34 protein-coding genes (1 of these 34 running past the window's edge) are annotated in these 57671 nt (G+C 72.7%); 16 read left to right on the top strand and 18 right to left on the bottom strand.

What is annotated here, in order from left to right; all coding sequences use genetic code 11:
* Positions 1-1008, bottom strand: partial view of a DUF4349 domain-containing protein gene (locus tag OZ948_01190; protein MEB2343338.1) — the 5' portion only. Its footprint begins 237 nt before the window's first position; 1008 of the gene's 1245 nt are visible here — the first part of the coding sequence; its start codon is at positions 1006-1008; its stop codon lies off the left edge, out of view.
* A 100-nt stretch (positions 1009-1108) separates the two neighbouring features.
* On the opposite strand from OZ948_01190, the gene OZ948_01185 reads away from it, so the two are divergent.
* Positions 1109-3061: a rhomboid family intramembrane serine protease gene (locus tag OZ948_01185; GenBank protein MEB2343337.1), complete on the top strand. Its 1953-nt coding sequence runs from the start codon at positions 1109-1111 to the stop codon at positions 3059-3061.
* A gap of 24 nt (positions 3062-3085) precedes the next feature.
* On the opposite strand, the gene OZ948_01180 is transcribed toward OZ948_01185, so the two are convergent.
* From OZ948_01180 to OZ948_01170, 3 genes are all read right to left on the bottom strand, one after another.
* Positions 3086-3946, bottom strand: a complete 861-nt coding sequence (locus OZ948_01180; protein MEB2343336.1) for a hypothetical protein — start codon at positions 3944-3946, stop codon at positions 3086-3088.
* A gap of 177 nt (positions 3947-4123) precedes the next feature.
* The gene (locus OZ948_01175) at positions 4124-5389 is read right to left on the bottom strand and encodes a 6-phosphofructo-2-kinase/fructose-2,6-bisphosphatase (GenBank protein MEB2343335.1); all 1266 of its coding nucleotides are present in this window, start codon (positions 5387-5389) and stop codon (positions 4124-4126) included.
* A 59-nt stretch (positions 5390-5448) separates the two neighbouring features.
* Complete coding sequence (locus OZ948_01170) at positions 5449-6993, bottom strand: amino acid permease (protein ID MEB2343334.1); 1545 nt, start codon at positions 6991-6993, stop codon at positions 5449-5451.
* Positions 6994-7040: 47 nt separating this feature from the next.
* On the opposite strand from OZ948_01170, the gene OZ948_01165 reads away from it, so the two are divergent.
* Positions 7041-7775, top strand: a complete 735-nt coding sequence (locus OZ948_01165) for a glutathione S-transferase family protein (GenBank protein ID MEB2343333.1) — start codon at positions 7041-7043, stop codon at positions 7773-7775.
* Between the two features lie 28 nt (positions 7776-7803).
* On the opposite strand, the gene OZ948_01160 is transcribed toward OZ948_01165, so the two are convergent.
* On the bottom strand, positions 7804-9183 hold the full coding sequence (locus OZ948_01160) for a cystathionine beta-synthase (GenBank protein ID MEB2343332.1): 1380 nt from the start codon (positions 9181-9183) through the stop codon (positions 7804-7806).
* A 120-nt stretch (positions 9184-9303) separates the two neighbouring features.
* Here OZ948_01160 and OZ948_01155 point away from each other — a divergent pair, with 120 nt between their 5' ends.
* On the top strand, positions 9304-11253 hold the full coding sequence (locus OZ948_01155) for a hypothetical protein (GenBank protein ID MEB2343331.1): 1950 nt from the start codon (positions 9304-9306) through the stop codon (positions 11251-11253).
* Positions 11254-11274: 21 nt separating this feature from the next.
* On the opposite strand, the gene ggt is transcribed toward OZ948_01155, so the two are convergent.
* Positions 11275-13104 carry a gamma-glutamyltransferase gene (gene ggt / locus OZ948_01150; protein MEB2343330.1) on the bottom strand — a complete coding sequence of 610 codons (1830 nt, stop codon included), beginning with the start codon at positions 13102-13104 and terminating at the stop codon, positions 11275-11277.
* A gap of 44 nt (positions 13105-13148) precedes the next feature.
* Positions 13149-13916, bottom strand: a complete 768-nt coding sequence (locus OZ948_01145; protein ID MEB2343329.1) for a DUF4013 domain-containing protein — start codon at positions 13914-13916, stop codon at positions 13149-13151.
* Positions 13917-13922: 6 nt separating this feature from the next.
* Between OZ948_01145 and moaB the strand changes: the two genes are divergently transcribed.
* Complete coding sequence (moaB, locus tag OZ948_01140) at positions 13923-14480, top strand: molybdenum cofactor biosynthesis protein B (protein ID MEB2343328.1); 558 nt, start codon at positions 13923-13925, stop codon at positions 14478-14480.
* A 7-nt stretch (positions 14481-14487) separates the two neighbouring features.
* Here the strand turns inward: moaB and OZ948_01135 are convergent, their stop codons facing one another.
* Together OZ948_01135 and OZ948_01130 are read right to left on the bottom strand one after the other, a co-directional pair.
* Positions 14488-15450 (bottom strand): glycosyltransferase, encoded by a 963-nt coding sequence (locus OZ948_01135; protein MEB2343327.1) that lies wholly within the window; start codon positions 15448-15450, stop codon positions 14488-14490.
* A 10-nt stretch (positions 15451-15460) separates the two neighbouring features.
* The gene (locus OZ948_01130) at positions 15461-15814 is read right to left on the bottom strand and encodes a DUF971 domain-containing protein (GenBank protein MEB2343326.1); all 354 of its coding nucleotides are present in this window, start codon (positions 15812-15814) and stop codon (positions 15461-15463) included.
* Positions 15815-15912: 98 nt separating this feature from the next.
* On the opposite strand from OZ948_01130, the gene rpsU reads away from it, so the two are divergent.
* Both rpsU and OZ948_01120 read left to right on the top strand, forming a co-directional pair.
* Positions 15913-16137: a 30S ribosomal protein S21 gene (rpsU, locus tag OZ948_01125; protein ID MEB2343325.1), complete on the top strand. Its 225-nt coding sequence runs from the start codon at positions 15913-15915 to the stop codon at positions 16135-16137.
* A gap of 99 nt (positions 16138-16236) precedes the next feature.
* Positions 16237-17592, top strand: coding sequence for a hypothetical protein (locus OZ948_01120; protein MEB2343324.1), 1356 nt, complete (start codon positions 16237-16239; stop codon positions 17590-17592).
* A gap of 7 nt (positions 17593-17599) precedes the next feature.
* On the opposite strand, the gene OZ948_01115 is transcribed toward OZ948_01120, so the two are convergent.
* Positions 17600-18979 carry a VWA domain-containing protein gene (locus tag OZ948_01115; GenBank protein MEB2343323.1) on the bottom strand — a complete coding sequence of 460 codons (1380 nt, stop codon included), beginning with the start codon at positions 18977-18979 and terminating at the stop codon, positions 17600-17602.
* A gap of 59 nt (positions 18980-19038) precedes the next feature.
* Here OZ948_01115 and OZ948_01110 point away from each other — a divergent pair, with 59 nt between their 5' ends.
* Positions 19039-19455 carry an acyl-CoA thioesterase gene (locus OZ948_01110; protein ID MEB2343322.1) on the top strand — a complete coding sequence of 139 codons (417 nt, stop codon included), beginning with the start codon at positions 19039-19041 and terminating at the stop codon, positions 19453-19455.
* Between the two features lie 24 nt (positions 19456-19479).
* Here OZ948_01110 and OZ948_01105 read toward each other — a convergent pair whose 3' ends face one another.
* Positions 19480-20235, bottom strand: a complete 756-nt coding sequence (locus tag OZ948_01105) for a hypothetical protein (GenBank protein ID MEB2343321.1) — start codon at positions 20233-20235, stop codon at positions 19480-19482.
* A gap of 207 nt (positions 20236-20442) precedes the next feature.
* On the opposite strand from OZ948_01105, the gene OZ948_01100 reads away from it, so the two are divergent.
* Positions 20443-26148: an MG2 domain-containing protein gene (locus tag OZ948_01100; protein MEB2343320.1), complete on the top strand. Its 5706-nt coding sequence runs from the start codon at positions 20443-20445 to the stop codon at positions 26146-26148.
* The gene (gene pbpC / locus OZ948_01095; protein MEB2343319.1) at positions 26145-28601 is read left to right on the top strand and encodes a penicillin-binding protein 1C; all 2457 of its coding nucleotides are present in this window, start codon (positions 26145-26147) and stop codon (positions 28599-28601) included. The genes OZ948_01100 and pbpC overlap by 4 nt, the downstream gene beginning before the upstream one ends.
* Before the next feature lie 43 nt (positions 28602-28644).
* On the opposite strand, the gene OZ948_01090 is transcribed toward pbpC, so the two are convergent.
* The 3 genes from OZ948_01090 to OZ948_01080 form a co-directional block, all read right to left on the bottom strand.
* Positions 28645-34011, bottom strand: a complete 5367-nt coding sequence (locus OZ948_01090; protein MEB2343318.1) for a hypothetical protein — start codon at positions 34009-34011, stop codon at positions 28645-28647.
* On the bottom strand, positions 34008-38780 hold the full coding sequence (locus tag OZ948_01085) for a tetratricopeptide repeat protein (GenBank protein ID MEB2343317.1): 4773 nt from the start codon (positions 38778-38780) through the stop codon (positions 34008-34010). Before OZ948_01085 ends, OZ948_01090 begins: the two co-directional genes overlap by 4 nt.
* Positions 38781-38845: 65 nt before the next feature.
* Positions 38846-39430 carry a peptidylprolyl isomerase gene (locus OZ948_01080; protein ID MEB2343316.1) on the bottom strand — a complete coding sequence of 195 codons (585 nt, stop codon included), beginning with the start codon at positions 39428-39430 and terminating at the stop codon, positions 38846-38848.
* A gap of 1442 nt (positions 39431-40872) precedes the next feature.
* On the opposite strand from OZ948_01080, the gene OZ948_01075 reads away from it, so the two are divergent.
* On the top strand, positions 40873-43521 hold the full coding sequence (locus tag OZ948_01075) for a tetratricopeptide repeat protein (protein ID MEB2343315.1): 2649 nt from the start codon (positions 40873-40875) through the stop codon (positions 43519-43521).
* Between the two features lie 174 nt (positions 43522-43695).
* On the opposite strand, the gene OZ948_01070 is transcribed toward OZ948_01075, so the two are convergent.
* From OZ948_01070 to OZ948_01060, 3 genes are all read right to left on the bottom strand, one after another.
* The gene (locus OZ948_01070) at positions 43696-44718 is read right to left on the bottom strand and encodes a 2-oxoacid:ferredoxin oxidoreductase subunit beta (GenBank protein MEB2343314.1); all 1023 of its coding nucleotides are present in this window, start codon (positions 44716-44718) and stop codon (positions 43696-43698) included.
* Positions 44719-44723: 5 nt separating this feature from the next.
* Entirely contained in the window at positions 44724-46607 is a 1884-nt protein-coding gene (locus tag OZ948_01065) for a 2-oxoacid:acceptor oxidoreductase subunit alpha (GenBank protein ID MEB2343313.1), read from the bottom strand.
* Positions 46608-46958: 351 nt separating this feature from the next.
* Positions 46959-47408 carry a hypothetical protein gene (locus OZ948_01060; protein MEB2343312.1) on the bottom strand — a complete coding sequence of 150 codons (450 nt, stop codon included), beginning with the start codon at positions 47406-47408 and terminating at the stop codon, positions 46959-46961.
* 268 nt (positions 47409-47676) lie between these two features.
* On the opposite strand from OZ948_01060, the gene OZ948_01055 reads away from it, so the two are divergent.
* Positions 47677-49260 (top strand): serine/threonine-protein kinase, encoded by a 1584-nt coding sequence (locus OZ948_01055; protein MEB2343311.1) that lies wholly within the window; start codon positions 47677-47679, stop codon positions 49258-49260.
* Positions 49261-49267: 7 nt separating this feature from the next.
* Here OZ948_01055 and OZ948_01050 read toward each other — a convergent pair whose 3' ends face one another.
* A complete protein-coding gene (locus OZ948_01050) occupies positions 49268-50578 on the bottom strand; it encodes a hypothetical protein (protein MEB2343310.1) in 1311 nt (436 codons plus the stop codon).
* A 5-nt stretch (positions 50579-50583) separates the two neighbouring features.
* Between OZ948_01050 and OZ948_01045 the strand changes: the two genes are divergently transcribed.
* From OZ948_01045 to OZ948_01025, 5 genes are all read left to right on the top strand, one after another.
* Positions 50584-51558: a hypothetical protein gene (locus OZ948_01045; GenBank protein MEB2343309.1), complete on the top strand. Its 975-nt coding sequence runs from the start codon at positions 50584-50586 to the stop codon at positions 51556-51558.
* 160 nt (positions 51559-51718) lie between these two features.
* The gene (locus OZ948_01040) at positions 51719-53068 is read left to right on the top strand and encodes a sigma-54 dependent transcriptional regulator (GenBank protein MEB2343308.1); all 1350 of its coding nucleotides are present in this window, start codon (positions 51719-51721) and stop codon (positions 53066-53068) included.
* A 107-nt stretch (positions 53069-53175) separates the two neighbouring features.
* Positions 53176-54225 (top strand): tRNA preQ1(34) S-adenosylmethionine ribosyltransferase-isomerase QueA, encoded by a 1050-nt coding sequence (gene queA / locus OZ948_01035; GenBank protein ID MEB2343307.1) that lies wholly within the window; start codon positions 53176-53178, stop codon positions 54223-54225.
* Positions 54222-55316, top strand: coding sequence for a tRNA guanosine(34) transglycosylase Tgt (gene tgt / locus OZ948_01030; GenBank protein ID MEB2343306.1), 1095 nt, complete (start codon positions 54222-54224; stop codon positions 55314-55316). The genes queA and tgt overlap by 4 nt, the downstream gene beginning before the upstream one ends.
* A 95-nt stretch (positions 55317-55411) precedes the next feature.
* A complete protein-coding gene (locus tag OZ948_01025) occupies positions 55412-56917 on the top strand; it encodes a response regulator (protein ID MEB2343305.1) in 1506 nt (501 codons plus the stop codon).
* The last annotated feature ends 754 nt before the right edge of the window (positions 56918-57671 follow it).

The raw sequence follows: 57671 nt of genomic DNA, 5'->3' as shown, positions 1-57671 counted from the left end.
CGTCACGCCGACCGCGCGGATGAAGTCGAGGCCGAGCGAGAGCTCGATGGGAAAGCTGACCCCGAACGGGATCCGTCCGGTGAGTCCGTCGAGCCCGGGCCCCGCCCCGAGCCCGACGGTCACGTATCGACCCAGCCCGGCGCCCACGCCGAGCAGCGGCTGGAGGCGATAGAGGAAGCCCGTGCCGCCGCCGAGGGCGAGGTCGAACCCGCCGTAGAGGCCGACTGGCGAGGCGGCGCCGAGCGAGCGCAGCCCGATGCCGAGGCCGAACGCGCCAGCGCCGTCGCCGAGCGCGCCTCCTCCGGTGCTGGCCTCCGCGCGCAGCTGGACTTGCCCATCGATGAAGGCGCTTGCTTGGGAGCGCGGCGAGTCGTGCGGGGTCGTGGTGTCGCTCAGGCGAAGCGCGTCGACCTCGCCGAGCCAGCGGAATGGGAGCCGCGGGCCGTCGATCCGTTCGGGCTCCGGTGCGACGAGCCGCACCGTGACTCTCGTGACCCCGGCGCGCCGCTCGAGCTCGGCGTAGCGGCGAGCGGCGTCGGCGGAGGAGGCCGCCTCGGCTCCGAGCGCGCGCTCGAGCTCGAGCTCATCGGATACGCCCCGCGCGAGCGCGCGCGAGCGCTCGAGGCGCGCGCGCGCCTCCGCCCCCGCGCGGATCGCCGCCGCGGCCTCTTCGAGCGCGGCGCCGAGATCCCTCGTCGTGACCCGCTCGTAGCGGACTGTGCCGACGCGCCGAAGCTCACTGATGAGGCCGCGATAGCGTGCGTCGGGGACCTCGAGGACGAGCTCCTGCAAGGTGCCCCGCACCAGGCGCGCGCCGGCCGCCGTCGCCAGCGCCTGGACTCGCCCGGCCGCGTCGGACTCATCGGGGACCGAGAGCGAGAGCTCGGCGTCCTTCGCGAGCGCTCGCTCGGTCGGCCCGCCACGGCCCGAAGCGGGCTCGGCGGCGGCGCTGACGCTCGCCGTCACGAGCACTACGAGCGCTGCGAGTCCGCCCTTTCCAAGCGCCACCCGAGTGAGCTTAGCGTATCTCCGCCCGGGGGGAGCGCGAGTCGTGGGGGCGCGCTCCGAGCTTGAGCGACGCGAGCTTTCGGGCCATGGATGACGAGGCTTGAGCTTCTTACTCGACCCCGATCTCGCGCTCCTGGGCTTCGTGGGCCTCACCTGGGCCATCGCGCTGCTCCGCACCTTCGCCTTGCCGAAGGCCCTGCGCCGAGAGCCTCGCGCGATGCTCGCCCTGGTGATGGCGCTGGGCGGCGGGGCGTATCTCGCGCTCGGGCACGGGGCAGGCTACGCGGCTGCTGGCGCGTGGCTCACCGTCGTGCTCCTGCCCGGGCTCATGGTCCGCCGGGTCGCGCGCCTGGCGCTCGCGCGACGCTACCGGGACGCCGCTCGCTCCGCACGGGTCGTCGCCTGGCTCCGGCCGGCGAGCGGCTATCGCGACACCGCGCAGTACTATCTCGCGCTCGAGGCGCTCCGCAGCGGCCACCGCGAGGAGGGGCTCCGAGCGCTCGACGAGCTGGGTCGGAGCTCGCGGAGCTTCGCGAGCCTAGCGGCGGCCGAGCGGTTCGCTGCGATGGGAGCGTGGAGTGAGCTGCGCGCACACCTCGGGGCCTCGCCGGGCAGCGTGGAGCTCGCGCTCCTGCCGCGCTACGTCCGCTGCCTCGGAGAGTGCGGCGACCTGACCGCGATGTTCGCCGCGGCGGAGAGTGAGCACGGGCGGCTCGATGCTGCCGCAGCGCGGCCGCTCCGCCACTTGGTGTGGCTCTTCATCTTCTCCTTCGCTGGCCGTCCGGTTCGAGTAGCGGAGCTCTTCGACGGCCCGCTGCGACACGCGGACGGCGCGACCCGAGCGCTCTGGCTCGGGACGGCCGAGCTGGCGAGCGGCGAGGTCGAGGCGGGCCGCGCGCGACTCCTCGCCGCGGTCGATGAGGCCGGCCCAGCGCTCGGCCCCACCCTCGAGCGTCGAGTCCGTGAACCCCCCGCGCTCGCGGCGGCGACGCTCGGCGCCGGTGAGCTCCGCGTGCTCGAGCGCCTCGAGCGTGCGTGGCATGGTGAGCGGCGCTACGCGCCCGACGCCCGCGCGCGCGTGCGGCCGGTGGTGACCTGGGCGCTGGTCGGCGCGCTCGCCGCCATGTTCGCGCTGGAGATCCTCGCTGGCGGGTCCACCGACGATGCGACGCTCCTGAGACTCGGGGCCCTCGAGCCCAGCCGACTCGGCTCCGAACCCTGGCGGCTCCTGACCGCCCAGCTCTTGCACTTCGGCCCCGTGCACCTCGGCTTCAACGCGCTCGGGCTCGCCCTGCTCGGCGGGTTTGCCGAGCGCGCGCTCGGCCGGGTGCGCTTCCTCGTGGTCTACCTGCTCTCCGGGACTCTCGCGCTCTGCGCGTACGCGCTCCTCGCGCGCCTCGGCGTGACCGCCGCCGAGCTGCTGGTGGGCGCCTCGGGCAACATCATGGGGATCGTCGGGGCGAGCGCCGCCATCCTGGCGCAGGGGTGGTGGGCCGAGCGCGCCCCGGTGGCCCGCCGATACCTCATCATCTTCGCGTCGATGGTCGTCCTGCAGGCCGTGGTCGATCTGCTGGTGCCGGGGACGAGCTTCGTGGCGCACGCGCTCGGCGCCGCGTTCGGCTTCGTGCTCGCCGGGCCGATGGTGGGCATGGGAGCGGCTCGGGTCGCGGTGGTCGGAGCGCTCTCCATCGTTCTCTCGGTGGCGGGCGAGCGTTACTCGTCGCGAGAGTCACGGCAGCTCCTCGCCTGCGCCGGCCCCGAGCTCACCGGCTGTGAGGAGAGCTGCCGGGGCGGCGCGAGTGACGCGTGTCTCGAGCTCGCGGCGCGGCTGCGCGAGGGTGTCGGGGTCGAGGCGGACGCGCCGCGCGCGCTCGAATTCGAGGAGCTCGCCTGCGAGCTCGGGAGCGCTTACGGGTGCCAGAGCCTGGACCGCGCGGCGCGCGACGGTCGGGCGAGCGAGGCGGAGCGTCGCTTCGCCCGAGGTGCGCTCGGCACGGCGTGCGCGCGCGGCGAGCGGGAGGCGTGCCGTTTGCTGGAGGAGCTCGTCCGCTAGAGACGGCGCGCCGCGCTCCGTCGCTCACGGAGCCGGAGCGCTGCCCGCGGGCGCCGCGCTCCTCGGGAAGATGAGCGCGTACGAGCCCTTCGACGACTCGATGAGCCACGTGCGATCGGGGTGCAGCGTGGGAGCGTAGCGAGCATACCAGGGCAAGGCGCGCCACGAGGGGGTGTCCTTGATGTACTCAGGGACGATCAGATCGAGCTCGATGGCGCGCCCGGCGGTGAGCTCGCTTGCCGCCGGGCCGAAGGTGAACGACTCGAAGCCCGGGCGCGGGTGGAGGTCGTTGTGCATGGCGCCGCCGTAGGCGACGATGATGGACTCGCTGCCGGATTTCCTCCGGCGCTCGAGCAGCAGCTCGACGTCGCGGCGGGTGAGCCGCGCGATCATCTCGAGCATGCTCGCCACGTCATCGGGGCCAGCCCGGAGGATGGCGTCGTACTCCTTGCAGGCCGGAGTGAGCACGTGCGGCTGGATGCCGAGCGCCTTGGCCGCGTCGCCGAGCGCGATGAACTCGTTCTGGTTGGTGTCCGCCTGCGGCCGGGTGACGGCCTCCTGTCGCTTGGCGACCTGCTTCACCTTCTGCTTCGAGCACTTCGGGTTCGCGAACCACAGCTCGAGCAGCAGATCCGAGCTCTTCCCCGCGAGCTCGGGCAAGAGCTCGGTCGTGAAGCGCTTGGTGGCCGAGGCTACGCCCGGGGTGCCGCGCTGCGCATGCGCCTCTCCGACCGCGAGCACTACCGGCGCGTCCGCGAGAACCCGCGCGAAGGCGTCGCGCGGCGAGTCGAAGAGGGTGCAACCGGGCCCGCACCCGTCGTCGACGCGCGCCGCCGGGAGGGAAGCCGTTCCCGGCGCGGCCGGCGCCCGCGCGGGCGCGCTCACCCCGGGCGACGCCCGGCCGGAGCCGGCGGCCGCGGGCGCCGGTGGGCCGGGCTGCGTCGCGCAGGCCGGCGCGAGCGCGAGGAGCGCAGCGGCGACGCGCGCCGCCGGCCGCGTCGACCCGAAAGGACCCTGGGCTCGGGGCGCGATACGGTCACGAGCCATGGCTGTGAGGGTAGCTCACGAGGAGGATGAAGACGAGGCGGGGCCGAGCGGCGGGGGCTCGAGAGGGATCCGTCGCTCCTCATACCCGTACGCGGTAGGGGTGAGCTCGATGACCGTGTGGAGCGGGATGCTGAGGTGAGGGCATTCGGCCTGCGGCTTGCCCATCAAGTAGCCGTAGAGCGCGCGCAGCACGGCTTGGTGCGAGATGACCAGGATCGGGTGGTGCTGCCGCTCGAGCTCGATGATGACCGGCTCGAGGCGCTGGATGACGTCCGCGTAGGATTCGCCGCGCGGATAGCGATAGCGGAGCTTGTCGAGCGCGCGGGCGCCGTATTCGTCCGGTAGTCGCTCCGCGATCTCGACGTAGGTGAGCCCGTCGCAGACTCCCGCGTCGATCTCATCGAGCGCGCGCCACGCGACCAGCGGCCGATCGAGCGTCTCGGCGGTGCGAAGCGCGCGCTTCAGCGTGCTGGACCAGACGATGACGCCCTCGGTGGTCTCGCGTTGCTCGCGGACGAACTGCGCGAGCGAGCGCGCGTAGGCGAGGCCGCGCTCGGAGAGGCCGGTGTCGCCGCCGATCCGCCCCTGGACGTTGAAGCGGCTCTCTCCATGGCGCGTGAGGTAGATGTGGCGGCGCGCCGGGTGGAGGTTCAGGAGGAAGAAGATGATGCGCGCCTCGAGGTAGCCCTCGATGCGGTTTACGACCACCTGACGGCCAACATCGATGAGCTTCACGTAGCTCCGCTCATCCGCGCTGACCGGCTGATAGGTGCGCTCGTACTCGGCGATGCGCGCGCGGAAATCACGGGTGGCCTCCTCGGGGTCCACGCCCGCGTAGTCGGGCGAACGCAGCTTGTTGGCCCGGACGTTCTCGTCGACCACCGCCTGGTCCTCACAAATCGACTCGATGAACACCACCTGAGCGCCGGCCGCGCGACAGCGCTCGTAGACGAGGTCGCGCCGGGCGCGCTCGGTGTTGGTCGCGTCGTACACCCCGATCTCTCCGCCGCTGGCGAAGAAGGCGAGCAGATCGTCGAGCGCCTCGAGCGCTGCGCGCTCACGCGCCTCGTGCCCGGCCACGTTCTGGGACGAGAAGAATTCGGCGGGTTGACGCGCGCCGGCGATGCGCCGCCGGTAGTCGCCGACGTTGAAGATCTGGGTGCGGTAGCCGAGCCACGCCAGGTAGCGCCCGAGCTTGCGCCCCACGTACGTCTTGCCGCGCGCGGGGAGCCCCACCATCACCAGCGCGAGCCGCTTCGGCTCCGGTCGCACGCGGATCATCTTCGTTTCACCTCACCTCGACCGCGTCAGCTCGAGCTCCGACGACGTGGCGCTCGGGCCTAGTCGGCGCGCGTGCCGAGCGCCTGCCGGACCCGGCTGTGTCTTCGGCCGTAGCCGAGGTAGATCGCCATGCCGGCAGCGAGCCAGATCGCGAGCCGAAGCCAGGTCTCCCACGGCAGCGCGAGCATCATCGCCGCCGACACCAGGATGCCGAGGAGCGGCGTGAACGGCATCCACGGGGCCTTGAACGGTCGCGGGAGCTCCGGGTTCCGCCGGCGCAGCGCCCACACCCCAGCGCACACGATGACGAACGCGAGCAAGGTGCCGATGCTGACGAGCTCGCCGAGGATGCCGATGGGGATGAGCGCTGCGAAGACGGCCACGAAGAGCCCGACCGCGATCGATGATAGCCACGGGGTTCGGAAGCGCGGGTGGATGTGCGATGCCCAGGACCAGAGCAGGCCGTCGTGGCTCATGCTGAAGAACACTCGAGACTGCGCGAGCAGGAGCACCAGCATCACTGAGCCGAGGCCTGTCACGGCGCCGACCTTGACCAAGAGCTTGCCCCACGCGACGCCGGTCGCGTCGACCCCGACCGCGACCGGATCGGGGACGTTCAGGCTGGTGTACGGGACCAGCCCGGTGAGCGTGCCGGCCACCAAGATGTAGAGCAAGGTGCACACCACCAGCGAGCCGAGGATCCCGATGGGCATGTTGCGCTGAGGATGCTTGGCCTCCTGCGCCGCGGTGGAGACCGCGTCGAAGCCGATGTACGCGAAGAAGATGACGCCAGCGCCTCGGAGCACGCCGCTCCAGCCGAAGTGGCCGAACTCGCCGGTGTTCGGCGGGACGAACGGCGTCCAGTTCTTGATCAGCGGCGCCCAGCTCGCGCTCGCGAGGGTGGAGACCCCGAGCCCGATGAACACCAGCACCACCGCGAGCTTCACCAGCACGATCGCCGAGTTCAGGCGGGCCGACTCGCGGATGCCGACGACCAGCACCGCGGTCACGAGCAGGATGGCGAGGAACGCGACCAGGTTGAAGCTCGCGCTCACGTGGGGGAGCGTGGAGGGATCGACCTTGGCCTCCGCGAGCAGGTGACCGATGGTGTCGAGCGGAGCCCAGCGGCCCTGGTACTGTACGAGCTCGGTGCCGGGCGAGGCGGTCAGCGCGGGAGGGAGGTGGAGGCCGTAGTCTTGGAGGAGGCTGTTCAGGTAGCCGCTCCAGCCGACCGCGACGGTGGCGGCCCCGAACGCGTACTCGAGGATCAGATCCCAGCCGATGATCCAGGCGAAGAGCTCACCGAGGGTCGCGTAGGCGTAGGTATAGGCGCTGCCGGCGATGGGGATGAGCGCCGCGAACTCCGCGTAGCAGAGCCCGGCGAACCCGCAGCCGATCCCGGCGATGATGAACGAGACGATGATGGCTGGCCCCGCGTATTGAGCCGCGGTGCTGCCGGTGAGCACGAAGATCCCGGCGCCGATGATGGCACCCACGCCGAGCGCGACGAGGTCGGTCGCACCGAGCGCCCGCTTGAGCCCGCCATCCTCTCGGGCCGCTTCGCGGCTCAGGGTCCCGAGGTCCTTGCGTGCGAATAGCCCCATGAGCACGGCTTATACCCCATGAGCGAACGTGGTAACCAGGCTCGGCGATGACTATCAAGCTCCACCGGTTTCCGCTCAGCCACTACTCCGAGAAGGTGCGCGCGATCCTGGTCTTCAAGGCGCTCGACTACGTGCTCGTCGAGCATCGGCTCGGGCTGCCGCAGCTCGGCATCGTTCGCCTCAGCGGGCAACGCAAGCTCCCCGTCATCGAGCACGAGGGGAGCGTGGTGTTCGACTCGACGCAGATCGCGCTCTACCTGGAGCGAACATTTCCCGAGCGACGCAGGCTGCTTCCGGCGGACGAGGCGGCGCGGCGCGAGGTGCTCTCGCTCGAGGAGCGCATCGATCGAGCGTTCGCCATCGCGCCGGTGCTCGCCGGGTTCGACGCGCTCCGGGACGATCTCGACACCGTGGGTCGCGCGCTCGCCGTCGAGGTGTACGGCGTCGGGCCGCGCCTCGGGCGGCTCCTGGCTCGCCTGAACGCGCGTGCCGCCCGGCTCGGGCTCGGCCGCGGCGCCGTGGAGCGCGCCCAGGCGCGCACCCGGGCCCTGCTCGGCGAGCTGGATGACCGACTCGCGCGCTCGAGGTACCTGGTGGGCGACGCGCCGACCTTGGCGGACTTCGCGGCGGTGGGCCTCACCCTCCACCTCGAGTACCCGCGCTCGCGACACCTCGGGGTCCCGGAGCTCGCAGGGCTGGGCGCGCCCGGCTGGGCCGACGACCCACGCTTTGCCCGGTTCTTCGCGTGGCGACGGCGCTTCTACGAGGAGCTCCTCGACTAGGAGCCGGCCTGCCGGAGCGCTCCCCCGGTCACGAGCGTGCGGGGGCGCCGCGGCTCGTCCCGCGCGCGCGGGAGAGGTAGTCGATGAGGTCCATCTTGGTGAGGATGGCCTCGACCCGGCGCTCCCCGTCGACCACGATGGCCACCTCGCCGCGCTCGAAGATGTGCGGCAGCTCGGCGGCCTCGTCGTGGACGGTCACCGTCGATACGCGTCGCGTCATCACCTCGACGAGCTTCAGGTCGCGCGAGCGCCCGCCGACCAAGAGCCCGAGGACGTCGGTCTCGGTGACGATCCCGGTGAGCCGCCCGTCGTGCGTGCAGGGTAGCTGCGAGATCCCGTGGCGCTTGAAGAGCTCGACCGCCTCTCCGAGCGTGCGGCCGTCCTCGATGGAGATGATCTCCTGAGGGGGGAGCGCGCGCACGATGTCGCCGATCCGCCCCATCTCCCACTCGGCCTCGAGGAAGCCGTGCTGGCGCATCCAGGCGTCATCGACGAACTTGGTGAGATAGTTGCGGATCGAGTCCGGCAAGAGGGTGGCGATCCGCGAACCCGGGGGGAGCTCCTTGGCGAGCTTCAAGGCCGCCCACACCGCCGACCCGGAGGAGCCTCCGCAGAGCAGGCCCTCCTGTCGGATGAGCTGGCGCGACACTCGGAACGAGTCGCGATCGTTGCTCTTGAACCAGCGGTCGACGAGCCCACGGTCGAGCACGTCCGGGATGAAGTCGTAGCCGATCCCTTCGACCTTGTAGCTACGGATTTCCCCCGGACCGGCCAGGATCGAGCCCTCCGGGTCGACGCCCACCACGAGGCAGCCAGGCAGCGCCTTCTTGATCGCTCGCGCGACCCCGGTGATGGTGCCGCCGGTCCCCGCGGTGAGCACGATCGCGTCGAGCTTGCCGTCACACTGCTCGATGATCTCGGCCCCCGTGCCGAGCTCGTGGGCGAGCGGGTTATCGGGGTTCGCGTACTGATCGAGGATGTGCGAGTTGGGGAGCGTCTTGGCGAGCTGCTGGGCGACCCCGATGTGGCTCTCCGGCGAGTCCCAGGCGGCCTCGGTGGGAGTGCGGATGATTTCGGCGCCGAGCGCCTCGAGCACCACCTGCTTCTCCTTGCTCATCTTCTCGGGCATGGTGATGATGAGCCGGTAGCCGCGCACCGCCGCGGCGACCGCGAGCCCGATGCCCGTGTTGCCGCTGGTCGGCTCGATGAGCGTGTCGCCGGGCTTGATGCGCCCGCTCTTCTCGGCCTCGATGAGCATCCGCACGCCGATGCGGTCCTTCACCGAGCCGCCCGGGTTCATGAACTCCAGCTTCGCGAAGATCTCGCACGGCAGACCTCGCCCGACGCGTGAGAGCTTGACCATCGGGGTGCGCCCGACCGCATCGAGGACCGACTCCAGAATCGCCATGGCGGCATGCTAGTACGTCCCGCGCGGTTCGGGTGCTCCGGAACCACCCGGAGGGCGCCGGCATCCAGGGTTGACGCGACGCATCCTCGCGAGTCGCGGCTTTGCTAGACTCCTCGCACCGTGGCGCGGGTCTTGGTCGTGATGCTCGTCATGGTCGCCATCGCGGCGAGCGCGCGCCCGGGGCGCGCTCAGGCCGCGCGCTGCGACCGCGCCACCACCGACTGGGTCGCGCGCTGCGCGCGGAGCGCCGGCCTAGCGGTCGAGGCGCGGGGCTGCCCATCCGGGAGGCTCGTCGCCTCGGTGACCCCCGGCGATGGCGCCGTGCTCGACGTCGAGATTGGGCTCGCCAACGGCCCGGCGTTTCGTAAGGCGGGGCGCTTCGGCGTCTCCCCGATCGGAGACTTCCCCGATTGGAATCGCGAGTCGCCCGAGCGCCGCCGCGCGTTCGACGCCATCGTCTCCTGCGTCGCGCGCGATCCGAGCCTCACCGTGACCCGCGATGCGGAGCCTCCGACCGGGACGCCGAGCCGCGCGCCGCCGCCGCCGCCCGAGCGGATCCCGTGGCTCCTATTCGGCGGCGGTCTGCTCGCGCTCGCTGCCTGCGGGGCGCGGCGGCGGCCCGGGTGGCCGTCGCTTCGGGCGCTCGCCGGGTTCGCGGCCCTCGCCGTCGGGTGCTACGCGTTTCGTCGCCTGGCCCTGCCGTCGGCGTTCTTCCACCAGAACGGGCACGGCCCGGAGTGGATCCAGGCGACACTCTCGGGAGAGCCGCGCTACGCGAGCTATGGGCCGGGCTACGCGCAGCTCTTCGGCGCGATCACCCGGCGCGCCTCCGCGCCCGATCTGCGCGTCTTCTTCGCGCAGTCGCTGGCGGCGGCGCTCACCCCGGTGCTCGCGTGGATCGTTGCGCGCCGTGCCGGCGCGCGACGCGCGCTGGCGGGCGCGCTCGCGCTCGCGGTCGCGGTCGATCCGGTGCTCGGCCGGATCGCGCAGAGCGAGTCGTATTTCGCGACCGGCGTGGTGCTCCTCTACACGGCCGCCGCGGTGCTCATGAGCGGGACGAGCCGGGTTCCCACCCGCGCGCTCGGCTTCTGGCTCGCGGTGACGGCCGCCGGGCTCTTCATCGCTCAGGCGGCCTCGGTCCATCCGCTCCTCTGGCTGCCGTCCGCGACGCTGCCGCTCGTGGTCCTCGCCGCGCCGGGCAGGCTCCGCGCACGCCTGACGCGCGTCGCGGTGGTGGCGGCCGCGCTCGCCGCGGTGGTCGCGGTCACCGTCGGCCCCTCGCTCGTGCGGGTGTACCGCGGTGAGCTGTCGAGCCTCGGCTCGTCGTTCGCGGCGCGACTGGTCCTGATGATGCGCCCGGATATCCCGCTCGTCGCGGCTGGGCTCATCGCGGCGGTGGTGCTGCGGCGCTGGCGAAGGCTGCTCGTCCCGCTGGTCGGCTGCGCGGCGGTGGCGCTCGTCGCGAGGCGCGCGGCGCAGTCGCTCGAGCCGAACCCCGCGGTGGCGGCGGCCTGGGCGCGGGTGTTCTGGCCGACCCTCACCGCGCTCTTCGCCTCGAGCGCGGTCGCGCTCTTCCCGCTCGTCGCGCGGGTCGTGCCCGTCTCCCGTCGAGGCGTGGCGCGGGCGCTCGCGGTGGCCGTCGCGGGGCTCGCCGTCGGCGCGAGCGCGGTCCGCTGGCGCGCGCTCACCCGGCTGCCGACCGACGCGCTCGAGCAGAGCTTCGCCCTCGAGTGGCGCGCGCGACTCCCCCCGGGCGCCATCGTGACCTACCTCGATCGCGTCGGCAACGACATCATGACGCTCCCGCTCTATGACGGCGCGGGCCTCGCGCCGCGCGGCGAGCCGCTCTCTCGCGGCCCGTCGGCGAGCGGCGGCGCGCCGCGGTACTACTATCGCTCGTCGCTCTGCAGCCTCGCCGCTGGCGCCCCGTTGTGCGCCGCCGCCGAGCGCGGGCGACGGCTCGAGCGGCTCGAGGTGCGCGAGCTCCCCGCGATCCCGAGCATGCGCTGGTCGCGCTATCAGGCCTCGCCGGTGCGCGTGGAGCTCGCTCGCGAGCGCACGACTCGGTGAGCCGGCGCGCTCGCCGGCGCGCTACTTCACCGCCAAGGCGAGGCCGCCCTCGCGCGGGTCGGCGTAGCCGTAGGCCTCGTCGCCGACGATGAGCAGATCGTTGGCGTCGCCCATCGGGAGCGTCTTCTTCGAGACGCGGTGTCCCATCGCCTCGAGCTCACGCCGCACGGCCACGGAGATCGGCCGCGCGCGCTCGTAGCGGAAGGCGTCGGGCGCGAAGTCCTGGTGGACTCGAGGCGCATCGATCGCCGCATCGAGCGTCATCCCGTGATCGACGATGTTGCGGAGCACCTGCACCACCGTGCTCGGGATGGTGTCGCCGCCCGGTGAGCCGAGCACGAGGATCACCTCACCGTGGTCGAGCACCAAGGTCGGCGCCATCGAGCTCACGGTGCGGCGCCCGGCGACCGGGAGGTTCTCCCCGATGGTGCCGAAGGAGGCGACCGAGTCGTTCAAGACCACGCCGGTGCCGGCGGCGACCATCCGCGCGCCGAACCCGGCCGAGAGCGTGGTCGTGCAGCTTACGACGCTCCCGTCCGCGTCGATCACGGAGAAATGCGTGGTGTGCTCGCTCTCGAGTGAGGCAAGGACCGCGTGGTAGCGCGCGTCGACCTCCGCGGAGGGGGTCGCGCGCTCGGGGTCGATGCGCGGCGCGCGCGCGGCGAGCCACGCCGAGTCGGTGACGCGCGCGAGCTGCGCGGCGAGCGCGGCCGGCGGCAGCGCGTCCGGATCGACGACCGTGAAGCGGCGATCGGCCTGGGCGCGTCGGGACGCCTCGAGGAATAGGTGCAGCTCTCGGGCCGAGCCGGCCTCCTCCTCCCAGGCTCGGTGCGCGTCGAGGAGCCCGAGGAGCTCGGCGATCGCCACGCCGCCCGCGCTCGGGGGCGGCATGGTGAGGACGTCGAGCCCGCGATAGCGCACCCGGAGCGGCTCGCGCAGCACCGCCTCATAGTCTAGTAAATCATTCAGTGATAGATGGCCGCGGAGGGCGTCCACCAGTCGCTTGGCGGTCACGCCTTTGTAGAAGCCGTCGCGGCCCGCCCGGGCTACCCGCTCGAGGGTGCGCGCGAGATCCGGGTTTCGGAGCCGGTCGCCGCGCGCGCGCGGCTTGCCGGCCGCTCCGAAGATGGCGGCGGCCGCCGGATCGCGCGCGAGCACCGGCCACGCCCAGCGGATGGTGAGCGCGGCGCGCGCGCCGAGCGGAAATCCGTCGCGCGCGAGCGCGATCGCCGGCGCGAGCACCTCGCCGCGCGGGAGCCGGCCGAAGCGTTCGCGGGCGAGCTCGAGCCCCGCCACGCTGCCCGGCACACCGACCGCGGCCGCGCCGACGGCGTGGTTGGCGATCATCGCGTCGAACACCGGGCGGGTCAGGGCTCTCGGCGCGGTCTCGCGAAAATCGACCGCGACCGCCGGCTGCCCCTTCATCCGCACCAGCATGAACCCGCCGCCGCCGAGGTTTCCCGCGCTCGGGTGCACGACCGCGAGCGCGTAAGCGACCGCCACCGCGGCGTCGACGGCGTTGCCGCCGCGCTCGAGGATGGAGAGCCCGGCGCGCGTCGCGTGCGGCTCGACGCTGGCGATCACCCCGCGCTTGCCGTGCGCCGCGCGCGGACCCCCGCCGGGGAGGACGAGCGCGCGGACGCCCTCCGCGGCGTCCGCGCCCGCGTCCCGGGCGGGGGCTTGGGGTTGGCTCGGCGCGGAAGCTCGGGGCGCGGCGCGGGCGCTCGTCACCGATGCCGCGCGCGCGCTGGCGGAGGGCGGCGGCGACGGCTCGGGCGCAGAGGGCGGCGTGCACGCGCCGAGCGCCGCGGACAGCGCCAGGCCGGCGAGGAGCATGCTCGAGCGACGCACCCGCGCAGTCTCGGTCACGAGCGGCTCGCGCGGCAAGGGCGCGCTCAGCCGATGCCGTAACGCGGCTGCACCTCGCTCGGGAGGTCCGCGGCCGCCGCGAGCGGAAGCGCCTCGCCGCCGAGCGAGCGATAACGCCGGTAGATCTGCCAGCGCAGGTGGACCTGACCGAGCCGCACCACCACCGCCCCGGCGTAGAGCCCCACGCAGAAGACGAGCGCGCTGCCCATGAGGACCAGGAGCACGAGCAGGCTGAACACGAAGTAGCTCACGAGCACGGTGGCCCAGGTCGCGCGCCCGTAGCGGAGGAGCGCGCTCGGAGCGAGCGAGCCGGAGAAATCTCCGTTCAGCTCGGCGGCGGTGAGCGCGCCGTTCACCGCGACCGTGACCGCGGCGCCGCCCACCGCAGCGATGAGGACGAACAGCGCGCTCACGCCGATGACGATGGCCGGGTCGAGGCCGCCCCGCATGATGACGTTCGCGCCCACGGACAGCATGAACGCGGCCATCGTGATCACGATGCCGAGCGGGAGCGCCGCGATGAGCTGTACGGCGAAGGGCACCACCCCGCGCCCGAGATAGTGGGAAAGGTCCGAGAACTCGAGCTTCGGGATGGGTCGAGGGTGCTCGCGGACCAGCCGCTGGAGGATCTCGGATTGCCACCCCATGAGGACGATCGGTCCGGCCATCGGGATGAGCGATATGACCGTGCCGACGAGCACCGAGTGTAGCCAGTCCCGGTCGCTGAACGCGAATCTCATGGCGTCGAGGGCGCTCACCTGTGCGGGTGGCGGACCGAGCGGGCTCTTGAGCATGAGCCCATGATAGTCGAGGCGAGGTTCTGGGGTAGACTCACGCGCGTGGACCGCCCCTTCGTTCCCCTCACCGTCGCCGTGCTCACCGTGAGCGACACCCGCACGCTCGAGACGGACTCGAGCGGCGCGCTCGCGGTCGAGCGGCTCGAAGCGGCTGGGCACCACGTGGCGGCGCGCCGCATCGTGACCGACGATGCGAGCCTCATCCGCGACGCGGTCGCCGCCTGGGTTCGCGACGACGCGCTCGATGTCGTGATCGTCACCGGCGGCACCGGAATCACCGCGCGAGACGTGACCCCCGAGGCGCTCGCGCCGCTCTCCGACAAGGCGCTCCCCGGTTTCGGAGAGCTCTTCCGCATGTTGAGCTACGCGGACATCGGGGCGGCGGCCATCCAGTCGCGCGCCGAGGCGTTCCTCGCGCGCGGGACGCTGGTCTTCGCGCTGCCAGGCTCGACCGGGGCGGTGCGGCTCGCCCTCGAGAAGCTCATCGTGCCTCAGCTCGACGGTCGCACCCGCCCGTGCAATTTCGTCGAGCTCTTGCCGCGCGTGAGAGCGAGCGGCTGACGCGGGCTCACGGCACCACGGTCAGCTCGGGATCGCTCTTCGCCCAGCCTTCCAGATCGCCCGCGGCGGCGGCGACCACCGGCACGCCGAGCTGTCGAGCTTCGCGCACGACCGTGGGCGCGCCCTCGATGCGCGACGCGGTGATCAGGAGATCCGCCGCGGCGAGCCAGGTGAGCGCCTCGGGGCGAGCGAGCTGACCGGCGAATCGGGCGCTCGGGAACGACCGAGCGAGCGCCTCTCGCTCGGGGCCGTCCCCGACCACGACCACCTCGGCTCCCGGAAGCAAGCTCGCCGCCGAGAGCGCGACGCCGACCCGCTTGCCCGGGACCAGCCGCGCCATGATGACGACCAGGCGCTGCTCCGCGCCGATCGAGAGCGCGATGCGCGCCAGCTCGCGCGGCGGCGTGTCCGCTAGATCGATGGGGCAGGGGGCGACCTGGCTCGCGTCGCGAAGCTCGGGGAGGGTGGCGTCGGCGAGGCGCTCGCGGAGCTCGGCAGACACGAAGCGGAAGCGCGCGCCGCGGCGGAGGAGCGCGCGCACGATCCCGACGCGTGCCACGCGTGGTAGCGCGAGCAGGAGCGCCACGTCGCTGCCGTGCGCGACCACCTCGAGCGGCGCGCGGACGGCCAGCGACACCGGCCAGGCGCTCGGCACCAGCCAGTGGGCGACCACGCGATCGAACGGACCGAGCTTGCGGAGGGTGCGGCTCGCGGCGAGCGCGAAGCGCAGCGCACCGAGCGCGCGGACCGGCCGCTCGCGCAGACGCGATACCGCGCCGGGAAAGCCAAACAAACCAAAGTCCGGGAGCCGCTCGACTCGCTCGCGCGAGCCCGCCGCCGCGCGCCCCGGCGCGATGACGGTGACGTCGTGACCGGCGGCCGCGAGCGTCCGCGCCTCGGTCTCCACGAAGTGGCCGGCCGCGTCGCCCGGCCGCGACGGGTACGAGGTGGTGAGGATCGCGATCTTCATCCGCGTGGGGCTAGAGTCGGGGTAGCTCGCCCATGCTCTTCAGCTCGTCGGCTCCGAGGGCGTCGATGAGATCACCGAGCGCGCGGAGGTAGCGGAAGGTATAGATGCCGGCGGTGTGTCCGTCGCCCCAGGTGAGCTGAATCGCGTAATTGCCGACCTGCTCGACGGCGCGGATCTCGAGGTTCCCGCCCGCGATGAAGCGGATCCCGCTCGAGTGCCCCTGGCAGCTCGCGCAGGGGCAGAAGCCGCGGAGGAGCTCGTGGGGGTAGCTCGACCCGTGGCCGTCCGACCAGGTGATCTCTAGGGTCCGAGCGCCGTGCGGCGCCTTGAGACCGGTCGGCTGAGTGCGCGGATCGGGGGCCATGCGCCCCCGTAATTCGCGGAAATGTCGCGCGGTGTAAAGCGGCGGGCGTGCAAAAAGAGCTTGCGGCGCGCCGCGCTGGGTGTCATATCCCCGGCCCCTTGGCTAATCCCACCGAATCGATCCAGTGTAAGCCCCTCGAGGTCCAGGTCGGCGACAAGGGCATCGAGCGCGCCATCAAGCACCTGAAGCGCAAGATGGCCGCCGAAGGCATCCTTCGCGAGCTCAAGCGCCGCCGCCACCACATGAAGCCGAGCGTCAAGCGACGTAAGAAGATGAGCGAGGCCGCTCGTCGCCGCCGCAAGCGCCAGAAGATCGAATTTTAGCCATCGCGCGAGCCGGCCGCGAGCTTCTCTCAGAACCTCCGGCAACCACTCGCAAATTTGGCCGGGAGCCGGACGCTCGGGCAACCTCCGAGGTCCGCGATGGCTCTCCCGCCCCCGGTCCCGCGCAACACCCGCCTGACGAAGAGCGAGCCTCCGCCGCCGCTCTCGGCGCCGATCTCGGCGCCTCGCGCCCGGCCGCCGCGTCTTCGGCTCCGCAAGCTGCTCGCGCTCGGTGGCGTCGCGCTCGCGCTCTGGGCGCTCTACCCGCGAGCGCTGTCGGCGTGGCGGCTGCACGGCGCGGCGGCCGTGCTCGCCGACTACGCGCTCTGCATGGTTGGTCCGACCGGTCCGTCGCTCCTTCGCGACACCCCCGTCGAGTTTCGGCGGCTGGTGCGGCGCCGGCTGATCTACAGCGCCGCCGGGGAGCGCCCGTTCGAGCGCTGCGCGGCGGGAGCGCGCGAGCTCACCGGCTCGTCGCGCGTCGCGAGCGCGCACCGGGCGGAGGCCTGGAGCTTCGTCGAGTACGGCGCGCCGCCGGCGCTGCGCCGCGGGCCGCCGGTGTCGATCGACGACCTCGCGGTGAGCACGCGTCCGCTGGTCACCCTGGCGCGCGAGGGCTGGCCCTTCGAGCGCGGGGGCTGGACGCGGCTGGTGCGCCCGTCGCTCGGCGCCTTCGAAGCGACGCACCCGATCGAGCTCGCGCGCCCCTCGGTCGGGCGGGGACTGCCCGCGTGGCGCGCCCGGTATCGCGCGCTCCGCGCGACGCGGAGCGGGCTCGTGCTCGCGGTGGGCAAGGGAGCCAACCTCGCCGCGTATCGGAGCACCGACGGCGGCGTGAGCTGGGTGCCGTCTCCGCTCGGTGACCCTGAGCTGGCCGCGTTCGCCGAGCGGTGCGCGGCGCCGAGCGGCCAGCGCGCGTTCACTTTCCGCACCAGCGATGACGGCGCGCGGACCCAGGTCACCTCGCAGGGCCCCGACGACGCGCCCTCGAGCGTCGATCTCGCGCCGGCGTCGCTCGAGATCGTGTCGGCCGCGTGCGACGAGAGCGCGCTGGTCGCCGCGCTCGCCGCCCCCGGCGCGCGCGCGGCCGCGCTCGCGCTCTGCCCGTATCGGCAGCCGTGCCGCGCGCTCACCGCGCCGACGTTCACGGGCGTGGACGCGCGGCCCGCGCTCCCGCTCGATCTCGCGCGGGTCGACGGCGCGACCGTCCTCGCGGTGGCGATGGGCGGCGTGGTCCGGGTGACCTCGTCGCGCGACGACGGGCGCTCCTGGGCCCCGTTTGGCGTCGCCTTCGACGCGGCCGCGCACCCCGAGGTTCGCACCGCGGTCGGGGTGCCGAGCCGCCTGCTGGCGCTCGGTCACCGCGTGCTGCTCTACGGCGGCGCGGACCGACCCGCGGAGACCTACCCGGTGCTCGTCTCCGACGATCTCGGCGCCGCGTGGCGCGCGCCCTGAGCGCGCCTCAGGAGCCGAGACAGCCGAGGTTCACCTCCACCTTGGCGGAGTGGTCCGACTGGATCGCCGTGCAGGTGGCCGGGCAGAGCGTGATCTTGGTCGGGCTCGCGTCGTTGTCGTAGTACCAGCCGCCGCCTCCGCTGCCGGCCGCGGGGCACGAGCCCGCGCCGCTGACCTTCGGGATGGTCTGGGCCGGCGGGTTGCCCCCCGGCGAGTACTCCACGCTGACCTTGCCCGGATCGATGACGCCCGCGTCGCTGGTCGGCATGGCGTAGTCGCAGCCGATGGCGGACGCCTGGATGGTCTTCAAGACGTCCGCGAAGACCGCGTAGTTGCCGTTACCGACGCTGTAGTAGTGGCACGAGGCGCCGCTGATGCAGTAGTTCGCGTGCGCGGGCGCGCCGCCATTGACCGCCATCGTCTCGAGGTTCGCGGCCGTCGCGCCGGTCATCCCGATGACGTAGGTGCGCACGCCGGACCCGCCGTTCCACGCGTTTCGGATGACGGTGCCGACCGTCGCCGCGTCCCCGCAGCCGTACGGATCGCCGTCGGTGATGAGGATCCCGATGATGGTGCGGCTCGGATCCAATGACTTCTGGGCAGCGGCAAATTGAGTGAGGCCTCTGGCGGCACCTTCGGTGGGGGTGTTCGTGGAGGGGCTGTGGCTGTTCAGCGACGCGACGAAGTCTCCCGCGTTGGCGGGGATCGCGCGGAGGCTGATCTCCGGCGTCGCGTAGCCGACGCCGGCGCAGGTGCCGTTGTTGAGCGCGAAATACTGCAGGGCGACCCGCTGATCGAGCGTCGGATCGGCGGTCGCCATGAAGCCGTAGAGCGCGTTGATCGCGTAGCACCACTTCGAGGGAGTCGACGCCGTGTACGTCGACGTGTTCACGTTGCAGTCGGTGTTCATGCTGCCGGACTGATCGAGCATGACGTACATGTCGAGCGGGAGCGGCTTGGTCTCGGCGGTGGTCGCGGCGCACGAGGAGTCCGAGTTGAAGCCGCCGTCGTCGATCGGGCCGTCGTAGCTGAACTCGACGTCGAGGCCAGCGTCGTTCGGGCCGCCGCCGGTGCCGCTCCCGCCGGTGCCGCTCCCGCCGCTCGTGCCGCCGGTGCCGCTCCCGCCGCTCGTGCCGCCGGTGCCGCTCCCGCCGCCGGCCGTCCCGGCCGCCCCGCTCGCGCCACCGCTCGCCGGCGCTCCGGCTCCTCCGCCGCTGCTCGAGCCGGCCTTGCCAGCGGCGCCTCCGCCGCCGAGCTGCGCGTCGCCGCCCGAGGTGCCGCAGCCGATCGCGGTCAGGCCGCCGATGCTCACCAAGCCGATCAACCCCAGAGCCAAGCGACGAACGCGCATGGGCCTCAGTCTGAGCGAAATCGCCTCCTTTCGCAAGGCGCTTCGCGGCCGCCCGCTCGCGCCCCGCGCGGGCTTCGGGCTACCCTGCTCGGGTCATGTTCATCTATGAGCGCGCGGTCGCGTTTCACGAGGTAGACGCGGCCGGGCTGGTATTTTTCCCACATTTTCTCACCTATGCCCACGAGGCGATGGACCGCTTCTTCGCGCCGCTCGACGGCGGTTATCTCGCCCTCGTGACCGCTCGCCGAGTCGGGCTTCCGGCGGTCCACGTCGAGTGCGATTTCGTCTCGCCGCTCGCGTACGGGGACGTGGTGAGGATCGAGACCTCGGTGCGCCGCGTCGGCAACCGGAGCCTCGAGCTTCGCTACCGGTTCGTGCGCGCGCGCGACGGCGAGCGCGCCGCCGAGCTCCTTCACACGGTGGTCACCACCGATCTCGATCGGCTCGAGAGCTGCCCCATGCCGGAGGATGTCCGGCGGGTCGCGCTCGCCCACCTCGAGCCGCAGCCTTGACGCCGGACCACCAGCGCGCGGCGCTCAGCGACCGCGCGCCGTCCGCGCGGCGATCCTCGCGAGCGCTCGCCGCTCCCAGCGCGACGAGGCACGCCCCGCGGCGACCGGATCGGTCTCGCCCGCGAGCGCTCCGAGCGCGCGCACCTTGATTCGGGCGGCCGCGACGCGCTCGGGCTCGGTGCCCGCTTCGCGCGCGGCGAGGAGCTGCCGCCACACGGCCAGCGCCGCGGGCCAGAGCTCGGCGGCGACGTAGGCGTCGGCGAGCGCCTCGAGCCGCGCGGGTGAGGGGTCGAGCGAGGCCGCCTGGGCGAGGTCCTCGCGCGCCTCTCGCGCGAGCCCGCGCGCCTTACGCAGCGCCGCGCGGAGCGTGAGCGCGTCGGCCGCGTAGGCGGGGAGCCGCGCCGCGCGCGCGCAGAGCGCCTCGGCCTCCTCGACGTCGCCCATCACCTGCCGCAGGCGCGCGAGCGCGAGGAGCGCAGGGCCGTAGGTCGGGTCCGCGCCGATCGCGTCGACGTAGGCCGCCGCCGCCTGCGCGGGGTCGCCGCGACGCTCGCGCTCGCGTCCGCGCCGGTAGAGCTCGAGGACCAGCGCGCTCGCCCGCACGGGGTTCCGCGCCGGGCCGGCATCCCCTCCCGATGGCTTCGGAGCCGGTGGGCGCGCGGGACTCGACACCGGGGCGTCGCCGAAGCGCGCCACCGGCTCGGCCGCGGCGTTCAGCGCGCTGCCGAACACCGAGAGCGCGCTCACGACCGCGAGCCCCACGGGCGCTCGGCTCGACACGATGATCCGAAGCCTAGAAGCGGGAGCGCGCTCGCGCCACTCGGAGCCGGGCGCTCGCGGGCTCTCGGGTGGGGATGCCGGCCCGGCGCGGAATCGCCGGTGTTCGCTCGGACGCGGGGCTGCGTCCCGCGAGCCACGCCGCGGGCGAGGCGGGGCCACCTCCACGCGGGTTGCGGCGGCGGCACGGCCGTTGCTGACTTCTGCGCCATGACGTCACGACACGGCTCCGCGGCGCGCGCGCGCGCTCGCCTCCGGACGCTTCTCGGGCTCCTCCTCCTCGGGATCACGGCGTGCCTCCAGGGCGCGCGGGTGCCGGCGGTGACGCCACGCCAGACCCTGGCCATCGGCGAGGGACCCGGCGCGGCCGGGAGCGAGGGCCCGTTCCGCGTCGTGTACGCCGCGCCGAGCGGCGAGGCCGAGCAGGGCGCCGAGCTCTCCATCGTGTTCAGCCGGCCGCTCCGCGCCCTCACGCTCGCCGGCGACGAGGCCCCGCCGCCCATCACGCTCGAGCCCGCGCTCGAGGGACGCTGGCAGTGGGTCGGCACGAGCGCGCTCCAGTTCGTGCCCGCCGCGGGGCGGCTCCCGGGCGCGACCCACGTCAAGGTCGAGGTCCCCGCGGGCACGCGCGCGCTCGACGGCGCGACGCTCGGCGCCGCGCACCGCTTCGAGTTTACGACCGTGCGGCCCGCGCTGGTCCGCTCTTCGCCATCGGACCGGCAGGACGGGCTCACCCCCGACGTCGTCCTCGACCTCCGCTTCAACCAGCCCATCGCGCCCGCGGCGCTCGAGCGCGCCGCCAAGCTCGAGCGAGTGGCCGGCGGGGCGCGCAAGCCCATCGCGTTCTCGGTGAGGCAGCCGGACGCCGCGGCGCCCGCCCATCTCGAGCTTCGCCCCGCCGCGCCGCTGCCGATCCACTCGCGCTTCGAGCTGGTGCTCGCCGCCGAGCTCACCGGCCTCGAGGGGCCGCTGCCGGCCGGCAAGGCGCAGCAGCTCGAGTTTGAGACCTATGGGCCGCTGGTCGTCGAGTCGCTCGACTGCAGCACCGACACGCCGCACGGGCGCTGCGAGCCCGGCTACCTCTCGCTCTCGCTCTCGAACCCGGTGAAGGCCCGCGAGCTCGAGCGCGCCATCAGCGTCGAGCCGCCCGTGAAGCTTCGCTGGGAGAGCGGCCGGGAAGACGACGACTACACGCGGTACGTCTCGCTGGTCGGCGGGTTTCTGCCGGGGAGATCCTACACGGTGCGGGTCTCGGGCGCGCTCACCGACAAGTACGGGCAGCGGCTCGCGGCGCCGGCGGCGCTCCGCCGTGACTTCGACGACCTCTGGCCGTCGGTGGAGATCGGGGTGAGCGGAGACGTGCTCGAGCCGAAATCGAGCGCCTCACTGCCGATAGGGTCGGTGAACACGCCGCGCTACGAGCTCGTCGCGGTCGCGCTCACGCCGGAGGACGCGCTCGCGTTCGTGGCCGCCGGCGACACTCGCGAAGAGTTCGAGCTGTTGTCGAAGCTCCGCGCCCCGCGCGTCGTCGCGCCGCGCGCCGCGGCGAACGCCATGGCGACCGAGCGGCTGCTCCCGTCCGAGCTGCTCGCACGGAGCTCGGGGCGCGGCGCGCTCGGGGTTGGCCTGCGCTATCCCGGGCGCGGCGACCGCGCGTCGCCCATCGTGCGCGCGAAGATCGTCCAGGTGACCGATCTCGCCATCACCGCGAAGCTCTCTCGCTTCGGCTCGCGGGTCTGGGTCACGCGTCTGTCGAGCGGCGCGCCGGTCGCGGGCGCAAAGGTGAGCATCCGCCAGCGCGGGCGCGCGCCGGCGCTCCACACGACGGACGCCGACGGGCTCGTGACCATCGCCACCAGCGAGTTTGCCCCCCAGCTCGAGCAGTACGACGCCCCGGCCCTCATCGTCGTCGAGGACGGCGCCGACTGGAGCTACCGGCCGGTCTCGGACTACCTCCCTCCCTGGCGCTACGGCGTAGCCTACGACTTCAGCGGCGAGGGCGACGACTACGGAATGATGTTCACCGAGCGCGGGATCTATCGCCCCGGAGACGCGCTCGAGGTGAAGGCGATCGTCCGTCGCGCGACGCCGAGCGGCAATCAGGTGCTCGCGGGGCGACCGCTCACGGTGGTGCTCCGCTCCCCGGACGGGGAGGACGTCGCCAAGAAGAGCGTGACCACGACCCGCTTCGGCACCTTCTCGACCCGGTTCACCGTGCCGCGCTCGGCCGGCCTCGGCGCGTGGAGCCTCGAGACGCGCGGGCTCCCCGAGGGTTCGGTGAGGACGGACTTCACCGTCGCCGAGTATCGCCCGGTGGAGTTCAAGGTGAGCGCGGAGAGCGATCGCCCGGCTTACGTGCGCGGGGAGCCGGCGGCCTGGACCGTGCGCGGCGACTACCTCTATGGCGCGCCGATGGCAGGCGCCCACGTGCGCTACACGGTGACGCGCTCGCGGACCTGGTTCACGCCGCCGGACAGCGAGGGCTTCGCGACCGACGCCGAGCCCTTCCACGCCGACGACGACGAGTCGGCGCTCGCCGGCGGCGCGCTGGTCGAGCAAGAGGGGCGCCTCGACCCGGCAGGCGCGGTGAGGTTCGACAAGCAGCTCGAGCTGCCGGGGCAGCGCACGCCCGAGCTCGTGACGGTGAGCGCCGAGGTCACCGACGTGGCACGTCAGTCGGTCGGGGGCGGCACGAGCGCGCTGGTGCACCCGGCGGACTTCTACCTCGGCGTCCGTCGGCCCGAGGACGGCTTCGTCGACGCGCCCGGCTCGTTCCGAGCCGCGGTCACCGCGTTCGCGCTCGACGGCAAGCGGCTCGGACAGAAGCGGGTGCACGTCGAGCTCGTGCGGCGGATCTGGACGCTCGCGCGCCAGGACGTCGGCGGGGGGCGCACCCACGTCGTGTCGCGCGCGGTCGATCGCGTGGTCGCCTCGTGCGAGCTCACCACCAACGCGTCGTCGCCGGCGACCTGCGACCTCCCCGTGAAGCTCGGCGGCTACTACCTCGTCCACGCGACCGCCAAGGACGCGCGCGGCAACCTCGCGGAGGCCGCGCTCGGCCTCTACGGCATCGGTCCGGGAGAGGCGCCCTGGCGCGACAGTGATACGCGCTCGTTGGAGCTCGTGCTCGACAAAGAGGAGTACCGCGTGGGCGACACCGCGCGCCTGCTCGTGAAGTCGCCATACCCGGTCGCCGAGGCGCTCGTCACGGTCGAGCGCGCCGGTGTCTATCGCCAGCAGCGCGTCACGCTGCGCGGCTCGACCCCGACCTTGAACGTGCCGGTGACCGCGGAGCTCGGGACCAACGCGTTCGTGTCGGTGCAGCTCGTACGCGGGCGGACCGCGCCGCCCCCCGCGGCGCGTGAGCGCCCGGACGTCGGCGCGCCGACCTATCGGATCGGCTATGCGTCACTTCGCGTCGATCCGTCCCCGCATCGGCTGAAGGTGGCGCTCGCGCCCTCGAGGAAGGAGCTGCGGCCGGGGGAGGAGCTCGCCGTGGAGCTCGCGGTGACCGACGCCCGTGGCCGGCCGGCCGAGGCCGAGGTCACCTTGTACGCTGTCGATGAAGGAGCGCTTTCGCTCATAAATTATCAAACCCCCGACCCGGTGCAGGTCTTCGCCGCATCGCGACCGCTCGAGGTCGCGACCGTCGAGTCGCGCGAGGCGCTCGGGCGGGTGTCGCTCGAGGATCTGGCGAGCGCGATCGGGGTCATGAAAGGCAGGGAAGGCGGCGACGGCGGCGGGGGGAGCGCGCGCCGAGATTTTCGGCAGAGCGCGTACTTCAACCCCTCCCTCGTCACCGATCCGAGCGGCAAGGCACGCGTCCGGTTCAAGCTGCCGGAGAGCCTCACGACCTTCCGGCTGATGGCGGTCGCGGTCACCGCCGACGACGCCTACGGCTTTGGTGAGGAGCGCGTCACCACGAGCCAGCGGCTGATGGCGCGACCGGCGCTGCCGCGCTTCCTGCGCGCCGGCGATCGAGTCGAGGCCGGCGTCGTGCTGAGCGCGAAGGACTTTGGCCCGGCGCGCGTCGAGGTGCGCGCGCGGGTCGAGGGGCTCGAGCTCGAGGGAGCACCGGTCCGCACCGTCGAGCTCGGCCGCAACGCCTCGGTCGAGGTGAGGTTCCCGATGCTGGCGAAGACCGCCGGCACCGCGAAGCTCGGCTTCGTCGCGACCGGTGGCGGCGCGCGTGATGCGGTCGAGGTGACGCGCCGGGTGGACGCGCCGGCCTCGTTCGAGTCGGTGGCGCTCTACGGCCAGACCACCGGCTCGGCCGGCGAGCAAATAGGCGATCTGTCGAAGATTCGCCGCGACGTCGGCAAGCTCGACGTCACCGTGTCCTCGACCGCGCTGGTCGGGCTCGGCGGCGGCGTCGAGCAGCTCCTCGACTACCCCTACGGGTGCACCGAGCAGCTCTCGAGCCGCCTGGTGCCGCTCCTCCCGCTCCGCGCGCTCGCCCGAGACTTCGACATCCCGCTGCCGAAGGACCTCACCGCGGTGGTGGACAAGACGGTCGCGGACATCCTGAAGAACCAGCGCGGCGACGGTGGCTTCGGGATGTGGTCGGACTCGCCGCAGAGCAGCCCCTGGGTGACCGCCTACGCGCTCTTCTCGCTCGACACCGCGCGGAGACACGGCGCGACCGTGCCGGGCGACCCGCTCGCGCGAGGCTCGGCCTACCTCCGGCGCTATCTCGCCGGTCTCGTGGACGACCCGCTCTACTGGTCGAGCGCGGCGTTCATGGTCGACGTGCTCTCGAGCATGGGCGCACCGGATCCCGGTTACATGACCCGGCTCTACGAGAGCCGCGACGGCAAGCCAGTGTTCGCGCGCGCGCTCCTGCTGCACGCGATGGCCGTCTCCAAGCAGGGCGCCGAGAGCGTGCGAGCGCTCGCCGAGGAGCTCGAGCGGTCCCTTCGGCTCGACGCCAACACCGCCACCGCGACCGAGAACCTGGGCGACGACTACGCGGTCTTGATGGACTCGCCCGCGCGCACCACCGCCCTGCTGCTCCGCGCGCTCTTGGCGGTGAACCCCGCGCATCCGCTCGCGGCCAAGCTCGCGCGCGGGCTACTCGCGGCGCGGCGCGGCGGGAGCTGGCGCTCGACGCAGGAGACCGCGTACGCGCTCCTTGCGCTCGAGGACTACCGCAAGGCCCAGGAGAAGGACGCCCCGGACTACGTCGCCAAGGTGTGGTTTTCCGGCGCGGAGCTCTTCAGCGCCACCATGAAGGGGAGGGGCACGCTGGCGCGAGGGACCACCATCGCCACCGGGAAGCTCGCACCCACCGGGGGGCTCCTCGTGTTCGACAAGCGGGGCTCCGGAACGCTCTTCTACGAGGCGCGGCTCAAGTACGCGCGGCAGAGCCTCCCCACCGCGGCGCTCGACCGCGGATTTTACGTGCAAAAGACGCTGCGGGCGGTCACGCCCGAGCAGCTCCCGATGCTGCTCGGGACGGTGCCGGCGGGCGGTAGCCTGGCGTTCTCGGGCGGCGCTCTGGTGCTGGCGGATCTGGTGGTGGTGACGGCGAGCCCGCGTGACTACGTAGTGCTCGAAGATCCGCTCCCGGCCGGCTTCGAGGCGGTCGACGCGAGCCTCGGCACCACCGCTGCGTGGCTCGCCATCCCCGGCTCCGGCGGCGAGGACACCGCGGTCGACTGCGCGGGCTGCGACGACGACCAGGACGACGTCATCGCCGGCTCCCGCGCGTTCCTCTCGAGCTCGTTCCACCGCGAGCTCCGCGATGACCGCGTGCTCCACTTCGTCGATCACATGGCGGCCGGCATGTATCACTACCGCTACCTCGCGCGGGCGACCTCGCTCGGAAAGTTCGTGGTCCCGCCCACTCGGGCCGAGGAGATGTACTCGCCGGAGGTCTTCGGAAGGACCGCGGCGACCACCGTGGAGATCCGATGACGATGCGCGAGCTCGCCTCGAGGGCTCGCCGGTTCGGCGCGGCCGGCGTGAGGCTCGCGCGCTCGCGCCGCGCGCGCCGCGCGCTCGCCGTGCTCGCGCTCCTCGCGGCGCTGCCATGGCTCCTCCTCATCGGGCTCGCTGCGGCCACCCCCTTTCCCGCGCCGCTCCGGCGACCCGCCGCGGAAGGGGCCGGGCTCCGCGTCGTCGATCGCCACGCGCGGACCATCCGGGTGCTGAGAGACGCGCGAGGGCAGCTCTCGGAGCACGTCGCGCTCGACGAGGTGGCCCCCACCGTCCCGGCGGCGCTCATCGCCGCGGAGGACGCGCGATTTCGGTATCACCCGGGGCTCGACCCGGTGGCGATCGTTCGCGCGGCGGCGTCGAGCGCCTGGCATGGGCGGGTGGTGAGCGGCGCGAGCACCATCACGCAGCAGCTAGCGCGGACGTTATTTGTCAGACCACGCACGCTCGGGGGCAAGCTCCGTGAGATGGCGCTCGCGCTCCGCATCGAGGCCTCGCTCTCGAAGGCGGAGATCCTCGAGGCGTACCTCGAGCGCGTCGAGTTCGGGCCCAACCTCCGCGGGATCGCCGCGGCCAGCCGGCACTACTTCGACAAGCCGCCCTCCGAGCTCGATCTCGCCGAGTCTGCCACGCTCGCCGCCATCCCGCGGGGCCCCACGCTCTACGATCCGGCGCGCGGGCTCGAGCGAGTGCGGCGACGACGCGATCGCATCCTCGAGCGCATGCGTGAGCGCGGGCTCGCCAGCGAGGCGGCCATCGACCACGCGCTCGCCGAGCCGCTCACGCTCCATCGAGGTCTCGTCGAGGGAGGCGCATGGCAGTTCGTCCGCGAGCTCGCCGAGGGGAAGCTCGAACCCGAGCTGGTTCGAGGCGAGGCGCCCGTGCTCATCCGGAGCACCATCGATCTGGACCTCCAAGCGCGCGTGGAGGAGCTGGTTCGTCGCACCGCGGCGCGGCTCGAGGCCGAGCACGCGACCGCGGCGGCGGCGCTGGTCGTCGACAACGCGAGCGGCGAGGTGCTCGCGTACGTCGGCTCGCCGGACTTTTTCGACGCGGGGCGCCTCGGTCAAAACGACGGGGTGACCGCGCTGCGGCAGCCCGGGTCCACGCTCAAGCCTTTCGTGTACGCGGTCGCCATGAAGGAGCTCGGCTACGACGCGGCCACGCTCCTGCCCGACATTCCGCTCGAGCTCCCCACCGGGACGGGGACTTTCGCGCCGCGGAACTACGACGGGATCTTTCACGGACCGGTCCGGCTTCGCGAGGCGCTCGCGAGCTCGCTGAACGTGCCAGCCGCCTTCACCGCGAGCCGGGTGGGCCCCGAGCACGTGCTCGCGCTCTTGCGCGCGCTCGGGTTCGCGTCGCTCGACCGCGACGCCGCGCACTACGGGGTGGCGCTCGCGCTCGGCGACGGCGAGGTGCGGCTCACCGAGCTCGCGGGCGCTTACGCGACCCTCGCGCGCGGTGGGATGTACCTGCCGCTTCGCTTCGCGCGCTCCGCGGAGCTCGCCTCGGGGCGGCTGGTGGAGCCCACGCGCGCAGCGCCCGCGCGGGTCATCGACGCCGACCTCGCGGCCATCCTCACCGACGTGCTGAGCGACGCCGCCGCGCGGATCGGCGGGTTCGGAGTCGGCAGCGTGCTCGAGCTGCCGTTTCCGGCGGCGGTGAAGACCGGGACCTCGAAGGGCTATCGCGACAATTGGGCGGTCGGGTTCACGCGCGAGCGTACGGTCGCCGTGTGGGTCGGCAATTTCGACGGCAGCCCGATGCACGGCTCGAGCGGCGTGACGGGCGCGGGGCCGCTGCTTCACGCCGTCCTGCTCGCCGCCATGAGCGGGAAGGAGCCCGCGCCGCTGGTCCTGCGCGACGGGCTCGTTCGCCGGGAGGTGTGTACCCTGAGCGGTGAGCTCGCCGGGCCGGACTGCCCGCACCACGCAGCGGACTGGTTTCGCGCGGGGCGAGCGCCGACCGGCGTCTGCGCGATGCACGAGCGCGTGCTCATCGAGCCCGAGAGCGGGCTTCGCGCCGGCCCGGCCTGCGCCGGTGCGAGCGAGCGGGTCTTCGAGCGCTATCCCGCGCGCTTCGCCGCGTGGGCGGCCACCGCGCGGAGACCGGTGGCGCCCGAGGCGTTCGCGGCGCGGTGTCCCGGCGGCCCGGTGCGCGCGTCGGGGGCGCTCGCGGTGACCTACCCCGTCGACGGCGCGCGCTTCGTCCTCGACCCCGGCGTCGAACGCTCCGCGCAGACCATCGTCCTCCGGGCGCAGGCGCCGGGCGGAGCCCGCGGCGTCACGTTCGTCGTCGACGGGCGCTCGGTGGGGCGCGCCGAGCTGCCCTACCGGCTGTCGTGGGCGCTCACGCCCGGAACCCACCGGCTCCACGTGGAAGACTCGCGCGGGGAGCGGAGCGAGCTCGTGTCGTTCTCGGTGCGCTGACGCTCCCGGGAGCGCTCACCGGGCCGCGCCGGGTGAACGGACCTCAGCCGCCGAGACCGAGGCGGCGCCTCGCCTCGGCGTACGGCTCGCTCACGCTCCACACCGCGAGATCGCGCGCCTCCGGGTGACGCACCACCCACTTGGCGCGCTCGGCGCCGCTCGCGGGGAGCTCCTGATTCAACGTGGTCGCGACGCCCCGCAGGGCCGCCGAGGGGCTGCCGATGGCGAGCAGCGCGGCGCGGTTACCCCACTGATTCACCGTGGTGGCGAGCTGACTCGCGCGGTTGCCGATGGAGCCAATCACCTCGAGCGCGAGGATGGGGACGTCGTCGTCGAGGTTGCGCGGGATGGCTGGCTGGATGCGCTGGCGCGCCTCTGCGAAGCGCTTCGCGTCTACGCCTTGGGGCTGCCAGTTGGTGGCGAAGACTCCGAGGAAGGCTGCGGTGAGCGGCCACAGATCGATGGGCGCGGTGCGCGCGATGGTGGATGCGTGCGCTTGCAGGATCTTCAGGGTCCGAATGAGGACCACGTATCGGGCAGCGTCGTCCGGGCTCTCGAGGAGCTCGGTGCCGAACACGATCTGAGGGGGGTTCGAGCTCACGGGCAGGCAGCTCGGCCCCACCATCGGCGAGACGAACACCTCGAGCGCGTTGATCCCGAACGCCGAGGCGACCTGCCGCACGTGGCCCAGGAACTCGTGCGCCTGCGCCGGCAACGGCGCCGCGCGAAGCGCGCGCAGATCGAGCGGGTAGGCGGCGTCCAGCGCGTCGCCGGCTTTCCGGAGGAGGGCGCGGAGCGGCAACGTGAGAAGCTCCGGAGCGAGCAGCTCGTCGAGCCGCGCGTCGCCGGCGGCGGGGCCGGCGCCGCGCACGGCGGCCTCCTCACGACCCTCGAGCGCGGCGATGGTCGCTGCGGCGACGGTGGCTGCGTCGGCTCCCCCGCGGAGCTCGGCGACCGTCCCGAGGACCTCGAAGAACGAGGCATCGAAGCGGCCCGTGGCGAGCGCTCGCCGCGCGTCGGCCGCGGAGCGATCGAGCAGCACCGCCAGCGCGCGCTCCTCGCCGCCGCGATGGTAGAACTCGGCAGCGGCCCGCAAGAGCACGCCGTCTTGGGGGGCGGCCTTGCGAGCCTTGTCGAGCGTCGCCTCGGCCTTCCGGCGGTCGCCCTGCGCGCGCTCATAGACGCCCGCGAGGGCGATGGTCCGATCGCGCGTCTCCTCCGGGCTCTGGGCGCGCGAGACGAGCTCCTCCGCTGTCTGAGCGGCCTGTTCGCCCTGACCGAGCTTGGAGTAGACGCCGACCAGGCGCTCGAGCGCGCCGACGTCGTTCGGCTGGCGCTTGAGCACCTCCCGATAGGACAGCTCGGCGCGGGCAGGGTTGCCGAGCTCGTCGTCATAGAGGTCGCCGAGCTTGCGGTAGACCTCGGCTTGACGTTCCGGCTCGGAGAGGTGCCGCGCCAGGCGTATCCATGCTTGCTCCGCGCTCTGCCAGTCACCGTCGGCTGCGGAGAGCTCGGCGAACACGTCGAGCGCGTCGGCGTGATCTGGGTTCGCGTCGAGCGCCGCGGCGAGCGCCTCTTTCGCCGCGGTCCGATCGCCGACCTCGGCGAGCGCGCGGCCGCGGGTGACCTCCAGCGCGACCCGCTCGGCCGGATCGACGGTCGCGGCGATGCGCCGCTCGAGGAGCGCGGCGAGCTTGGCTCGATCCCCGCTCGCCACCAGCAGCGCCTGCAACCGCGTGAAGATCTCGTCGCCGGCGCCCTCGAGCTCTGCGGCGAGCTCGAGCGCGGCCTGCCCGCGCTCCGGGTCGCCGACCTTGTCGAGCCAGAGGAGCGCCGCGTGCCCGCGCGCGGCGAGCTGATGTGCCGGGAGGTTGCTCGAAGCTGCCAGCGCCTCGAGCGATTCGGCCGCGCCGGCGTAGTCGCCGGTGGCCTCGAGCACCTCTGCGCGAGTGGTCAGCGCCACCAGGTGCGCCGGGACGAGCTCCACGGCTCGCTCGAGCAGCGCGCGCGCCTCGTCGAGCTTCTCGAGCCGCGTGGCGGCCTCGGCGGCGCGAAGCGCGAGCGTTGCGGCGTCGATGGCGCGCGTCGCCTGCTCGCCGAGGGCGCGGCTCGCGCGGTAGACGGCCTGATCGTCCCCGCTCACGCGACCGTGGGCTTCGAGCTGACGCAGCGCCCAGAGCGACGGGGGGTCCTCTTGCAGGGCGAGGTCCACCAGCTCGCGCGTCGCCCCCCAGTTCCCGCTCTTCGAACGCAGCCGGGCAGCCAGCATCGCGTGGGCGCCCGACTCGCCCGAGCCGACCAAGCGCGCGATGGTCGCGGCGATCGTCTCGAGCTCATCCTCGCGACCAGCGGTGATGTAGGCATGCTCGACCCGCCGGAGCGCCGGAAGGTAGTCTGGCGAATGTTCGAGGATCGCGCTCTGCCAGAGCAGCGCGCTCGAGTGCTCGCCGCGAGCCTCGTCGAGACGGGCGAGGCGCTGGTAGATCTCGCGCTGCAAGAGCGGATCGTGCCCTGCGCGCGCCTGGTCCATCAGCGAGCCGGCGAGCGTGGCGGACCCGGACGCCTGGGCGCCCAGCCGCTCGGCGGCGATGCGGGCGTACGGCCCGGCGTCATGCGCCTCTGCGGCGAGCGCGGCGCGGGCCGCGGAGGCACCGTCTCCGGCGCGCTCGAACTCGAGCGCGGCTTCGATGAACAGGCGCGCGCGAAGCGGCTCGTCGAGCGACTCGGCGACCTGCTCGCGCCAGGCGCCCTTGTCGGCGTGCGGTCCCGGCGACAGCCGGTCGTGGAGCGTGTGGAGCGCGACGTCCGACGGACGCGCGGCGCTCGCCTCCTCGATCAGCGACGCCGCGAGCGAAAGATCCGTGTCGGCTACCAGCAGCGCCTCGCGGACCTGATCGGCGGCTCGCTCGATGGGATCGGTGATCGAGTCACGGCGGCGATGTAGCCACCTGAGCAGCAGCGCGACGTCGCCTTGCTGGCGAGCGAGCAGCTCGCCGAAGCGGTAGGCGAACGGCAGCGTCGGGGCAGCCTCCGCGGCTCGGTCGAGCAGCGCCTCGAAGTGCTCGACGTCCTCGAAACCCCTTCGCAGAGCAGCCTCCGTGAAGAGCAGTGAGCGCTGTGCATCGTCGGCAGCCGACTGCGCGAGCCCGGCGACCAGGTTCGCGGCGCCCGCGCCCGGCATCCCGTCGAGGAGCGCGCGAACCGCCGCTTCGGCGCCCGGGTCGGCGCGCAGCGCCGCCGAGTACTCGTGGCGCGTGCCCTCGGCGTCGCCGGCAAGTTCGCGGAGCAGGGCCGCCGCGAGCCGGCGGTCACGCTCGTCTTCGACGCGCTCGTCGCCGGGCCAGCTCGCCAGGCCGAGCGCGACCGCGTCGGCGTCGCGGCGAGCCAGCGCCCGCTCGAGCTTCAGCAGTCGCTCGAATGCGTCGCCCGCGTGAGCGGCCGCGTAGCCCTCGAGCGCCGCGTCGAGGGCGGCGGGTTCGGTCGCTGGGGAGCCGAGCGCGCGGCCCAGCGCGACGGCCGTGCGTGAGCTCTCGCCGCCGCTCATGAGCGCGAGCGGCGCCCCCGTCGGGGAGGTGCAGGCCTCGGCGGCGGCGGCGAGAGGGAGCTCGGCGTCGTCGAGCGCGAGCTCCGTGATGAGCGGGCGGAGCGTCGCCGCTCCACCGCCCGACAGCGTGGCGAGCGCGACGCGATCGGCGGCGGTGAAGGCGCCGAGCGCGTCGTCGTCCCCGCTCGCGAGCGCATCTTCGATGGCGCTCGCGTCACCGAGCTCGAGCGCGCGCTGTGCGATCGCGCGGCGCAGGTGCGGCGAGCGTTGGTGCTCGGTGAGGCCCCGCAACAGCTCGAGCGCTCGCGGCCGGGTCGCGGCTCCCGGCGCGAGCAGCGCTGCCGCGAGCCAGCTGGCTGCATCGGCGAGCCCGTCGACCCGCGCGAGCTCCGCCACGAGCGCGCCCGCGCGCGGAGCGTCGCTCCGCGCGAGCGCTCGCCGGCTCTGATCGAAGAGCACGCGAGGGGTCGAGACTCCGCTCGGTGAGCCGCTGCGCAGCGCCGCGATTTCGCCGAGCGCCTCGCCCAGCGGCGCGAGCACCGGACTCTCGGGGACACGCAGCTTGCTCGGCTCGGCCTCCGGGGCCGCGAGCGCCGCCGCGATGCGGGCTACGTGCGCGCGTGCGTCGGTCGGCAGCGCGTGCGCCGCTTGGTCGAGCTTCCTCGCGGCGGCGGCCGCGTCGCTTAGCACGAGGCGCTGGACCTCCGACGCGAGCAGCGCGCCGTGGACGCGCGCCTCGCCGGTCGGTGAGGCGCGCGACTCGAGCTCGAGGCTGCTCGCTACGGCGGTGAAATCGCCGTCCGCCGCTGCGAGCCAGCGGACTTGGCGATGCACGAGGGGGAGCGACGCAGCCGCGGCGGAGGCCTCGTTCGCGACGCTCTGCGCTCGCGCCGAGTCGCCCGTCATGGCCCACAGCTCGCTCGCCACCACCAGCGCGCGCGCGCGCTCCTGGGGCTCGGTGCGGCCGCGGGCCAGCACCTCCGCCTGCTCGGCGCGCTTCAACCACTCGTCAGCCGTCTGCTGCTCGGCCAGATGAGCCGCGGCGGGACGCTCGTCCTGCCACAGGACGTCTTGCGCTCGAGCTTCGGCCCGGAGGGGGCGCGGCTCGAGCCGCGCCGCCGGCGGAGCGGCTGCCCCGGCCGCATCGGGCGCGTCGGGCCCGTCGAGCTCGTCGAAGTCCGCCGCCTCGAGCTCGTCGAAGCCGCCCACCTCGATGGGGTCCGAGCTCAGCCCTTCCGCGCGAGCGGCTGCGGAGAAGGTGCCGGCGTGCACCACCTCGAACGCCGCCTCGGCCGCCTCCGAGACCACGCTGGCGTCGATGAATGGGTGCGTGGGCTCACCGGAGAGGGAGGGCATGCCGCTCGCGTCGACCTCCGGCACCGCGGGGCTCGCCGCGAGCGGGAAGGGCTGACGGGGCGGCGGACCGGGCGGGTTCACCGCGGGAGGCTTCGCGGTCGTGTCGGGGCGCGGCGCGGCGGGTCGCGGAGGCGCGGCGACACGCGCCGGCTCGGGCTCGGGCGTCGGCTCCCGAGCTTCCAGACCGACCAGCGATTCGCGGGAGCCGGTCATCGTCACGTCGTCGAACCCGAACTCCCGGTGGTCCGGCTCGTGCAGCTTTTGCCCCGGACGGCTCTCGGCGCCGCTGGTCACGGGCGCGGAGAGCGGTGACGGCTGCGGTCGCCCGGGCACCGCTTCGTCTTCGGTGAGCAGTGAGTCGAGGAGCGCGTCCGGTTCGAAATCGAGGTCGCCGAGCTCGGCGCCGATGCTCCCCGCCGTGCCGCTGCGGCCGGCCCCAGCGGGAGCCGGTCGAGGCTGCCGAGGCTCGGGATCTTGGGTCTCGTCTTCGGGGTGCTTCGGGTCGCTCATCTTACACCCATGCCGAGGGCTTCGCGGAGTCGGAGGTAGGTCGGGGAGAGCACGAACGCGAGGAGGCGCGCGGCGCGCTCCTCTCCGTGGTGCGAGAGCGCCGGCTTCCCGCGGCCCCCGGCGTCGCCGAGGACGCACGAGACGTCGCCGGCGGCGATCGCCGCCATGCGATCCAGGCTGGAGGTCGCCGCGGCGACCCAGGCGACGACGTCCTGGCCGGAGCGCGCGACCGCCGCGGCGAGCTCCGGCAGCGTGCGGCGCACCTTGCGGTTCATCTCCTTGCCCAGCACTCGCGTGAACTCGGCGAGCATCGAGTACTGAGGGGAGGGGACCGCGTGCCCTCCGACGTGACAAGCCGCCACGACGAGCGCGGCGATATCGGTGGGATCGCGGTGCTGGAGGATGGTGACGCCGCGCTTCAGCGCGAACAGCGCTCGCGCGAGCGCCTGGCGATGGGTCGGCGTGAGTGGCGCCGAGACCGCTGCGCCCACTACGATCGCGGGCACCTCGCCCGGCACACCGTGCACGGCGTTCGGGTCCGGCCCGCCCACGTATAGCTCGAAGTCGCCGAGGCCGAGCGCGCCGGCCCAGGCGGCGATCTCGTTTCGGACCGGGAGGCCAGCCTTCGGGTCGACGCGCTCGCGCTTACCGACCCCGAGCGCGACGAGACCCGGGCCGAGCGCTTCGGCGAAGGTCTCCGCGAGCGCGAGCATGAGCGCCGGCACCGGCCCCGCATCCGACGGATCACAGAGGTCGGGCAGGGCGCGCTCGTCGATGGCCATTTGCGGGAGGCGCGCCACGCGCTCGTCGAGGACGCGGAGCTCCCGATCGATTTCGCTGCTCCCATGGCCGAGCGCGGTCAGTGCGCCGAGGGTGGCTTGGCGGAGCGGCGCGTCGCCGAGCCGCAGGGCGATCCTCGAGAGCCGGTCGACCCGCTCGGGGTCGAGCGGGCTCGCCATCGCCTCGGCGACCAGCGCGCTCCGACCGGCGCCGAGCAGCGCGAGCGTCAGCGCGTCCGGAAACACCCCGGTCAGCACCAGATCGAGCGCTTCACCGTCGCCCGGCTCGTCCCTCAAGAGCTGCTCGACGGCGCTCGCCGCGCTCTCCGGCCTCTCGAACCGGTCCCGCCGGATCGCCATGGCCAGCCGCGCCGCTTCGACGCGGCCCGCCGGCGACTCACGCTCGGTCATGAGCTGCTCGAGCACGTCGGTTGCGAGCTCCCATGCCTCGGCCTTGGCCGCCGCCCGGGCGAGCCGCTCACGCACCGGCTCCGTGCTCAGTCCGCCGCGGTAGAGTGACGCCAGCACCTCGAGCGCCTGGTCGAGCTCACCGAGCTTGTTCTCGTAGAGATCGACCGCTGCGACGCCGCTCATCAAGCGTTGCTTGGCCGGCGCTTCGTCGAGCGTGGAGAGGCGCGCGAGGCTCGCCGCCGCCTCCGCGAACTTGCCGGTCGTGATGTAGATCTCGCCGGCCAGGGCGAGCGCCCCGACGTGGTCCGGCTCCAGCATCGTGACGTTCTCGAGCGCGGCGAGGGCTCCCTCACGGTCTCCAGCGCCGCGCAGCACGCGCGCACGCTCCCAGAACAGCTTGGCGATCTCCTCGGGATCGTCGGCGACCGCGAGCCGTGCGTTCACGAGCTCGAGCAGCCTCGGGCCGTTCTTCTTCGCGCGCACCAGGCGAAAGAGTCGATCGAAGGCCACGAAGCGGCCGATGTCGCGCTCGACCGCGCGACCCAGGGCAAACTCGCCCGCCGCCTCCTCGCCGAGCTCGTCGAGCAGGATGAGGGCTGCGCGCTCCCAACACTCGGCGCCGGCCGAGTCGTCCTCGACGAGATCACCGAGCGCGGCGCACGCCTCGGCGACGCTCCGGCGGTCGCCCGAGGCCTCGCCCGCGGCCTCGAGCCCCTGCCAACCCGTCACCTCCCCGGGGCAGGCCTCCGCTACGGCGCGGAACGAGTCGGTCGCGCCGGCGACGTCGCCCGCGGCGAGCCGGTTCCAGCCCGCCATCGCGCGCGCCAGCGGGGCCGCGTCCGGTCCGAGGCTGGCGTCGAGCCCCTCGAGGGCCGCCGCTCGTCGTCGAGGATCGCTCCCCGGTAGGGCGAGCTCGAGGTTCATGAGCTGAGCCGACGGCTCGGTGGAGGCGATGAGCGGAACCGCGTCGGCGCCGCCCAGGCTCTCGACCAGCCTCGCGCTCGCGAGGACGGCCGTGCGAAGCTCACCCTCGAAGGTGCTCGCGAGCCGGTGCCGCGCGAGCGCCTCGGCGCTCACGTCCTTGGTCGCGAGGGTGGCGGCGAGCCACTCGAGACCCGCCGCCGCCGAATGATCACTCGCCGCCCAGCGCGCTGCGCTCGCCTCGCGCACGCTCGGGTCGCTGAGCTCGCGCTGCGCCTCGAGCTCCAGTTGATACGCGGCGCCGCGCGCCAGCGCCTCGCACTCGGCGGAGAGATCCGCGAGCGTGGCGAGGGCCTCGTCGCGCGCGCCGGGCCCCTCGTGCGGCCCGACCCACAGGCTCTGCGCGAGCAGCGCGGCCCGACCGAGGTCTGCGGGCGCCTGGTCCCCGATCGCGGCGAGAGCGAGCGCAGCGTCGTTCGCGTCGCCGCCGGCTCCGACCTCGAGCCCGAACCTCTCGAGATGCTGGAGGCTCGGCTCGGCCTCGGCGCTCGCGGCCTCGAGCGCACTTCGCCGCGCGTCGAGATCATCGGGCTCCGCCGCGCGCAGCGCCCACGCCCGAATCGTCGAGCCGGAGGCCGGGGTGAGCGCCGCGGCCGCCGAAAAGCTCTCGACGGCCTCCCCGCGCGCTCCAGAGAGCCAGAAGAGCATCCCGGCCTCGAGTCGAAGCGCGCCGCCGAGCTCGGCGTCTTCGGTCGCCAGCGCGCTCGCCGAGAGGACCTCGGCCGCACGTCGTGGGTTCTCGCGCGCTCGGCAGAGCGTGGCGAGCGTCGCCGCGACGGTCACGTCGGAGACGTCTGACTCGTGGAGCTCCTCGAGCAAGCCGACCGCCGTGTCGAGCTCATGGCGTCGAATCGCGCGCTCGGCGACGAGCAGCTTGAGCCCACGCGCCACTCGCGGGTCCGTCTCGGCCGCCGCGAGCTCGAGGAGCGGTGAGGTCGGCTCGCTCGCGGGCGGCGGGAGGCTCTGCCCCGCGCCGTCGCTGCGCTCCACCACGAAGTCGAGGGCGAAGGCGCGGAGCGCGTTGCCGAGCCACGCTCCTCCTGCGGCCTGTGCGAGGGCGGTGAGCGCGCGCTCGCCCGCCGCGCGCTGCCCGCGGAGCAGGCGCCCTCGCGCAAATTCGAAGGCGAGGCCCGCGTGCTCGCCTTCGCTGGCGCCCGCCGTGAGCAAGCGTCGCGTCGACTCCTCGTACCAGCCCTCGTCGCCGACCAGTGACGCGAGGAGGCGGCCGAGTCGCGCGAGGACGCCGGGGCCGGCGCCGGTCATGCCGGCTTGCGACAGCGCCGCCTTGGCGCCCTGGACATCGCCGGCGAGGCGAGCCCAGGCGTCGGCGGCCAGCAAGAAGTATCTCGCCTTCGCTTCGTCCGAAGGGAATTCGGCCGCGGCCGTCTCGAGCGCGGAGGCGAGCGCTTGAGGGTCTTGTCCGCCGGCGAGCCAGTCGAGCTGGAGGGCGCTCGCCTGGATGGAGCCGTGGTCTTCGACGAGCGCCTTGCCGACGGCCTCCAGCGCCACCGGGCCTTGGCCTTCCGCCGCGGCGGCCTCGGCGATCCTGAGCCAGAGCGCCGCTGCGGCCGAACCCGTGACGCCCTGGTCGAGCCCGATCCGCGCGACCCGCGCGGCGGTCGTGATGTCGCCGGCCGCGTCGGCGACGCCGAGCCGCGCGTGCAGCAGCGCGGGCTCGCCGGGTAAGCGCTCGAGCGCTTGATCGAGGAGCGACACGGCCCGCTCCACGTCGCCCATCGCGCGGTGCGCGTCGGCGGCGCGCAGCCACGCGTCGGCGGCGTAGCCGGCGTTGCGGCGGTGGTGCGGGACGCCGAGCGCGTCGCCGGTCGCGGCGTCGTCGGCCGCGCGCAGCACCAGCGTGGCCTGCGCCTCGAGCGACCGCGCGAGCACCTCGTGGCGCTCCTCGCGCCGCCCCAGCTCCTCGAGCGCCATGAGCGCGAAGAAGGTCGCGTCGCTCTTCTGCTCGAGGGCCCCGTCGAGCGCGCCGAGCGCGGCCTCGACGTCGCCGGCGGCGAGCTCCAGCGACGCTGCGTCGATGAGCAAGAGCGCGCGCCAGCTCGGGTGCTGGGTGCGCCTGGCCCGCTCGTTGAGGCAGCGCAGTCGTGTGGCGCCGTCGTCGAGCTTGCCCGCGACGATCTCGAGCATCAGCCAGGCGGCGCTGTCCTCCGGACGGGTCTGGGTGGCCTCCTCGAGCGCTTGGCGGGCACCGGCCAGGTCCCCTTCGTGGTCGGCCAGGTGCGCCGCGCTCTCGATGAGCGCGCGCACCCGCTCGTCGGGTGTGTCGGCGACTTGAACCAGGCGATCGAGCAGCTTGCCGAGGTTCTTGTAGGACTGCCGCCGCTCGATGATCGCGATGAGGCGTTCGAGTGGCTCCCTGAACTCGGGCTCCGCGTTGACCGCCCCGAGCTGGTCCCGCGCCGCGGCGGCCTCATCCCCCAGGAGCTCCTCCAGGACGCCGAGCTCGTGCAGGAGCAGCGCCCGGGGCGTGCCGGGATCGGCGACGTCGTGCTCGGCGCGAAGCCGCGCGATGGTAGAGGCGACCAGTGACTGGTCGGGCGCTCGGGCGGGGGAGTCAGAGGGGCGGACCGGATGGGGCATGCGAATGTGGAAGTGCGAACCTTCTCCACTCTAGGCGACGAACCTGCTCGTGCCTAGCCAGCGAGTCAGTCGTTTCGCCGCACGATCCACCACCCCCGGGGCGTATCGACGGGATCTTGGTACACCTGACCGGGCGGCAGCGTGAAGAGCACGTACTCGGCCGCGGGCTCGAGGATGCCTCGCGGGATCCGGCCGGCGTCGGCGGTGGAGCCTCGGTCCCCCTTCTTAGCGGCATCAGCGAAGTCCTTCTGCGCCGCTTCGACGACGGCCCGGGCGCGCTCGAGCGCTTCGGCGCGTGACGGCGCGCCCTTCGGCGCGAGCTCGCTTCCCTGATAGCTGAAGAGGATCACGCCGAAGCTGACCGTTTTCGGCGCGGTGGGCGGGAGCGCTGGGGCGCGCTTGCCGTCCGGAAGGAAAACGAAGGCCGCGCCGTCGGCGCCGGCGTCGCTCGCGCCCTCGCCTGCTTCACGAGCGCCCTCGGCGGAGGCTTCGGTCGAGCTCGCGCCCGGTGCCGGCGCGGCGCTGGCCGCCGCCGACGCGGAGCCCGCGGAGCCCGCGGCTCGGCCGGTGGATCTCCGCGCCTGAACGACGACCACCGCGACGGCTCCGACGAGGAGCGTGCCAATCGCGACGGACGTCCAGCGCTGCATGGCTGCGATGCGACTAGCACGAATGGCCGAGTCGGAGGAGCGGATTCAGCGGGTTCGGGTGCGGCTAAACCGCGACAACCGCTCGGATCACCTGCTAAGAGGAGAGAGAGAGTAGCGCGATGTTCAAGGTCGAGTGTCCGGGTTGCAAGGCCCCGTATCAGGTCGATGAGCGCCGCGTCCCCTCGACGGGGCTCAAGATGCGGTGCCCGAAGTGCGGCTTCTCGTTCATGGTCGAGCCGCCCGACGACCCGCGCCGCACCGGGCCGAGCCCGGTGCTCGGCGTGGGGTCCGCTCCGGCTGCGCCTGCCGCGGGCAAGCCAGCGCCGCGCGCGCACAAGGCGACCATGCTCGGGGTGGCCGCTCCGGGTGCCGCTCCTCGGCCGGCGGCGCCGCCTCGCCCGGGCCCGCCCGTGCCGCCGCGCCCCGCGCCGCCGCGTCCTCCAGCGTCGGCGCAGTCGCCCGCGGCTCCCTCGGCCGAGTTGCCGTCCGATCCGTACGGCGAGCTCGATCTTCCGACCGTCGGCCAAGCGCGCGGCGAGGAGCGCGGGGGGGCGCCGCCGCGCCCGGGCCCGGCGGCCGTCGAGCCGCCGACGGGGGGGCCGGCGAGCGCGTTCGCTGCTACCGCGCGATGGACGCCGGCCGAGGTGGACCTCCCTTCCCCCGTCGCGCCCGGCGCCACGACCGCGCAGGCCTCGTGGGGCGCCGGTGAGATCGAGCTTCCCTCGGTCTCGACGCCCGCCCGCGGCCGCTCGCCGGACGCAAGCAGCGGCTACGGAGAAATCGAGCTCCCGTCGGTGATCGCGGAGCCCCGGGCCCGGTCGGGCGCGCTCGACCTCCCTTCACCGGCCCAAGGGCGTCGCGCGGGCGGCACCGCCGAGCTCGACTTGTCGGAGCTTCCGACCGTGGGCGGCGCGAGGGAGCGCCTATCGCCTGCGCTCGGGAACGACCTTCCGTCGCCGGTGCTTGGCTCCGCCATCGACCTCCCCTCACCAGCCATCGACCTCCCCTCACCATCCGCTGAGCTTCCTGCTAGAGCCATCGACCTCCCCTCACCAGCCGCTGACCTTCCTGCGCTCGGCGGCGACCTCCCGGTTCCGGCGGCCGGTCTGCCCGCGCTCGGCGGCGGCCTGCCGGTTCCGGCGGCCGGTCTGCCCGCGCTCGGCGGTGGCCTGCCGGTTCCGGCGGCCGGTCTGCCCGCGCTCGGCGGCGGCCTGCCGATCGCCGCGGCGGATCTGATTGGTGAGCTCCCGCGGATGCGCGCCCCGTCCTTCGGTGAGCTGGAGATCCCGGGGGGGTTCGGCGATTCCGCGGAGGTCCAGGCTGGCGCCGAGATCGATCCCTTCGCGTCCTCGCTCCCGCCTCCCCGGCGGTCGCCGATCCCGCCGCCCGATTCAGGCCCGAGCGCCCCGCCGCCCCCACCCGCCGCGATGCCGGAGGAGCTGGTGCGTCAGGCCGGGGGCGGCACGAGCTACGGTGAGGTGAACTTGGATGGCGGCGGGGCGGACTCCGCGGTCGGCGTCGCGGACGACGACATGGAGTTCGGGGCCATCCCGCAGGAGAGCGAGGGCGCGCCGCCCGGCGCCGCGTCCGCGGCGGCGACGGGCTTACCCGCAGCGGCGCCGTTCGCCACCGTTCCCGTCGCGCGCGTTGCTCAGCGGAAGCAGAGCGGCCGTGGCTTGCGGATCGGGCTCGGCCTGCTGGTGCTCGTCGCGGTCGGGGGCGGCGCGCTGTCGATGGTTCCGTCCGCCGGCCCGTACGGCGCTTACTTCATCGCCGACCGTCTCAACGCCGGTCGCAACGCGCAGATGGTCTCGGACACGGTCGCCAAGGTGCGGACGCTGCGAGGGCTCGATACGAGCGCGTCCGCGGACGAGGCGCTCGCGCTCGTCGAACGTCAGCGGGGTGAGGCGAAGCGCGTCAAGGCGCTGGCCGCCTACGCGGCCTTCCTCGGCTACGAGCGTGAGATCCGCTTCGGGGGACAGCCCGCGGTGGCGGGTCGCGCCAAGGTGCTGCTCGATGAGCTCGCGCAGCAGAAGCCGAGCGAGGTCCGCTACCTCGCGCTCGCGCGCGCCGCGCAGTCGGCGTACGCAGGCCAGCTCGCGCGCGCGCGGCAGGAGCTCGAGGCGCTCGCCGCGAGCGACCCGCGTGACGTCGACGTTCGCGTGCTCGACGGCGAGGTCGGTTTGCGCGCGCAGGAGCCGAAGGCGGCGCTCTCGGCCTGGCAGGCCGCCCAGAGCCTCGTGGACGACGCGCGCACTCGGTTCGGGCTCGCGCGCGCCGAGCTCGCCCTCGGTGACGCGACCTCCGCCGCCAAGGACGCCGAGGCGGCTCTCGCGAAGAGCCCGAAGCACATCGGTGCGCGCATCCTGCTGGCGCGTGCCGCGTGGCTCGCGCGCGGCGACGAAGCCGGCGCTACCAAGCTCCTCTCCGAGGCGACCGCGCCCGGCTCGGAGGCGAGCGCCGACGAGCAGGTGGCGGCGAAGACCCTGCTCGGCACCATCAACCTGGCGCGCTCGCGCTTCACCCAGGCCGAGGCCGCGTTCACCGACGCGCTGAAGATCGATCCCAAGGCGGCCGGCGCGCTCGCCGGGCTCGGCGAGTCGCTCTATCGCTCGGGTCGCTTCTCCGAGGCGCTCGCCCGCTACGAGGCCGCGGTGCAGGCCGATCCCGAGGCGATCGAGGCCAAGCTCGGGGTCGCCAAGGCCAAGATCGCGCTCGAGCGCCTCGACGACGCCAAGGAGCTACTGAAGAAGCTCCGCGAGGACTACCCGAAGTCGACCGGCGTCTCCTACTGGTACGGCGAAGCGCTCGAGGCGCTCGGTCAGCGCAAGGAGGCGGAGGACGCCTACCGGGCCGCCATCGAAATGGGGGGCACGAACGTCTCGGTCGTCGAGCCCTACGTCGCGCTCGCGCTCCTGCTCGGGCAGCAAGGCCGTAGCGACGAGGCGAAGGCGGTGCTCGACGAGGCGCGCAAGAAGCTCCCGGATCTTCCGCAGATCCACAAGGCGGTCGGCGAGCTCGCGCTCTCGCAGGGGCGCTACGACGAGGCCCTCGCCCAATACCGTGCCGCGCTCGCGCTCGATCCCACCGACGTCGGCGCCAAGTTCCGTCTCGGCGTCGCGCTGCGTCGCGATCGTCAGTTCGACGCGGCCACCAAGGTCTTCGACGAGGTCGCCGGGGTCGATCGAGACTACCCGGGGCTCGCGCTCGAGCGCGGGCTCTTGTTCGAGGCCTCGGGACGCAGCGACGAGGCGCTAAAATCCTACGAGGCCGCGCTCGCCAAGGCGCCGAGCGATCCCGACCTGATGCTCCGCGTCGGTTGCGGCAAGGTCGCCGCCGGTCGCGCGAAGGAGGCCGAGGAGCTCTTGCGCAAGGTGCTCCAGCAACGCCCGAATTCCGCGGAGACCAACCACTGCCTCGGACGCGCGCTGCTCGTCGAGGGCACCAACCTCGCCGAGGCGCTCCGCTCGCTCGAGCGCGCCACCGACCTCGATCCGAACCGCGCCGAGTACTGGCTCTACGTCGGGTGGGCCGCGAACGACGCGGGTCGTGTGCAGCGCGCCGAGACCGCGCTGAAGAAGGCGCTCGAGCTCGATCAGGGGCTCGCCGACGCCTACTGGCAGCGCGGCGTCCTCCGGTTCCGCCAGGGCTCGACCAAGGAGGCGATCGCCGACCTGCTGAAGGCGCTCGAGCTCCGGCCGAGCCGCTACGAGGCGCACGCCACCCTGGCCGACGCGTATTACGACATGGGCCAGGAGGGCAAGGCGATGGACGAGTGGCAGCAGGCCATCGCGGCCCAGGGCGACAACGCCACCTGGCGCTTTCGCTACGGCAAGCTCCTCGCGGTCAACCGTCGCGCGGCCGAGGCCGAGGAGCAGCTCACCAAGGCGGTCGAGCTCGGCGACGCGCAAGAGGTAAAGCCGGACTGGCTGCCCGAGGCGCACCTGCAGCTCGCTCGCGTGATGGGCGCGAAGAAGGAAGCCATCCGGCACTGGGAGGCCTTCCTGCGAGATGGCCCGCGGGACTCGCCGTACCGCGCCGAGGCGAAGGCCGCGCTCGTCAAGCTCGGTCGCCCCTGGACCGAGAACTGACCGCCGCGCGCGTCCGGCGCCGCGCGTGGTTCCGCGCCGGACCGACCCCTCGGAGCTCCGAGCGCGGGGCCCCCGGGGGGATTTTGTCGGGGCGGCGCGGAACCGCGCGTCGAGAACGGCGCGAGCCCGCGCGCGCCCTCGGGCGTGGCGGGCTCGCGGCTCACGCGCGTCGAGCTACACCTGCCAGGTGTTCCCCGAGCCGAGGAGCGCGGCGAGGTCGCCCTTGCCTTGCTTCTTCACCGCGGCCACCCGCTGCTCGATGAGCGTGTCGTCGTAGGTGCTCTGCTCGACTGCGAAGAGCACGCCGAGCGCCACCGGGAAGCGCGGGTACGGCATGCTGGCGAGCATGAACGCGAGCGCCGGGTTGGTCTCGTCGTGGACGAGCAGATCCTGCTCGGTGATGCCGTCCTCCCCGAGGGTGACGAGCTCGAGCGCGAGCGTGCGCGGGTCGATGCGAAGCCCGCGGTTCTTCTCCTTGCCGAAGATGAGCGCCTTGCCGTGCTCGACGCGCAGCTGCCGATCATCCTTCACGTCGCGTTCCGTGAAGCCGGCGAACGCGCCGTCGTTGAAGATGTTGCAGTTCTGATAGATTTCGACGAACGCGGTGCCCTTGTGCGTCGCGGCGCGGCGGAGCGCGTTGGGCAAGAGCTCCGGATCGGTGTCGATGGTCCGCGCGACGAACGTCGCGTGGGCGCCGAGCGCGAAGGTCGCTGGATCCACCGGGTGATCCGCCGAGCCGAGCGGCGAGCTCTTGGTGATCTTCCCCATCTCGCTGGTCGGCGAGTATTGGCCCTTGGTGAGCCCGTAGATTCGGTTGTTGAAGAGGAGGATCTTGATGTCGAGGTTGCGCCGGAGGCAGTGCAGCATGTGGTTGCCGCCGATGCTGAGCGCGTCGCCGTCTCCGGTGGCGACCCACACGCTGAGCTCGGGGTTCGCCGCCTTGATCCCCATGGCGATGGTCGGCGCGCGCCCGTGGATGGTGTGAAACCCGTAGGTGTTCATGTAGTACGGGAAGCGGCTCGAGCAGCCGATCCCGCTGACCCACACGATCTGCTCCCGCGGGATCCCGAGCTCCGGCATGATGCGCTGCACGTTCGCGAGGATCGCGTAGTCGCCGCAGCCCGGGCACCACCGAACGTCCTGGTCGGTGGCGAAGTCCTTCTTGGTGAGGTGTGCCGGATTGATGATGCTGGACATGATTTTCAGCTCTCCAAGGTCTGACGGATGCGGTCTTCGAGCTCGTCGGTGCGGAAGGGCTGCCCCTCGCACTTGGTGAAGCTATCGACCTCGCGCAGGTACTCGCTCCGCACGAGCTTCGAGAGCTGACCCAGGTTCAGCTCGGGGATGAGCACGCGCTCGAAGCGGCCGAGCACCTCGCCCAGGTTCTTCGGGAACGGGTTCAGGTAGTTGAGTTGGGCGTGTGACACCGGGAGCCCCTGCTCGCGGCAGCGAGTCACGGCGGTTCGGATCGCGCCATAGGTCGAGCCCCAGCCGAGCACCAGGAGCTTACCTCGCTCGTCGCCGGTCTCGATCGCGAGCTCGGGGATGTCATGGGCGATGCCCGCGATCTTCTTGGCGCGCGTGCGGCACATGAGATCGTGGTTGGCCGGGTCATAGGAGACGTGGCCCGTGTGGTAGTCGCGCTCGAGACCGCCGATTCGATGGGTGAGCCCCGGGGTGCCCGGGATCGCCCAGTTTCGCGCGAGCGTCACCGGGTCGCGCGCGAAGGGCTGGAAGCCCTCCGGATCGGTGCGGAATTTCACGTCGATCTTGGGGAGCGTGGTGACGTCGGGGATACGCCAGGGCTCGGCGCCGTTGGCGACGTAGCCATCGGTGAGCAGGATCACGGGCGTCATGTACTTGAGCGCGAGCCGCGCGGCCTCGATGGCCATGTCGAAGCAGTTGCCCGGCGACGAAGCGGCGAGCACGCAGAGGGGCGCCTCGCTGTTCCTCCCGTAGACGGCCTGCAGGAGGTCCGCCTGCTCGGTCTTGGTCGGCAGGCCCGTGCTCGGGCCGCCGCGCTGCACGTTGATGATGACCAGCGGGAGCTCGGTGGCGATCGCGAGCCCGATGGCCTCGGTCTTCAGCGCGAGGCCCGGCCCGCTGGTGGTGGTGACCGCGAGCTTGCCGGCGTACGAGGCGCCGATCGCCGCGCAGACCGCCGCGATTTCATCCTCGGCCTGGATGGTCGTCACGCCGAAATGCTTGTGGCGGCTGAGCTCGTGGAGGATGTCGCTCGCGGGGGTGATGGGATAGGTCCCGAGCACCATCTCGAGGCCCGAGAGCTGCGTCGCGGCGATGAGACCCCACGCCGTCGCCTGGTTACCGCCGATGTTGCGGTAGGTACCCTTCGGCACCGTGGCCGGCGGCACCTCGTAGCGGTAGTGCGAGACCTCCGCCGTCTCTCCGTAGGCGTGCCCCGCCTTCAGCGCGAGCACGTTCGCCAGGGCGATCTCGGGGCTCTTCTGGTACTTGCCCTCGAGCCACTTGATGGTCGGCTCGAGCGGGCGCGCGTAGATCCAGAACATCAGCCCCAAGGTCCAGAAGTTCTTGCAGCGGTTGGCCTCCTTGGTGCTGATCCCAGCCTCCTTGACCGCCGCGACCGTGTTCTTGGTGATGTCGATGGCGAGCGTCTCGATGCCGTCGAGCGAGCCGTCCTCGAGCGGATTCGTGTCGTAGCCGGCCTTCTTCAAGTTCGCGGAGGAGAAGGCCCCGCTGTTGACGATGAGCAGCCCACCGCGCACCAGCCGCGAGAGGTTGGTCTTGAGCGCGGCCGGGTTCATCGCCACGAGGACGTCCGGCGCGTCACCGGGCGTGAAGACGTCCTGCGAGGCGAAGTTGATCTGGAAGCCCGAGACCCCGTAGGTCGTGCCGGCGGGCGCGCGGATCTCCGCGGGGAAATCCGGGAAGGTCGCCAGATCGTTGCCAGCGAGCGCCGCCGCCGAGGTGAACTGCGCTCCGGTGACCTGCATGCCGTCCCCCGAGTCGCCGACGAAGCGCACCACGGCGCCCTTCAGCTGCTTTCGGGGCTCGCCGCTCGCTGGCGCGCCCGGCCTATACTGCACGGTTTCCGATTGGGTAGTCATCCTTGTCGTTCTACCTTTCTCTCCGACTGAGCGAGCGTGGGGCTCGCGGACGTCCTCCGCCGGGCCGGGCGCTCGTCGCTCTCACGGCCTCCGCGCGCACGCGCGGCGCCACTCGCTGGTGGGGAGGGCGGGGGCTCTCTTCGCTCCTGACAGCACAGCCCTGGGACTCAGAGCGCCGCTATAATGGATCGAGAAGTCCGCTCCATGCCAACCCCGAGATGATCCCCGCCAGGCTCGCACATGACGGATGCCGGCTGGCGCGCGCCGGCCAGGGCCGACGACCGGCCGGTCCGTCTCGCCGCTCGCGCTCGGCCGGCCGCGATGAGCGTCACCGCTTACTCTCGGGTGCGCTCAGCCCGCCTTGGGCGCGTGCCGCTCGAGGAGCTCGCCGAGCCGCGGGACCGCGGCCTCCACGTGGGTCACGGCGCTCGGGCGGAGCTTGTCGTACGTCTTCCTGATGAGCGGCCGGGCCGCGCCCCGCGCCCGAGCGTCCGTGATGCCGAGCAAGGCCTCCGCGACGCGCGACTCGTTGGCGCGAAGGTGCGCGCTCGGCGCGACGCCCCGCTCGAGCGCCTCTTGGTAGAGCGGGTCGAGGGCGTCGAGGAAATCCTCGAGGAGGTGGTCGACCACCTCCCGTATGAAGCCGGGGCGCACGCCCTGGACGATCTTGTACGCTCCCTTCACCGCGAGCCCCGAGAGGCCCGACTTGTCGCTCACCTCGGCGTCGAGCACGCGGCAGGCGTCGGCGACCACCTCCTCGCGCTGGCTGGGCTCCTCGATGATCGACTTCAGACTCGGCATGCTCGGCTAGCTCCTTCCGCGAAGGGTTCCGTACCATCGCTCGAGGCCGAACTGAAGCGCGCCATGACGCGTCGTGTTGCACGTCGAAGCAAGGACGCCTTCATGTCGGTTGATGTGGGAAAATCCCGCCCCTTTCGGGCTGGCCGATGAGCCGGTCGCTTGACGCGCTGACCGGCGCGAGGCGTAATGCGAAGAGGCGTCCGATTCTCCTGACGCGGAATGACGCTCCGAGGCGGTCTCGGGAGCGACTTCAGAGGTCCATCAGGCAATGACCGAGGACTTGCGACGGGGTGATCGGCTAGGGAAATACGAGCTGCTGCTGCGTATCGGTCGCGGCGGGATGGCGACCGTCTGGGTCGCGCGCGAGCACGCGGAGCGCCGGGAGGACGACCGACTCGTCGCGCTCAAGGTCATCCTGGCGGATCTCGCGGGCGATCCGGAATTCACGACGATGTTCCTCGACGAGGGGCGGCTGGTGCGCAGCATCGGACACCCGAACGTCGTCGACGTCTACGACGTCGCGGAGGCGAACGGCGTCATGTACATGGCGATGGAGTGGGTCGAGGGCGACTCGCTGCACGCGGTCATCGCCGAGGCGGGCAAGCGCCGCCCGATCCCGCCCGAGATGGCGGTGAGAATCATCGCCGACGCCGCGGCCGGGCTCCACGCCGCGCACGAGCTCAAGGGGCCGGACGGCAAGATCCTGGGTGTCGTGCATCGCGACGTCTCGCCGCACAACATCCTCATCGGCACCGACGGCGCCATCAAGCTCGTCGACTTCGGCGTCGCCAAGGCCATGGGGCGGCTCACCGAGGCGACCAGCGCCGGGCAGCTCAAGGGGAAGTTCGGGTACATGTCGCCCGAGCAGGCGATGGCAAGACCCGTCGATCGGCGGGCGGACGTCTTCGCGCTCGGCATCGTCCTCTTCGAACTCACCACTGGGCGCCGGTTGTTTCGCGGTGAGCATGACGCCGAGACCTTGCACCTGGTGGTGTCCGGCGAGATCCCGCACCCGACGCGGCTCGACCCCGAGTACCCGGTCAAGCTCGAGAAGATCGTCCTGAAGGCGCTCGAGCGCGATCCCGCGCTCCGCTACCAGACGGCGGCCGAGCTCGAGGCGGACCTCGAGGCGTACCTCAAGGAGGAGCGCATCTTCGTCGCGCGCGCTGGTATCGCGGGACTCTTGAAGCGCGTGCTCGGGACCCGCATCGAGCAGCGGCGTAAGGCGATTCGGGTCGCGATGAAGGCGATCGCTGGAGAGGGGGAGTCGACCGCTGGAGCCCGGTCGGCCGAGTCGCTCCTCGGGCCACCGGGTCACGAGCACGCCAGCGTGACCGGGCTGAGCGGGGTGAGCGGGGTGAGCGGCGCCGGGAGTTGGCCCTCCGAGAGCGGCCTGAGCCAGCCGTCCGCGCCGCAGCTCGCGGACGGCTCGACCGGGCCGCACGTGGCTCCGGTGGCGCCGCGGCGCGGCGGAATGCTCGGCTACGCGGTAGGCATCGGCGGACTGGTGGTGGCGCTGTTGGTCGTGCTCCTCGTGATCATGGGCACGCGCCGGACGACCACGCAGATCGTCAACGTCTCGAGCCCGGGGAGCGAGGCCGTCCCGACGTCGGCCGAGCCGCGCGCGAACCCCGCGCCCGTGAAGCCGCGAGACGACGCGCCGGCGGTGAGCCTCGACGCGCTCGACGCGCTCGACGCGGGCGCATCGAAGCCGGTGCCGACCGGGGCGGGCGTCGCGCCGGCGCCGCGCCCACACTCGCCGGTCGCGCCCGGCCCCGTCAAGCCGTCGCCTGCGCCCGCCGCGCCCGCCGCGCCGGGCAGCTTGCCGCGCAAGAACCCCTACGCGAACTGAGCCCGCCTCACTTCGTGACGCGCCGGAGGTATCCGTTCGCGGTCGCGTAAGCGACGTAGCTGCCGGCGTCGGCGAGCTGCTCCACGCCGTCCGTCTCGGGCGCGAGCTGCGTGACCGTGTAGCCGTCCGCGGGCGTCGTGAAGACGCCGCCGCCCGCGAAGCTCTTGCTGGGATCGCCCTTGGCGGACCACGCCACCGTGCTCGGCTCGTAGGCGATGACCGCGCCGATCCCGGTGAACCCGGTGGCGAGGAGCTTCTCGGCGGGGCCGCTGTTGTCGCAGGCCGGGCTCGGTGAGAGCTTGCGCTGCCACACCTCGCCGCGCGCGCGCGTAAAGTAGAGGTTCGCCTGGTCCGAGGCGAGCCCGATCGCGTCGGTGATCGGAGTCGCGAGCGCCGGCTTGCGAAACAGCGCGCCCTCCGAGGGGATTACGAAGATGTCCCCGTTGCTGATGAAGTAGACGCAGCCCTTGCTGGCCGTGATGGGGCCGCCGCTGTCGTTGCCGGTCTGCGTGGTGTAGAGGGTGTCGGCGGTGTCGCCGCTCGCCTGGAGCTGGAAGCGAAGCACCGTCGGGTGGTTCGGCGCGATCGCTCGCGCCGAGACGTACGCGTAGCCGTCGGTGCCGATGGCGATGGCCACGGCCTGCTCGATGGCGCTCGCGCCCGAGCCCGCGTCGATCGGCACTCTCGGATTGGGATCGCCCCCCGGAGCCTTCAAATATCGACCGAGCTCACCGATGCCCGAGCTGCCACCGACATAGAAGACGTTCAGCGAGACGGCGGGAGCGGCGAGCGCCATGGGTCGGTTCACGTCCGTCCCGGTGATGGGCATGGTCGCGGAGCCATCGAGCGGGGTGGCGCTGATGACGCCCGCGGCGCCCCCTCGCTTGGCGTGGAAGACCGTGACGTTGTCGGCGGCGATCGCGATGGGCAGGTCGTAAGCGCGGAACAAGTCTCGCACGGGGTGTAGCTGGGCGTCGTACGGGACGATCGCTCCGCCGGGGCCCCCGCCCGCGCCGCCGGCCGCGCCGCCCTGACCAGCACTCCCGCCCGCGCCTCCGGTGCCCGCCCCGCCTGCCGAGCCGTCGCCGGGCTCGCCGCCGGTGCCCGCTGCGCCGCCGGTGCCCGCTGCGCCGCCGGTGCCCGCTGCGCCGCCGGTGCCCGCCCCGGCGTTCGCGTCGATCCGTGACTCGTCGAGCGTCCGCAGGCAGCCGGCGAGGGCGAGGGTGAACGTGAGCGAGAGACCGAGCCAGACCCTCCGGCGGGCGAAGCTCGAGCGGGGGCGCATCATCACGGAGAGCATGATAGCATCGCCGGACACCGTCGATGACGCTCGTCGCAACGCGCAGGCTGCTTTCCATCGCCGCGGTCACCCTCGCCGCCGGTCTCGCCGCGGGCCCCGCCCGAGCGCTGGGCGGTGAGGCCGCCGACGCCAAGCACTTCTTCGACGCAGCGACCAAGGCCTTCGACGAGGGGCGCTACGTCGACGCGGCGCGCGCCTTCGAGGAGGCGTTCCGCATCAAGCCGAACCCCGCGCCGCTCCTGAACGCCGGGGACGCCTGGGAGAAGGCCGGCGAGTACGCGAACGCCGCCCGCGACTACCAGAAGGTGCTGAAGCTCGCGCAGTCGACCGAGCAGGATCGCGTGGACGCCATCGACCGCCTCGCGCGCCTGAAGCCGCAGCTCGGCACCATCGAGCTGCTCGGGAGACCCGAGCAGCGCGTGCGGCTCGACGACGAGGAATTTCAGGGCGGCGACAGCGTGTTCGTCTATCCGGGAGCGCACCGCGTCTCGCTCGTCGACGTCGACGGAGCGCGGGTCCGCGCGCTGAACGTGGCCGCCGGCACGGTCCGCAGCGTAGACCTCGCGTCGCTCATGCCGGCTCCGAAGCCGCGCGCCCGGCCGAGCGACGCGACCGGGCCGGACGGAGATGCCGGCGCCGCGCCCGGCCGAGCTCGCGTCGGGCCGATGACCTGGGTCGCCTACGGCGTGGGCGGCGCAGGGCTGGTCGGCGCGCTGGTGTTCGGGATACAGGCAAACAGCGCCGCAAGCTCCTTCGACGAGCGCCCGAACCGCGACGACTACGACGCCTTCAACACGAGCAAGCTCCTCACGAACGTGTGCCTCGGAGTCGGGCTGGTCGGCGTGGGGGTGGGGACCGCGCTGCTCGTCGGGGATCTGAAGAAGAGCCCCGCGCAGCCGGCGCGCGAGGCGGCGCGGCCGGCCGCGCGCGGGTTCGTGACGGTGGACGTCGCGCCGCTTCGGGGCGGCGGCGCGCTGGTCACCCGCGGCGCCTTCTGAGAGCAGGGGTGGAAGTCCGCCGGCGATGGACCTAGGGTAAGGTCTAGAGCCGGCGGGTCGGGCTGGCGCAGACGCGCAAGAGGAGAGAGGTCACGGGCAAGAAGCCATCGTCGTGCGCTCGGGTGAAGCGCGCTCGCAGACCGGGGTATGGGAAGACAGCATGGGCAAGATCCTCGTCGTCGATGACCAGCGCAACATGCGCACCACGCTCGCGATGATGCTTCGCGGCAGCGGGTTCGAGGTCGACGAGGCCGCCGAGGGTTCTCAAGGCAAGGATCTCGGCGCCACCGGCGCCTATGACGTCGTCATCACCGATCTGCGGATGGGTGCCGACGACGGCATCGAGGTGCTCCGCGCCATCAAGGAGGCACAGCCGATGACCGAGGTCATCGTGATGACCGCCTACGGCACCATCGAGAGCGCGGTCGAGGCGATGCGGCTCGGCGCCTTCGACTACATCCAGAAGCCGTTCACCGAGCAGGAGCTCATCGTCAAGGTGTCGAAGGCGCTCGAGAGCCGCAAGCTGCACGGCCAAGTGCAGGCGTTCGCCCGCGAGTTCAAGGAGCGCTACCACTTCGACAACATCATCGGGCGCTCGCAAGCGATGAGCAACATCCTGACCCGGGTGGTGAAGATCGCGCCCACCGACGCCAACGTGCTCATCACGGGCGAGAGCGGGACGGGCAAGGAGCTCATCGCGCGCGCGGTGCACGCCAACAGCAAGCGCGCCGATCGCCCCTTCGTGACGGTGAACTGCGCGGCCATCACCGAGACGTTGCTCGAGAGCGAGCTCTTCGGTCACGCGCGCGGCGCCTTCACCGGGGCCGCCACGGCTCGGCGTGGCATGTTCGAGGAGGCGGACGGCGGGACGTTCTTCTTCGACGAGATCGCGGAGACTACGCCGCCCTTCCAGGCGAAGCTCCTCCGCGCCATACAAGATGGCGAGGTGCGCCGGGTCGGTGAGAACAAGCCGAGCCACGTCGACATCCGCGTGATCACCGCCACCAACGTGGATCTGGCGCGCGCGGTCGAGGAGCGCCGCTTCCGTCAGGACCTCTACTACCGCCTGAACGTGGCGCGCTTTCACTTGCCGCCGCTCCGCGAGCGCCCGGAGGACATCCCGCTCCTCGCGGGGTTCTTCTTGGAGAAGTATGGCCGCAAGATGGGGGTTCGCGTGCGGGTCGCCGACGGCGTGATGGACCGGCTCACCAGCTACGAGTTCCCGGGCAACGTCCGCGAGCTCGAGAACATGATGGAGCAGGCGACTGCGCTGTCGACCGGCGGGCTCATCACGGTCGACGACATCTTGCCGCAGGCGCCGCGCGGCCCCTCTCCCGCGAGCGGGCGGACCCTCGCCGACATCGTCGACGACGCCGAGCGCGAGGCGGTCGAGTCGGCGCTCCGCGCGAGCGACGGGAGCCGGGAGCGCGCCGCCGAGGCGCTCGACATCAGCCCCACGACGCTGTGGCGCAAGATGACCCGCCTCGGGATCTCCTTCGACAACCGCTGAGCCGGGTCCTTCTTGTCGAGACGGCGCGGAATCTTACCGAAGCGACGCCCGCGCGCTGGTGCGGCCGGGTGGTCCGCGCGCGCTCGCCGAACGGAGCGGCGCGCGCGGTGAGGACGTCGCTGCTCGACTACGCGCTCCCCGAGACGCTCATCGCGTCGCGGCCGCTCGAGCGCCGCGACGGCGCCCGCCTCATGGTGGTGGGAGCGACGCTCGCGCACCGCCGCGTGGACGAGTGGGCGGCGCTGGTCCCCGAGGGCGCGCTGGTCGTGCTGAACGAGACGCGGGTGCGGAAGGCGCGGCTCTTCGGGACCCGTCGAGGCACCGGCGGGCGAGCCGAGCTCTTGCTGCTCCGCCGGCTCTCCGAGCCGGGGCACAAGGAGCGGTGGCTCGCGCTCGGGCGCGCGAGCAAGCCGCTCCGCCCGGGGAGCGTGATCGACGCGGGGGCGCTCAGCATCGAGGTGCGCGGGCGAGACGACGCGGACGGCGCCCTCGAAGTGGAGGTGTCTGCCGGCGGGAGCGTCGACGCCGCGCTCGAAGAGCACGGACACGTGCCCATCCCCCCGTATCTTCGCCGCGACGACGACGCGCTCGACCGGGAACGATACCAGACCGTCTTCGCTCGCGAGCTCGGCTCGGTGGCCGCGCCCACCGCCGGGCTGCACCTCACCCAGGCCGCGCTCGACGTGCTCCGCGCCCGCGGCGTCGAGGTCGCGAGGCTCCTCCTCCACGTGGGCCTCGGCACCTTTCGCCCGGTGACCGCAGAGGACCTCGACGCGCACCCGATGCACTCCGAAGAGCTGGAGGTCGGCGAAGCGGTCGTGGACGCCGTGGCGCGCGCTCGCGGCCGCGGCGCACCGGTCATCGCGGTCGGCACGACCGTGGTCCGCGCGCTCGAGAGCTCCCGCGATCCCGCGCGGCACGGGTATCTTCGAGCGACCCGCGGAGAGACGAGCCTGCTCATCCAGCCCGGATACTCGTTCGGCGTGGTCGACGGGCTCCTCACCAACTTCCACATGCCCCGCAGCACCTTGCTCGCGCTGGTGGCCGCGTTCGCCGGCCTCGAGCGTACCCTCGACGCCTATCGCGTCGCGGTCAGCGAGCGCTACCGCTTCCTGTCGTATGGTGACGCCATGTGGATCCCGGAGCGTACGCGATGATCGCGTTTTCGGTCGAGGCGCGCTCGGGCGAGGCGCGGGCCGGCGCGCTCCGCACCGCGCACGGCGAGGTCCCGACGCCAGCGTTCATGCCGGTCGGCACGCAGGCAGCGGTGAAGGCCCTGACGCCAGCCGAGGTCAGCGCCACCGGCGCCCGGATGGTGATCATGAACACGTACCACCTCTGGCTCCGGCCCGGGCCCGAGGTGGTGAGCGCCCACGGCGGGCTCCACGCGTTCTCCGGGTGGCCGCACGCGATCGCCACCGACTCCGGCGGTTTTCAGGCGTTCTCGCTCTCGGCGCGCGCGCGGCTCGGCGAAGACGGCTTCGAGTTCTCCTCGCACCTCGACGGCGCGCGGCGGCTCTTGTCCCCCGAGGAGAGCATGCGGGTGCAAGGCCTCCTCGGCTCCGACATCGCGATGCAGCTCGACGTCTGCCCGCCCGGCGGCGCTCCGCGCTCGGCGCTCGTGCAGGCGGTAGAGCGCACGACCCGCTGGGCGGAGCGGTGCCTCGCGGCGCGTGCGCCCGGGCAGGCCGTGTTCGGTATCATTCAAGGCGGGACCGATCCGGAGCTCCGCACCGCTCACGCCGAGGCGCTCGCGCGGCTGCCGCTCGATGGGCTCGCGCTCGGAGGCTTCAGCGTCGGCGAGCCGATCGCCGAGATGCGCGCGGCGCTGGAGGTGGTCGCCCCTCGCGTCGACCCGCTCCGGCCGCGGTATCTGATGGGGGTCGGGACCCCGGCCGATCTCGTCTTCGCGATCGGCTGCGGCGTCGACGTCTTCGACTGCGTGATGCCGACCCGAAACGCTCGCAACGGACAGGCGTTCGTGCCGGGTGGGAAGCTGGTCATCAAGAACGCCCGCTATCGGGAGGATCTCCGCCCGCTCGATCCGAACTGCCCATGCCCGGCGTGCCGCGGCGGCGTCAGCCGGGCCTACCTCCGCCACCTCTTCATGGCCGGGGAGATCCTCGCGCATCGGCTCCTCTCGGAGCATAACCTCTGGTTTTACGAGCGGCTCGTCGCCGAGGCGCGCGAGGCCATCAGGGAAGGGCGCTACGCGAGCTGGGCCAAAGAGGCATGCGGCTCCGCCTGAGCGCGCCGGGGACGGCGCCCGCGCCGGGCCGATTTCCACGATCGGCGAAATCCCGGGCCGCCCGGCGGCGGGCCGTGGGATAATCTGGGAAGCTCATGAGCCAGGGGCCGAAGAAGCAGATCGGGAGGATCCTCCTCCAGCAGCGGGCGCTCTCCCCGGCCGAGCTCGACAAGGCGCTCGCGGAGAAGGGAGGGCATCGGCTCGCCTCGCGGTTGATGGAACAGGGGACCATCAGCGACGTGGCCGCGCTGAAGGCGCTCAGCGAGCAACACGGCATCCCCGGCATCGACCTCGGGCAGATCTGCCTGCGCCTCGAGGATCTCGAGCTCCTGCCTCGCGAGATCGCCGAGAAGCACCTCATCCTCCCGGTCTTGGCGCGCGATGATCGACTGTTCATCGCCATGGCCAACCCGCGCGAACGGAAGGTCATCGACGAGCTCGAGTTCGTGACCGGCAAGAAGGTGTACCCCTACGTCGCCCTCGAGACGGTGCTCGGCCGAGTGATCGAGGAGGCGTATACGAGCAAGGTGCGCGGCGAGGCGTACTACGTCGGGCCGCGCTGCCCGCCGGAGGTGTTACGCAAGGTCGGGCTCTTGGCGGATGGTGAAGCGTCCCCCCTCGACGCCCGGCGTGAGCCGTCGGAGCTCCCGGGCGCCGGCGCGGACGAAGACCAGGGCTTGGAGGCGCCGGGCATCGTGGTCGACGACGCGGTCGGCGGCGCCGCGCACGCCGACGAGCTCTCCGCGGCCGATTTCGAGGAGCTGTCGAGCGAGCTCAGCGTGGTGACGGATCTGCCGGAGCACGCGCTCGAGAGCACGCCACCCGAGGAAGGGGCGCGCACCATCCTGGTGGTCGATGACGAGGCCGACATCCGGAAGATGTTGAAGCGCCTGCTCACCGGGCGCGGCTATCGGGTCCACGAGGCCGATCGCGGACTCATGGCGCTCCGGATGGTGAAGGAGCACTCGCCCGACCTCATCGTGCTCGACGCGATGCTCCCCGAGGTCCACGGGTTCGACATCGCGCGTCGGATCAAGAACAGCACGCGCTACGGGCACATCCCCATCATCATGGTGAGCGCCGTCTATCGCGGCTGGCGCTACGCCGAGGACTTGAAGCAAAGCTGCGGGGTCGACTTCTACATCGAGAAGCCCTTCCGAATCGCCGAGGTGATGCAGGCGGTGGAGGCGTGCCTCGCCGAGGACCGCGAGCAAATCGACAGCGAGCGAGTTCGCGAGAGCTCCGGCGACGCCGAGAAGGCGCTCGAAGCGGGCGTCGCGGCCTACCGGGCGGGCCGGATCGACGACGCCATCGAACACCTCCGCCGGGGGATCGGCATCGATCCGCTGGCTTACCGGCTACACTTTCACTTGGGGCTCCTCTACGGCAAGAAGGGCCTCGTGTACGAGTCCATCAGCGAGCTCGAGGCGGCGGTCGAGATCAACGCCCGCCACTTCCCTGCGGTGAAGAACCTGGCGATCCTCTATCAGAAGGCTGGCTTCAGAAACAAGGCCGCGGAGATGTGGGAGCGCGCGCTCGGGCTCGCCCCGGACGAGCCGACCAAGACGTCCATCCGCCAGCACCTCTTGAAGCTCCTGTGACTCGCCGGGTGAGAGGGACGCATCGCGCGATGGCGCGAGCCCTCGGGCCGAATCGAGCGGATGGCCGAGCGGTCGGGCCGCGCGTTTTTGCTGCTTTCGGAGGCCGAGTCAGCGAAAGACCTTTCGCGCCCGAGGGAGGCTCGCGCTATTCTCCCCGGACCCACCGCTGCCTCGGCGACCTGGGCTACAGCTGAATGAAGTTCCTCTGTCCCAGCTGCAAGGCGAAGTACCAGATCGCCGACGAGAAGATCGCGGGCAAGCCGGTTCGCATGAAGTGCCGCAAGTGCGGCTATGAAATCCGAATCAGCAAGCTCGGCGAGGTGGCTCCGCTCGGCGCGGCCGGCTCGACGCCGCCGCCCCCGGACGACACCCATTCGGCCGGAGCGCTCGCCCCGCCTTCGCCCCGGCCACCTGCGACGGGCTCCTCGCCGTCAGCGGCGAAGCCGCCGCCCGCGCGGGCGCCGCTCGGCTCGTCGCCGCTCGGTGCAGCAGCGCCGCGGCTCGCCGGCGCGCGTCCGGCGACCACGCCGCTCCGCGCGCCGCCATCGCACGCGACTACGCACGGCGGGGGGCCGCTCGCGCGCCCGGGCGCGGTCGCGCCGCCTCCTCGCCGACCGGCCCCGTCGCACGCCGGCGCTTCGCCGGCGCCGGCGGCCGTCCCTCGCGCGACGCCTCGCGCGACGCCGACCCCCGCGGGCACCGGCACGCCAGCGGGAGCGCGAGCGGTCGCGCCGTCGCCTGCGCCGGCGGCCGC

It is taken from the genome of Deltaproteobacteria bacterium (genome assembly GCA_035063765.1).
In the GTDB taxonomy this organism is placed as follows: domain Bacteria; phylum Myxococcota_A; class UBA9160; order UBA9160; family PR03; genus CAADGG01.
This window is presented reverse-complemented; position numbering and strand designations above follow the sequence as displayed.

Excerpts from the sequence above, each read along its gene's own strand:
- OZ948_01100 (MEB2343320.1), top strand. The coding sequence starts at position 20,443 with ATGACGTCACGACACGGCTCCGCGGCGCGCGCGCGCGCTCGCCTCCGG.
- OZ948_01110 (MEB2343322.1), top strand. The coding sequence starts at position 19,039 with ATGTTCATCTATGAGCGCGCGGTCGCGTTTCACGAGGTAGACGCGGCC.
- OZ948_01065 (MEB2343313.1), bottom strand. The coding sequence starts at position 46,607 with ATGACTACCCAATCGGAAACCGTGCAGTATAGGCCGGGCGCGCCAGCG.
- OZ948_01070 (MEB2343314.1), bottom strand. The coding sequence starts at position 44,718 with ATGTCCAGCATCATCAATCCGGCACACCTCACCAAGAAGGACTTCGCC.
- OZ948_01090 (MEB2343318.1), bottom strand. The coding sequence starts at position 34,011 with ATGAGCGACCCGAAGCACCCCGAAGACGAGACCCAAGATCCCGAGCCT.
- OZ948_01040 (MEB2343308.1), top strand. The coding sequence starts at position 51,719 with ATGGGCAAGATCCTCGTCGTCGATGACCAGCGCAACATGCGCACCACG.
- OZ948_01165 (MEB2343333.1), top strand. The coding sequence starts at position 7,041 with ATGACTATCAAGCTCCACCGGTTTCCGCTCAGCCACTACTCCGAGAAG.
- OZ948_01025 (MEB2343305.1), top strand. The coding sequence starts at position 55,412 with ATGAGCCAGGGGCCGAAGAAGCAGATCGGGAGGATCCTCCTCCAGCAG.
- tgt (MEB2343306.1), top strand. The coding sequence starts at position 54,222 with ATGATCGCGTTTTCGGTCGAGGCGCGCTCGGGCGAGGCGCGGGCCGGC.
- OZ948_01175 (MEB2343335.1), bottom strand. The coding sequence starts at position 5,389 with ATGATCCGCGTGCGACCGGAGCCGAAGCGGCTCGCGCTGGTGATGGTG.
- OZ948_01080 (MEB2343316.1), bottom strand. The coding sequence starts at position 39,430 with ATGCAGCGCTGGACGTCCGTCGCGATTGGCACGCTCCTCGTCGGAGCC.
- OZ948_01045 (MEB2343309.1), top strand. The coding sequence starts at position 50,584 with ATGACGCTCGTCGCAACGCGCAGGCTGCTTTCCATCGCCGCGGTCACC.
- OZ948_01055 (MEB2343311.1), top strand. The coding sequence starts at position 47,677 with ATGACCGAGGACTTGCGACGGGGTGATCGGCTAGGGAAATACGAGCTG.
- OZ948_01170 (MEB2343334.1), bottom strand. The coding sequence starts at position 6,993 with ATGGGGCTATTCGCACGCAAGGACCTCGGGACCCTGAGCCGCGAAGCG.
- OZ948_01135 (MEB2343327.1), bottom strand. The coding sequence starts at position 15,450 with ATGAAGATCGCGATCCTCACCACCTCGTACCCGTCGCGGCCGGGCGAC.
- pbpC (MEB2343319.1), top strand. The coding sequence starts at position 26,145 with ATGACGATGCGCGAGCTCGCCTCGAGGGCTCGCCGGTTCGGCGCGGCC.
- OZ948_01145 (MEB2343329.1), bottom strand. The coding sequence starts at position 13,916 with ATGCTCAAGAGCCCGCTCGGTCCGCCACCCGCACAGGTGAGCGCCCTC.
- OZ948_01060 (MEB2343312.1), bottom strand. The coding sequence starts at position 47,408 with ATGCCGAGTCTGAAGTCGATCATCGAGGAGCCCAGCCAGCGCGAGGAG.
- OZ948_01130 (MEB2343326.1), bottom strand. The coding sequence starts at position 15,814 with ATGGCCCCCGATCCGCGCACTCAGCCGACCGGTCTCAAGGCGCCGCAC.
- OZ948_01160 (MEB2343332.1), bottom strand. The coding sequence starts at position 9,183 with ATGGCGATTCTGGAGTCGGTCCTCGATGCGGTCGGGCGCACCCCGATG.
- OZ948_01120 (MEB2343324.1), top strand. The coding sequence starts at position 16,237 with ATGGCTCTCCCGCCCCCGGTCCCGCGCAACACCCGCCTGACGAAGAGC.
- moaB (MEB2343328.1), top strand. The coding sequence starts at position 13,923 with ATGATAGTCGAGGCGAGGTTCTGGGGTAGACTCACGCGCGTGGACCGC.
- OZ948_01085 (MEB2343317.1), bottom strand. The coding sequence starts at position 38,780 with ATGCCCCATCCGGTCCGCCCCTCTGACTCCCCCGCCCGAGCGCCCGAC.